Below are 55,389 nucleotides of genomic sequence, written 5' to 3' on the forward strand. Positions count from 1 at the left end.
TCCAGGTCGTTCGTACAGTGGCGCGCTCCACCTGGACGCCCGGCACCGCGCCTGCTCCACGGTGTGTGGGTCGACGGCAGACGGGATGGGAGTTGGGGCGAGTGGTGGTTACTCAGGTCGCACCTGCCAAGATGCGGCCTTGGGTAGGATCTGGATTTCCCTGGGAACTACTGGCCCAATTCGACAATCGCCCCGGCACCACTCCGAGGGATTGACCGATAAACGGCGAATGGAATGAGCGAGAAACCCGGCTGTTGCGGAAGGTCGATAAACCCAAGACGGCCAAGGTTTCGCATCTGAGCGTTCAGGGAATCGGCAAACTTTGCTCGATTCACCGCCCCGTCCGCATTGTGGAATTCCATATGAGGTAGCGATGTCTCCTCCGTGCCGTAGCTTCCGACGCTGCCGACTACGGTCCACTCTTGCCGCTCAGTCCCGTATCGGGCGAAAAGGATATCGGATTCGCTGTCCAGGTATTGGCGCCCTTCCTGAAGGCGCGAGCTGATCAAGACACCTTCTACGGGGGTAAGGTTCACATGAAGGCCGGGCGCAAAAACACCCTTAGAGACCCGCACGAACGCTCTCAACGTCTTCCCGTCGGCACCCCCGATGTCAGGAAAGTCAGGGATTGAATCCTCGAGAGCGACGGGACCGTCTGTCATCCTCTGCTTAGATGTACGCCCCTGCTGCCCCTGTTTTGCTTTTCCTTGACTTGCAGGATTGATAGCTGGAATGAGGCCGAGATCATTGAGCCCCATCACGACAGAGCCAAACGCGGAGAACGCCGAGGCCGCATAACGCGTATCGAACAGGGAGCCCATTGCCGTAATTCGGACCAATGATCCCGGCGGCAACCCTCTCTTTAGTTCACCAGAGCTCCACTGCTGCGGGTCAGAAACCTCTTCAGAGATGTCCCGGAGTAGCGATTCTGACTCCAAAGAGTCTTCGAGCATTGGAAACAAGGCGTCACCGAGAGACTTATTGGTGTACGTTTCACTTCCAGCGCCCTGGAAATATTGGCCGGCAACTCGCGGCCCGACAGTCGTCCTTCTTTCCTTGCGTTCAGTCTCCCTTGACTCCTCCGCAACGCCTCCTTCGAGTTGAGCCAGCATTGCCCTGACTTTGTCAGTGTCCACATACAGGAACTCGCGCAGGATCACGTGCGCCCTCCTCTCAGGGTGCTCGTATCATAGAGTCAAGAAGATCCATAATGGCGCACTTTGATCGAAATCGACACTAGATGTCTGGATTCTGGCACGGAGTGCCTGCAGGCTGTTCAGGGCAGGCGCGAAGCTGGTGTCCGATGGATTGTCAGCCCAGTGCGAATGCAGATCCACCGCCTCATGCTCACGCCACACGACACCAGCGGACTTGGAAGACGGGTGGGGCGATGCCAGGAGGAGTGAGCCATGGTGGGGTGGCCGGAGCCAGCGCCCAAAGGCTGTAGCGACCTATGATCTACCACCGGTCTAGCGCAGGCTAGGCCAACTCAAGATGGGGGTGGTGTCGTGTCGACGACCTGCAATTACCTGGCTGACGACGGCTGCAGCAACGCGACTCAACCAGGTACGCGCTACTGCTCCGATCATGCGATCTTGGAGGCACTGGACTTCAACCTGGCCATGTTGGGAGCACCCGACTGCGCCAAGTGCGGCAACAGCGTGCCTGAGGGATTCATGGAGCACAACTGCCAAGCCCCCGCCCCGCAGCCCCCGGCTGCCGAGCGCTGACTTGCAGGTCGGTGGAGGTCCCCGCGCCACATCCCTGCCAGATCGCGCGGGGACTCACGGGGAACGAGGAGCGTCTAGGGAGCTGCGCGGTAGATCGGCCAGTACCGCAACCACGCAGGTCAAGACGAGGTTCACCCTCCCGCTCTCCTAAAGCGGGTGTCGCAGGTTCGAATCCTGCCGGGGGCACCAGGCAGAGGGGCAGTCACCGCATGCGGTGGCTGCCCCTTCGGCGTCCACGGCGGAAGGGCACCCGGCGAGGTCGCCGGGTGCCCTTCGGTGTTCCGTCCGGTGGTGTCAGTTCCCGGGTTCGAAGGTGTCCGGGACCGGGAGCGGCGACCAGTGGGGGACGGGCCAGGCGACGACGACGGCCCGGCCGACCACGTCGGTGAGGGGGACCATGCCGCCGTGGCCGTCGTTCTGGTGGTAGCGGGAGTCCTGGGAGGCCTGGCGGTGGTCGCCCATGACCCAGAGCCGGCCGGCGGGGACGGTGACCTTGAAGCGGCCGCCCTCGTCGTCGCTGCACGGGGTGTTGCCCTCGTAGACGTACGGCTCCGCGAGCGGGGTGCCGTTGAGCTTGAGGGGGCCGGTGCCCGCGCATTCGACCGTGTCGCCCGCCACGCCGATGACCCGCTTGATCAGGTGCTGTTCGCCGGCCGCGGGCATCAGGCCGACGAAGCCGAGGGCCTTCTGGACGGTGCCGGGGGGCTTCAGTTCGTGGCCGGCGAGCCAGTCGGCGGGGTCGCGGAAGACGACGACCTCGCCCCGGTCGGGTTCCGAGCCGAACCACGGGGTGAGTTTGTCGACGAGGACCCGGTCGTCTTCCTGGAGGGTGTTCTGCATGGAGCCCGAGGGGATCAGGAACGCCTGTACCAGGAAGGTCTTGATCAGGAAGGCGAGGCCCAGGGCGACCACGGCCAGGAGCGGGTACTCCGCCCAGGGGGAGAGCCGGCGGCGCCCGGGCGCCCGGGGGGTCTCCCCCGCCTCCGGGCCGGGGCGCGTCTCCGTCGCCACGCCCGCCGTCCCGTCCCCCGCGTCCGTCACGTCCGCCCGCCCCGATTCAGTTGGTTCCTGCCGCATGGGACGACCCTAGGGCCCGTACCCGCGTGTGAGCAGTCCCCTGCCGCGTTCACCCTCCTTATGGGTGACCGCGGCAGGGGGACCTCAGCGCAGTTCCTCCGGGCAGGCCGTGCCGCGCGGGAAGAGCTTGTACGGGGCCGCCAGGCGGTACGTACCCGCCTTGGGGGCGACCAGTTCCGTCCACTCGTCGCCTTGGTCGTCCGGCTCGGCCTTCACCAGGCAGCCGTTCTCGTTGGCGAAGACCTTCGGGAGTTCCGTCTCGGACTCCTCCCGCGCCAGCTTCGACTCCTCGGTCTCCTGCGGGGGCTCCAGCTTGCCGCCGTTCTCGTCCATCAGCGCCAGCCACGGCGAGTAGGGGACGCGGATCCTGACGCGGGCCGGGCGGTCCAGGTGGAGGACGACCTCGTTCTCCGCGGCGCGCTCGACCTGCGCCGGGGCGTCGGCGAGCGGGGTGGCGCCGGCGACCTCGTACAGCCGCCAGTTCGCGTCGGACCAGATCTGGTTCAGGTAGGGCAGGCCCTCGTCGACGAGCTCGGCTTCGAGGGCGGCGCCGGAGTCGGGGGCGCCGGTGGGCAGGACGACGTACCGGACGGCCCAGCGGTGGAGCCACTCGCGGTAGTTCACGGCGTTGAGGGTGTCGTCGTAGAAGAGCGGGTTGCGCTCCATGTCCGCCTGCCGGTTCCAGCCGCGCGCCAGGTTGATGTACGGGCTGAGCGCCGAGGACTCGCGGTGGCTGGAGGCCGGGACGACCTCGACCCGCGCCTTCTGCGCCTCCCGCACCTGGAGCTGGTTGATCAGCGGCGCCACCTCGAAGGCCCAGGAGGCGTCGGGGCGGGTGCGGATCACGTCGTCGACGCCCTTGAAGCCGATCCAGAAGTTCAGGCCGAGGAAGGCGACGACGAGCGCGTACCAGCGGCGCGAGCGCGGGCGCGTGTACGGCAGCGCCGCGAGCAGCGCCACGCCCGCGAAGAGCATCGGCAGCCGCGAGATGTTGGAGCCGATCTGGGAGTCGATCAGCCAGGTCAGGAAGGTGCCGACGGTGTAGCAGGCGGCGGCCGTGCGGACCGTGCGCCAGTCCCTCGGCACGAGGACGAGGACGAGGATCCCGAAGAGCAGCGGAAGCGACGTCGACCCGAAGGACATCGGCTGGGTGCCGGAGAAGGGGAAGAGCCAGGAGGAGACCGCGACGACCGCGACCGGGGCGAGGCCGATGGCGTACGCGCCCGGCCTCCGCTTGTTGAGGAAGAGCGCCGCCGCCACCACGCCGAGGAAGAGTCCCGCGACCGGGCTGCACGCCGTCGCCAGCCCGGCGAGCGGCGCCGCGACCGCGGCCTTCGCCCACCGTTTGCGGCGCCAGCGGTGCGGCCAGCAGAAGACGGCGGCGACCGCGCCGACCGCGAACATCATGCCGAGGCCGAAGGTGACCCGGCCCGACAGCGCGTTGCAGAGGAAGGCGAAGACGCCCGCGAGCGAGCAGGCCATCGGGTTCCGGACGGCCGGCACCCGGACCAGGATCAGCGCGGTCAGGGCGGCGGAGAGCGTCCCCGCGATCATCATCGTCGAGCGGACGCCGAGCACCGACATCACGTACGGCGAGACCACGCTGTACGAGACCGGGTGCATGCCCCCGTACCAGGCCAGGTTGTACGCGGAGTCGGGGTGCCGGCCGACGAACTCGGCCCAGGCGTCCTGCGCCGCGAGGTCGCCGCCGCTGTTCGCGAAGTAGAAGAACCACAGGACGTGGAGGAGCGCGGCGACGCCCGTCGCCACCATCACGGGGTAGCGGCGCTTGCGGCGCCGCGGCGGAGGCGGGGGCGAGGACGGCGACGCAGACGGGGCTGCGGCCGGGTCCTGGGGCGAGGTCCGCTCGGGGGCGGCGCGCTGGTTCGGGAGCACTATTCGCGACGGTGAACCGGGGGTGGAGGGTGGGGTGGTGCCGGAGGCCGGGGCGGCCTCCCGAGTGCCATCCTGCGCGACGGACGGCCCGGCGTCCTGCGGGGAGTGCGGTCGGGGGTCCCGGGGCGTGGCGTCCCGGTCCGTGGCGGACCGGTCGGTGGAGGCCTCGCTGCGGCCCGCGCGTGTCGGCTCGGCGGTGGTCACTGCGGCCCTTTCCCGTGCTGCTGCCCGTACTGCTTCCGTGCGGCTCCCGCGCCGTTCCGGTGCGGTTCCCGTGCGGTTCCCGCGGCCTCGGGGGCGCGTCCGGCCCCCGAAGACGCTAACAGCAGGGCGCCCCGGCCGTCCGGGGCGCCCTGCCGTCCGTACTCCCGAGGGGTCAGCCCACGCGGGTCAGCTTCTTGTCGAAGCCGGGCTCCACCAGGTCGGACTGGAGGGCCACCGGGGCGCTGGCCCTGGCCGGGCCCTCGCCGATCGAGACGGTGCCGACGACGTCCCCGGCCTTGCCGGAGTGGGGGACGGCCTTGCCGCCGTCGGTCAGCTCCAGGTCGAGCTTCAGGCCCGGCCAGCCGACCGCCTTGATCTCCTTCGTCGCCACGACCGGCGTCCGGCCGCCCAGGCCGTCGTCGACGTAACCGAGGACCTGGCCCTTCTTCACGACGGTCGCGGAGGTGACGTCGTCCTGCGCCTTCTTGATCAGCTCGTAGCTGTAGTCCAGCGACAGCTCCAGCTTGTCGTTGAGCCGCTCGGCGTTCTGCGCGCCCATCACGATGCCCAGGATGCGGTGGGTCCTGCCGTCGACGATCGTGTTCGCCGACCAGAGCAGATTGCCGCCCGCGGGGGTGGAGGACCCGGTCTTGATGCCGGTCACCCCGTCCTTGAGCAGCAGCCGGCTGTTGTTGTTCTCGATGTAGCCGACGCCCTCGATGGTGGCGTTCGGCATGTCCACGATCTCGCGGAACACGTCGAACTTCATGACCGCCTTCGCCAGCTTCAGCTGGTCCCGCGGCGTCGAGACGGTGGAGTCGAGCAGGCCGGACGGGTCCGTGTACCGGGACTGGGTCATGCCCAGCTCCTTGGCGGCGGCGTTCATCTTGTCGACGAACGCCTGCTCCGAGCCGGCGTCCCAGCGCGCGAGCAGCCGGGCGACGTTGTTGGCCGACGGGATCATCAGGAGCTGCAGGAGCTCCTTCTCCGTGTAGGTCTGGCCCTCCTTCACGGGCGCCGTCGACTCGTGCGCCGCCTTCGCCTGCTCGGCGGCCTTCTTGTCGACGGTGATCTCGGGGCCCTTCTGCTTCCCCTTGATCGGGTGGTCGCGGAGGATCACGTACGCGGTCATCGTCTTCGTCACGGACGCGATCGGGGCCGGCTTCTGCGCCCCGTACGTGCCCATGGAGCCGACGCCCTCGACCTCCACCGCGCCCTGGCCCTCGCCGGGCCACGGCATCGTGAGCGCGCCGCCCGAGAAGGTGTACGCCGGCGTCCCGGAGAGCTTCAGCACGGCCGCCGGCAGGGGCCGGACCATCTGCACGATCGCAAACACGATCAGGAGGAGCAGGACCAGCGGGGTCCAGATGCGGACCCGTCGCAGGGTCGTGCGCCAGGCGTTCGGCGGCGGGGGCGGGGTGTTCGTCAGCTCGGCGAGCAGGTCGAGCGGGGGCAGCGGCGGGAGCGGCTGCTGCCGCGTCCGCTCGGGCTCCGCGAGGGAGGGCGCGGGAATCGGCGCGGCCGCGGGCGCGCCGGTCTTCGCCTGCGGCTTGGCGGGCTGCGGGGTGACCGGAGCGGCCGGCTTGGCGGCGGGCTCGGCGGCGGGCGCCTGGGGCTTCGCCGCCTTCCGGTCGGCCGGGATGTCCGGACGCAGCGGTACGAAGGTGCTGGTCCGCTCGCTGTCGGAGCCGAGGCCCGCGGCGTCACGGGGCAGCTTGAGCGCGGTCGTCGGCTGGTCCACGGCGGGCGCGGCCGGCGGACGGACGGCGCGGAACATGGTGGTGGGCTGGTCGACCGGGCCGCCCGCGGGCGCGGCGGCGTCACCGGTGGCCGCCCCGGGCTCGGGCTCGGCCGTCCCGGGCTCGTCGGCCGCCTCGGCCTTCGACTCCGGCTTCTTCGCGGCGAACCACGACGGGTCCGACGCCTTCGTCGCCCCGGCGGCCGCCGCGGGGGCCTCCGCGGGCGCGTCGGCGGCCTCGGAGGGCTCCTCGGGCGCGGACGCGGGCTTCTCGGCGTCGGCGGACGCCTCGACGGCCTCAGGCGTCCCAGCGGCCTCGGGCGTCGCGTCGGCGTCCTCGACCACCGGCTCCGCCTCGGCGGCGGGCTCGGCCGCCGACTCCGCGTCGGCGGCGGCGTCGCTCTCGGCCTCGACCTCGGTCTCGCTCTCGGCCTCGTCCGTCTTCGCCGCCGTGGCGACCCACGCCGCCACGGCCTGCTTCAGACGGTCGCCCTCGGGCGCGGCCTCTTCGGTGGCTTCGGGCTCCTCGGGCGCCTCGGTCCCGTCGGCAGCCTCGGCGGGCTCGGGAATCGATTCCTCAGCCGACCGGGCCGGCTCGACCGACTCGACCGACTCGACCGACCCGGCCGGCGACTTCGCCGCCGTCTCCGCGTCGTCCTCCGGCGTGCGCGGCGCGAGGGTCTTGAAGACCGCCGTCGGCTGGTCCACCGGAGCCGGCGCTGCCACCGCGGACGCCGGGGACTCCGAGGAGGCAACCGTCGACGACGCCGACGGCGTCCTCCCCTCCGACGACCCCTGCTGCTCCGCCCTGTCGGGGGACTCGCCCGCCACCGTGCCTCCTCCATGCGTCATGCGTACGTCCGAACCGTCTACCAGTGTCCTGTGTGAACCCCTTGGCTCCCGTGCTAGACGAGAACGACATACCTACTGGTTCCCGGACGAACCACCCAGGCACTCTCGACAGATGAATGTGAGAGGGGTCACCCTGTCATTCATCCACGCGGGGAGGCATGGATGGGCAGGAGCCGCAGAACCATTCCGGAGGAGCTTCTGCTGCTCGCTCTGGACCCGACCACGGGTACCACAGCGCAGCCGCAGTCGCTCGATCTGGGCCTGGCCGGAGCACAGCTAGTAGAGCTGGCCCTGGCAGGACGGATAGCCCCTGACGGGGATCGTATCGCCGTGGTGATGCCACGGCCGACCGGAGATCCGACTCTGGACTCCGCACTGGAACTGCTGCGCAGGCGCGGCAGTCCGGTACGGGCCGTCCACTGGATCGGCGGACCCCGACTGGGGCTCCGCCAGACGTATCTCTCGCATCTGGAGCGATGCGGCATGGTGCATGCCGTGGAGGGCCAGATGTGCGGGGTGCTGCCGACGACTCGCTACCAGGCGACGGACACGGCGATCAGCCGGGAGATCAAGGCCCGGCTGGACAGTGCGATCCGCACCGGGGTACCCCCGGACCCGCGGACCGCGGCGCTCGCCGCACTGGCCCACGCGGTCGGACTCGGCAAGCACCTGTACCCGGGTAACGAAGGACGGTCGTCGCGGTCCCGGCTGCGCGACCTGATCCGGCACGACCCCATGGGCGGACTCGTGGCGCACGCCGTGATGGACGTCCAGAACGGCGCGGCCGCACAGCCGCGCCGGAGCGGCCAGGGCGTACCCGCCCAGCCGCGCGGTGGCATGGTGCGCGCCGCCGCCCACTGAGGCGGGCGCACGGCCTCCGCACCACGCACCGCCGCACCACGGCACCACAGAACCCTTCCGGGAGCCGCACAAGGTGTGCGGGGCGCCTCCGGGCGTCCCGCACATCCGCGTCCCCGGCACCGCGTTGTCGGGTTTTCCCAGCGCACGCCACACCTTTGGTGGCAGTCTGCCAAGCAGTAGATACTCACAGCTACGCATCGCAGACAGCAGCCGGAGGTGCAGTTTCCGTGGCGTCCAGTGTCAACCCCACCGTCAGGCGACGCCGATTGGGGCAGGAGCTGCGCAAGCTCCGCGAGGGCAAGGGCATGACGGCCGAGCAGGTCGCCGAGCGCCTCCTCGTCTCCCAGTCCAAGATCAGCCGCCTCGAGAACGGCCGCCGCTCCATCAGCCAGCGCGATGTGCGCGACCTGTGCGGGGTGTACGAGGTCGAGGACGAGGCGATGGTCAACTCCCTCATGCAGATGGCCAAGGACTCGCGGCAGCAGGGCTGGTGGCACGCCTTCGGCGACATCCCGTACAGCGTCTACATCGGCCTGGAGACGGACGCCCAGAGCCTGCGCGTCTACGAGCCGCAGATCATCCCCGGACTGCTCCAGACCCGTGCGTACGCCACCGCCGTCATCTCCGGCGCGCTGCCCGAGTCGACGCCGGCCGACATCGAGAAGCGGGCCACCGTCCGCACCCGCCGCCAGGACCGGATCCGCGACGAGGAGCGCCCGCTGCGCCTCTGGGCGGTCATCGACGAGGCCGCGCTGCGCCGGGTCGTCGGCAACCGGCAGCTGATGGTCGAGCAGCTGGAGCACCTCGTCGAGCAGTCGCACCTGCCGCACGTGACCGTGCAGGTGCTGCCCTTCGACACCGGCGCGCACCCGGGCATCAGCGGTCAGTACTCGATCCTGGAGTTCCCGGACGCCTCCGACTCCAGCGTCGTCTACATCGAGGGCGTGACGAGCGACCTGTACCTGGAGAAGGGGCCGGACGTGTCGAAGTACAGCTTCATGTACGAGCATCTGCGGGCGCAGGCGCTGGGCGTGGAGCAGACGCGGGAGTTCGTGGCCGACATCGCGAAGAAATACGCCCAGGGCTGACAGTCCCGGTATTCGGGGCGGTTCCGGCAGGTCAGGCGCCCGGAGGGGTTGCGCGGACAGGTCTGAACCACAGGGGGCAGGTACGGTACACCCCCGACTCGGGCCGACGGAAGCCCAGTTGGAATATGCCACCCGGTCGTGTGAACGCCGGTCCCGTCGCTCGGGACCGGCGAGTAGCGTCGATCAGGCCGGTGGAGATCACGCCGGCACCGACACTCACGCCCCCTCGGGCAGAACCGGAGCTGAGCACATCATGGCCATCATCCAGGGTGCCACCGACAACTGGACCAAGTCCTCCTACTCCGGCGGCAACGGCGCCTGCGTCGAGGTGAAGTCGCCGGTCGTCGCCGCCATCGCCGTCCGCGACTCCAAGGCCCCCGAAGGCCCGTCCCTCTCTTTCGGACCGGGCTCGTGGAACTCCTTCGTCGGCCAGGTGAGCAACGGGGCCCTCTGAGTCCCGCAGCACCCGCAGAGCGCCCTCTCGTCCGGTCCGCCGTCCTGGCCGAGAGGGCTCGCTCATGTCCGGCGCCGGCACGGCCGCCGGCACCGGGAGTCCGTCACCTGAGCCGGTCCACGTACCGGTCCGTACCCGGGACGGTGGGGACGAAGGGCGCGACGAGTTCCACCCGACCGGAGTCGCCCCCGAGGGTGCCGAGGTCGGCGAAGTGCCCGGCCCAGTCGTCGCGCGGGTCCCGCTCCAGGAACCAGAGCAGGGTGAGCCGGGTGTCGACGCCCTCCACCTGCCTCACGTACGTCATCCGGTCGCCGGGCAGCGGCGTCGGGCGGAAGACCGTCACCATCGCGGCGGGGGAACCGGCGAGCCGGCGCGGGAGCTCGCGGGCGACGAGCCGTTCGAGGAGGGCCGCGCGCTCCTCCGGCCCGGCGCAGTCCACGACCTGGAGGATCAGCCCCGCGTAGGGGTGGTCGAGGGCGTGGAAGTCGCGCGGGCCGGCCGCCCCGTCCCGGTAGACCGTCGTCTCGTGGTCCTGGAAGGACGTGAAGACGTGGGTGCGGTCGTGGTAGACGCGGGCGTCGCGGTTGAGCCGCTTGTTGATGGCGACGGTCCACTTCATGTGCTCGTCGTAGCGGCCGTCGGTGATCCAGTACGTGGAGAGGTAGCAGCCGGCGGTGACCGGCTGGGCGACGGCGGACTTCTCGGGCGTCCGGAGCTCCTGGAGGTCGCGGGTGGCGACCCAGCGGCGGCCCGCGTACATCCAGGGCATCGCCATCGCCCCGGCGTAGTAGTGGTCGTCCTCGTACCAGCGGTTGTACGCGTACTCGTGCCCCGGATGCGGCTCCACCATGGTGATCAGCGCGTGCCCGGGCCGGACCCCGTACGGCCCGGTGGCGGCCAGCTCCCCGTACTGTTCGGCGTCGCTCATCGCCCTCTCCCTTCCCTCTTCCCTGTGCGGCTCGGGGCACCTACTCTGACGGACCGTCAGATCAGTGACCAGAGGCGGGAGACACCCGGATGCTGCTCCAGGGGAAGACGGTCGTCGTGTCGGGCGTCGGGACCGGTCTCGGTCACCGGGTCGCGGAGGCGGTGGTACGCGACGGGGGCAACGCGGTCCTCGGCGCGCGGACCGAGGCCAACCTCGTCAAGACCGCGGCCGCGATCGACCCGTCGGGCCGGCACACCGCCCACCGGGAGACGGACGTCACCGACGAGGCGCAGTGCGGGCGACTCGCCGCGCTCGCGGTCGACCGGTTCGGCGGCATCGACGCCGTCGTCCACGTGGCGGCCTGGGACTCGTACTTCGGCGGGCTCGCCGACGCGGACTTCACGACCTGGCAGGGCGTGCTCGACGTCAACCTCCTCGGGACGCTGCGGATGACCCGGGCGTGCCTGCCGGCGCTGCGGGCGGGCGGGGGCGGCTCGGTCGTCTTCATCGGCACGCAGTCGGCGGTCGCCGCGCCGACCCAGGTGCAGCAGGCGGCGTACGCGGCGTCCAAAGGGGCCCTGACCTCGGCGATGTACTCGCTGGCGCGGGAGCTGGGGCCGGACCGGATCCGGGTCAACACGGTGCTGCCCGGGTGGATGTGGGGTCCGCCGGTCGAGGCGTTCGTCCGCTTCACGGCGCAGACGGAGGCGGTGGAGGAGGCGGAGGTCCTGGCACGCCTCGCCTCCCGCATGGCCCTCCCGGAGCTGGCGACGGACTCGGACGTCGCCGACGCGGTGGCCTTCCTGGCGTCGGCGCGGGCCCGCGCGATCACGGGCCAGTCCCTCCTGGTCAACGCGGGCGAGCTGATGCGCTGACCCCGCCCGGCGGCTCCCCCGCGGGCCCGGCCCCGCGGGGGAACGGCGGCGCGTCAGGGCGTGGGGTAGCGGGTGTGCCAGGTGGGGGTGTGGAGGGTGGTGGACTGGGTCAGTTCCATGGCGAAGTCGTCGGCCAGTTCCAGGATCGTCCCGCGGCCCTCCACCGCCGCGAGCCAGGCCGGGGGGAGGGCCGTCTCGCCGTGCTGGGCGCCGAGGAGCGCGCCGGCGACCGCGGCCGTGACGGCCGACGGGCCGTCGTGGTTGACGGCCAGGCGCAGTCCGTGGCGGACGTCCTCGCCCACCAGGGCGCAGTAGACGGCCGCCGCCAGCTGCCCCTCCGCGCGGTCCTCGTCCGCGCCGAGGGCCGTGACGCGCTCCGCGTCCGGGATCCCCTCGCGTACCGCCGCGAGGGCGCGCGTCAGCGCCTCCGTCACCGGCTCGTGGCCGGGGCGCGCGGCCAGCAGGCTCAGGGCCGTACCGGCGGCGGCTTCGACGGAGGCGCCGCGGGCCACGCCGTGGACGGTGACGGCGAGCGCGCCGGCCGCGAGCGTCGCGGCGGGCGCGCCGTGCGTCTGGGCGGCGCATTCGACGGCCAGCTGGCAGACGAGCTGCGGCTCCCAGCCGACGAGCAGCCCGAGCGGCGCGGAGCGGACGAGCGCGCCGGAGTCGCCGGCGTCGGGGTTCTTGGGCTGGTCCGGGGTGCCGAGGCGCTCGTCGCCGAGGCCGGTGAGGCAGGCGCGGGGCGCCCCTCGGCGGGCGTAGAGCCACTCCTGGCGGCCGAGCCAGCCGTTGTCGCGGCGCCGTTCGTCGGGGCCCCAGTCGCGCTGGGTGGCCGCCCAGCGCAGATGGGCCCGGTGGATCTCGGTGGGCGGGTGCCAGACACCGCCGTCGCGGCGGACGTGGGCGCGGATGAGGCCGTCGACGGTGAAGAGGCCCATCTGGGTGGCGGCGGTGACGGTCAGGGTGCCGTCGGGGGGTTCCGCGAGCCCCGCCTCGCCGTGCGCCGCGCGGATCTCCTTCAGCGCCCGCTCGTGGACGCCCGCCCCGAACGCGTCGCCGACGGCCGCGCCGAGCAGACAGCCGCGGACGCGCGAGCGGAAGTCCTGTTGTTCGGTGCGGCCCCACACGGCCGCGGCAGTGGTGGTCACGACGTGCCCTCCCCCGTCCGAGGTCCCGCTCTCTCACCGGTCTTCGCAGCACTCTAATCGACCGGGTGTGCCCGTTCGGGGGTCAAAGACTTATGTGATCGGACGCCCTTCAGGCCGCTTTTGACCCCAGTTCACCCGAGCTTCGCCGTCGGCCCCCGCCATCCGTCGCATGGCCCCCGTGACACGGGCCACGGACGCGCGATCCCCTCCCCGACGTCCGCCCCGCCTGCCTCGAAGCCTCCTTCGAGGCGGGCGGGGAGTCCGGCCCGTCGGCGGGCCGACCGCCTCAGTCCTCGATCACCGGCAGCAGTTCCGGCAGGTGGCCGTCCGAGGCGCGGGCGGCCGTCCGGCGCTCGGCCGGGACCTCGCCGTAGAGGGTGGTGCGGGGGCGGGACGGCCGGCCGGCCGCCTCCGCGATCGCCTCCAGGTCACGGATGGAGCGGTACGAGCCGTAGCTCGACCCCGCCATACGGGAGATGGTCTCCTCCATCAGCGTGCCGCCGAGGTCGTTCGCGCCGGAGCGGAGCATCTCGGCCGCGCCCTCCGCGCCCAGCTTCACCCAGCTGGTCTGGATGTTGGGGATGTGGGGGTGGAGGAGGAGGCGGGCCATCGCCGTCACCGCGCGGTTGTCGCGGACCGTCGGGCCGGGGCGGGCGATGCCCGCGAGGTAGACGGGCGCGTTGGTGTGGATGAAGGGGAGGGTGACGAACTCCGTGAAGCCGCCGGTCCGCTGCTGGAGGGAGGCGAGGGTGCGGAGGTGGCCGAGCCAGTGGCGGGGCTGGTCCACGTGGCCGTACATCATCGTCGAGGACGAGCGCAGGCCCAGCTCGTGGGCGGTGGTGATCACCTCGATCCAGGTGGCCGTGGGCAGCTTGCCCTTCGTCAGCACCCAGCGGACCTCGTCGTCGAGGATCTCGGCGGCCGTGCCGGGGATCGAGTCGAGCCCGGCCTCCTTCGCCGCCGTCAGCCACTCGCGGATCGACAGACCGGTGCGGGTGGCGCCGTTGACCACCTCCATCGGGGAGAAGGCGTGCACGTGCATGCCCGGAACGCGTTCCTTCACGGCCCTGGCGATGTCGAAGTACGCGGTGCCGGGCAGGTCCGGGTGGATGCCGCCCTGCATGCACACCTCCACCGCGCCGACGTCCCACGCCTGCTGGGCGCGGTCGGCGACCTGGCCGAGGGAGAGGGTGTACGCGTCGGCGTCGGTCCGCCGCTGGGCGAAGGCGCAGAAGCGGCAGCCGGTGTAGCAGACGTTGGTGAAGTTGATGTTCCTGGTGACGATGTACGTCACCTCGTCGCCGGAGACGGACTTCCGCACGTCGTCCGCGACCGCGCACAGCGCGTCGAGCGCCGGACCGTCCGCGTGGAAGAGGGCGAGGGCCTGCGCGTCGGTGAGCTTCGTCGGGTCGTCGGCGGCGACCCGGAGGGCCTCGCGGACGTCGGCGTCGATCCGCTCGGGGACCATGCCGGGCGCGGCGGCCTCCCGCAGCGCCTCCCAGTCCCCGTACACCTCGTCGAAGTCGTCGCGCCGGTCGCCCGTCCGGCCCTCGGTGTCGATGGTCGCGTGCAGGTCGGTGCGGCCCGTGGCGGCGAAGGCCTCGTCGGGCTCCTGCCACGGCAGGCCGCGGACCACCGCGTCCGGGTTCGCGAGGCCCGTCTCCGGGTCGGCGAGCGCGCGCACGTGCGGCACGATCCGGGGGTCCAGCCAGGGCTCGCCGCGGCGGACGAACTCCGGGTAGACGCAGAGCCGTTCGCGCAGCTCGAAGCCGGCGGCGGCGGAGCGCTCGGCGAGTTCGTCGATCCGGGGCCAGGGGCGCTCCGGGTTGACGTGGTCGATGGTGAGCGGGGAGACCCCGCCCCAGTCGTCGATGCCGGCCGCGATCAGCCGCTCGTACTCGGCGTCCACCAGGTTGGGCGGCGCCTGGAGGCAGGCGGAGGGGCCCATGATCAGGCGGGCGACGGCCACCGCCGCGACCAGGTCGTCGAGTTCGGCGTCGGGCATCGAGCGCATCGCCGTGTCCGGCTTGGCCCGGAAGTTCTGGATGATCAGTTCCTGGACGCCGTGGTAGGCGCGGGCGACCCGGCGGAGCGCGAAGAGCGAGTCGGCCCGCTCCTCGTACGTCTCCCCGATCCCGAGGAGCAGCCCCGAGGTGAAGGGGACGGACGACCGCCCGGCGTCCTCCAGCACCCGCAGCCGCACGGCCGGTTCCTTGTCCGGCGAGCCGAAGTGCGGGCCGCCGGGCTCGGACCAGAGCCGGGTGGCGGTGGTCTCCAGCATCATCCCCATCGAGGGGGCGACCGGCTTGAGCCGCTGGAAGTCCGTCCACGACATGACGCCCGGGTTGAGGTGCGGCAGGAGCCCGGTCTCCTCCAGGATCCGCACCGACATCGCCCGCACGTACGCGAGGGTGTCGTCGTAGCCGTGCGCGTCCAGCCACTCGCGCGCCTCCGGCCACCGGTCCTCCGGCTTGTCGCCGAGCGTGATGAGGGCTTCCTTGCAGCCGAGCGCGGCGCCGCGCCGGGCGATGTCCAGGACCTCGTCCGGGGACATGAACATGCCGTGCCCCTCGCGCCGCAGCTTCCCCGGCACGGTGACGAAGGTGCAGTAGTGGCACTTGTCCCGGCAGAGCCGGGTCAGGGGTATGAACACGCTCTTCGAGTACGTGATCACCCCGGGCCGCCCGGCCGCTTCGAGGCCGGCGTCCCGCACCCGCCCCGCGACCGCCACCAGCTCCGCCAGGTCCTCGCCGCGCGCCCGCAGCAGCACCGCCGCCTCGCCGACGTCGAGCGCGACCCCGTCCCGCGCGCGCCGCAGCGCCCGGCGCATCGCGTTCCTGGTCGGGGGCGCGGTGTGCCGCCCCTCCTCGTGCCGCTCGTGCTGGTCAGACTTGGGTTCGGCCCGGTGGTCAGCCTGGTGGTCCGTCATGCACCGAGCATACGAGCGGCCCCCGCGCGGGGAGGGAGGGTCCCCGCCGGTCGTCACGGCAGGTACTCCGCGTACGCGTCGAGCACCCGCAGCACCTCGTCCTCGCCGGCCGACGGCAGCTGGAGCACGGTCTCGGCGCAGCCGAGCTCCGCGTAGTGGGCGAGCTTGCCGGGGTTCGGGAGCACGGCGTACGGGACGATCCACAGTTCCTTCGGGTCGCGCCCCGCCCGCTCCCACGCGGCGCGCAGCACCGGCAGGTTCTCGGTGAGCCCGCGGCCGCCGATCGGCATCCAGCCGTCGGTCCGTTCGGCGACCGCCGCGAAGAGCTTCGGCCCGGCGGCGCCGCCGAGCAGGACGCGGGGTGCGCCGCCGGCCGGCTTCGGCCAGGCCTCGGAGGCGCGCACGGAGTACCCGAACCCGCCCTCGTACGCGGTCGGTTCCGTCGCCCACAGGGCCCGCATCAGCGCGAGCCGGTCGTGGACGAGGTCCCGGCGGGTGGCCCAGGCGACGCCGTGGTCGGCGGCCTCCTCGCGGTTCCACCCGTATCCGAGCCCGAGGGTGAACCGTCCGCCGGAGAGGTGGTCGAGGGTCGCGATCTGCTTGGCGAGCGCGATCGGGTCGTGCTGCGCGAGCAGGGAGATGCCGGTGCCGAGCGCGAGCCGCTCGGTGACGGCGGCGGCCTGCGCGAGGGCGACGTAGGGGTCGAGGGTCCGGCCGTACTCGCGGGCGGCCCGGCCGCCCGCCGGGTGCTCGGTCTCCCGGGAGACGGGGATGTGGGTGTGCTCGGGCAGGTACAGCCCGTCGAAGCCGCGCGCCTCCAGCTCGCGGGCGAGCCGCACGGGCGAGATGGTCTCGTCGGTCAGGAAGATCGTGGTCGAGATCCGCATGACGGCACGGTAGGGGCTCCGGCGCGGGATTCCGAGGGGTACGACGCGGGCGGGCGCGCGTCACCTCCGCATCGGGTCCACCGCCCGCTGTTCCTCCGCCAGCTCCCCGTACCCGCCGTGTCGCCAGACCTTCTCGCGGAAGCGCTGGAGGGTGAGCGGCGCGCGGTCCTCGCCGGGCACGCCGTCGAGGTGGACCGTGCCGCAGCGGTGGCAGTACCAGCCGCGCGACCAGAGCTCCTCGGCCCTCGGGCGCCCCGCCGTCAGCCGGGCGAAGGCGGTCCGGCGGCGGTGGGTCACGACGGCCACGAGGACGGCGACGAGCAGGGCCGCCGCCGAGATCCAGCCGAGGTACGCGAAGTCGGGCGGGGGCGCCGGGGCCAAGCCCAGCGGCTGCGTGTAGTCCGGTGCGGCCGAGCCCTCCGGGAGGAGGTAGACCCCGCCCACCCTCGGCACCCCGTCGGCGAGGCCGTCCGCGGCCCGGTCCTCGAACCAGTGCCCGGCCTGGACACCGCCGACGAAGGTGCCGACCGAGACGAGCGCGGCGAGCACGCCGAGGGCGACGATCCCGTGGGACGGCGGGCGCGGCACGGGCGAGAGGGCGTCGGAGAGCCCCGTGGTCACCGTCCGCGTCACGGTCCTCGTGTCGCCGTCCCGGCCGCGTTCGCGGCCGGTCACGGCGTCCCGGCCGGCGACGTACACGGCGGGCACGGCCTGCACCCGGTCGTCGCGCCCGCACCCCGGACAGGTGTGGGTCCCCCTCATCGGCGTCTCCCCCGGTCGATCACGCTGGTGGTGACAGTGACGTGCCCGTGCCCCACCGTGGTTCCCGGCCGGGAAATCCGCGGGTGGTTCCGCCGCCGGAGTGCTTGGATGACGCGCGTGCTGAACCGAATCGAGGCGTACTACGACGCCGTGCCCCGCTCCTCCGCCCGCGCGGAGGACTTCGGACCGCTGACCTTCTTCGTGCGGGAGGGGGCCGACGGGTGGCCGTTCTACGCGCGCCCGACGCCCGGGCACGACGGCGGGACGACGGTGGAGGACGTGGAGCGGGTGCGGGCCCGGCAGCGGGAGCTGGGGCTGCCGGAGGCGTTCGAGTGGGTGGCGGAGACGACGCCCGGGCTGCGGGCCGCCGTGGAGGCGAGCGGGATCGTGGTGCACGAGCACCCGCTGATGGTCCTGGAGGGCGAACCGCTCGCCGTGCCGGCGCCCGCGGGCGCGCGCGTCCGCACCCTCGCCGCCGACGATCCGAACCTGGCGGCGGCCGTCGCGGCCCCGTACGCGGCCTTCGGCGCGACCCCGGGCCCCGGTGACGCGCGGCGGGTCGCCGCCCGGATCACGGCCGGTCTGACGGTCCTCGCGGGCGGCTTCGACACGGCGAGCGGGGAGGCCCTGGCGGGCGGCCAGGCGCAGCCCGTCGGGGACGTGGCGGAGGTCGTGGGCGTCGGCACCCGCCCGGAGGCCCGGCGCCGGGGCCTGGGTCTCGCGGTGACCGCCGCGCTGGTGGCGGACGCCCGGGCGCGCGGCGTCGGCCTGGTCTTCCTGACGGCCTCGGACGCGGACGTGGAGCGCCTCTACGCCCGGCTCGGCTTCCGTACGGTCGCGACCGCCCTCATCGGGGAGGCGCCGGCTCCCTGACCATGTGCACGTCGACGGGGTCCTCGGACTCGACGGTGAACCCGGCCCGCTCGTAGAGCCGGCGGGCCGCGCTCCCCTGGAGGACGGCGAGGCGGACGGGGGCGCCGGCCGTGTCGGCGCGGTCCGTCAGGTGCCGCAGCACGGCGGTGCCGAGCCCCCGGCCCTGGAGGGCGGGGTCGAGGTAGAAGTGCTCCAGGTGGAGGCCGCCGGCGGGGTCGGGGCGGAGCGTGACGCATCCCGCCAGGGCGCCGTCGGTCTCGACGATCGAGGTGTACGCGGGCGAGAAGCCGTCCCGGAACCGCTGGCGGACCCGTCCCGCGTCGTACCGTCCGAGCCGCTCCAGGTCCGCGCGCATGACGACGGCCCGCAGCTCGGCGACGACCTCGACGTCCTCGGCCCGTCCCGCCCGCAGTGACCAGCCGTTCTCCGTGTCCATGGCACGAGGGTAGGGACCCGTTCGTAACCGCCCGTGCCCGGGCTCCGTTGGAGCGGGCATGAAGAAGCTCCTCACCGCCGCCGCCCTGACCGCCTTCGCCGCCACCGGCGGCCTCGCCTCCGCGGGCACCGCCGCCGCGGACACGGGCGGCATGAACCTGCCGTCGGTCGTCCCCCTCAGCGGCGTCCTGAACCCGAAGCCCCTCCCGCCCCAGGGAGCCGACCTGCCCCGGGCCAACCAGGCCGTGGAGAAGCTGCTGCCCGGGCGGCACTGACCCCGCAGACGGGACGAAGGTGGCGGCACCCCCCACGGGGCCGCCACCTTCGCGTTCCGGGTGACTCAGGTGTGTCTGCGGACCGGTCCGTTCAGTCGGCGACCACCAGCGACGGCGTCTCCTTCGTCAGGACCTCGCCCCGGAAGAAGGCGGGGCTGCGGCGCTGCATGACCAGCATGATGGCCGCGCCGAGGACGAGGAGGCCGACCGCGATGACGAAGACGGAGCCGACGCCGAAGACGGCGGAGCCGGAGCCGTAGGCCGGGTCCCACATGTCGTAGAGGGTCTTGCCGAAGACCGCGGTGAGCATGACGCCGCCGAGGGCCGGCATGAGGCCCTTGAAGGCGAAGTCGCGGAAGGAGCGGAAGAGCTCGGCGCGGAAGTACCAGACGCAGGCGAAGGCCGTGATGCCGTAGTAGAAGCAGATCATCAGGCCGAGCGCGTAGATGGTGTCGACCAGGACGTGCTCGCTGACCAGGGTCATCACGGTGTAGAAGACGCCGGTGGCGACACCCGCGACGACGGTGGCCTTGCCGGGGGTCTTGAAGACCGGGTGGACCTTGGTGAAGGACTTCGGCAGCGCCTCGTACGTGGACATGGCGAGGACCGTGCGGGCGACCGGGATGAAGGTGGTCTGGAGGCTCGCGGCGGCCGAGGCCAGGACGGCGACGAAGAGCAGGACGCCGAGGACGGGGCCCATGACGGGGCCGGCGAGGGCGGCGAAGACGTTGTCGGAGGTGTCCGGGTTGGCGAGGCCGAGGCCCTCCCCGCCGGAGCCGACGGCCATCTGCGCGGCGATGCCGGTGGCGAGGTAGGAGCCGACCAGGACGACCATCGCGATGAGCGCGGCGCGGCCGGGGGTCTTGTCGCTGCCGACGGTCTCCTCGTTGGACGCCATGCAGGTGTCCCAGCCCCAGTACATGAAGATCGAGAGGGAGAGACCGGCGGTGAAGGCGGCGAAGGACTGGACGGCGAAGGGGTTCATCCAGGACCAGGAGAAGTCGACCGAGGTCTCGAAGGAGCCCGCCTTGGAGAGGGCGAGGGCGACGAAGACGGCGAGGACGACGAGCTGGAGGACGACGAGGGTGTACTGGACGCCCTTGGTGGCCGTCATGCCGCGGTAGCTGATCGCGGTGGCGGCGGCGATGAGGGCGAGGCAGGTGAGGATGTGGACGGCCTTGTTGTCGTCCAGGGCGGCGATCGAGTCGCTGCCGGTGATCTCGCCCGCGAGGAGCCAGAAGTACGAGGTGGCGACGCCGGCCAGGTTGGAGAGCACGATGATCGTGGCGATCACCAGGCCCCAGCCGCACATCCAGCCGAGCTTCGGGCCGAAGGCCTTCACGGTCCAGGTGAAGGAGGTGCCGCAGTCGGGCATGGCCCGGTTGAGCTCCCGGTACGCGAAGGCGACGAGGAGCATCGGGAGGAAGCCCGCGAGGAACACGGCGGGCATCTGGAGGCCGACCTCGCCGGCGGTGGAGCCGAGGGTCGAGGTGAGGCAGTACACCGGGGCGACGGTGGATATGCCGATGACGGCGTTGCCGAAGAGGCCCACGGAGTTGCCGCCGAGGCCCTTCTTACGGACGCCGCCGGCGTCGCCCGGGGCGGTGGCGCCCCTTACCGTGTCTCCGGCCTGGGGCCGTACGTCCACCTGAGTCATGAACAGGACGTTAAATGCTGCGGTTTCCTTATCCGGAGGAGCCAACTCCGCTCAGTTGATCGATCATCGCCTTGCATTGAGAGGCCAGATCGGGGCGCTCGCCAATGATTGAAAGATCGACCAACCCGGCGGACCGACCAACTGGTAGGTCCGCCGGACGGTGTCCGATATGCGGGAACCGCAGCCGAGCCCGAAATGTCCGTTCCAAAATTTTCCCGAGGAATTTTCCGAAGGGACCCCCGGCCCTCCCGGTCCGGTCCCCGGCACCCGCTCAGCCCGGCCAGACCACCGCCTGGAGCTCGCTGTAGGCGTGGAGCGCGTACGAGCCCACGTCCCGCCCCACACCGCTCTTCTTGAAGCCGCCGAAGGGCGCCTCCATGTTCCGGCCGATGGTGTTGATCCCGACGCCGCCGGCCCGCAGCCGCGCCGCGATCCGGAAGGCGCGGGCGACGTCGCCGGACCACACGTAGTCGAGGAGGCCGTAGTCGCTGTCGTTGGCGAGCGCGATCCCCTCCTCCTCGTCGTCGAAGGGGACGACCACGACGACCGGACCGAAGATCTCCTCCCGGACCACCCGCATCTCGGGGGCGCAGTCGGCGAGCAGCGTGGGCGCCACGTAGAAACCCCGGTCCAGGTCGGGCCGCTCCCCGCCCGTGACGACCCGGGCCCCCTCCTTCCGCCCCAGCTCGACGTAGGCCTCCACCCGGTCGCGGTGGGCCGCCGAGATCACCGGCCCGACCACCGTCCCCTGCGCGGCCGGGTCCCCCACCTTCAGGTAGCCGGTGTACGCGGCCAGCTTCTCGACCAGGCGCTCGTAGATCCCGCGCTGGGCGAGCACCCGCGTCGGAGCCGTGCAGATCTGGCCGCTGTAGAAGGAGAAGGTCGTCCCGATCCCCGTCACGGCCGAGTCCAGGTCGGCGTCGTCGAGGACGAGCGCGGCGCCCTTCCCGCCCAGCTCCATCAGCTGCCGCTTCATGGAGCGCCCGCAGACCTCGCCGATGGCCTGGCCGACGGCGGTGGAGCCGGTGAAGGAGACCATGTCGACGTCCGGGGAGTCGACGGCCGCCTCGCCGACGGCCGGCGCCGAGCCGGTCACCAGGTTGACGACCCCGGCCGGGACGCCGGCCTCCTCCAGGGCGCGGACCATCGCGAAGACCGACAGCGGGTCCTGCGGGGCCGGCTTGACGAGGACCGTGTTGCCCATGGCCAGGGCGGGGGCGATCTTGCCGGCCGGGTTGGCCCACGGGTTGTTGTACGAGGTGATGCAGGTGACGACACCGACCGGGCGCCGTACCGCGACCGCCCCGAAGACCCCGGCTCTCCCCATCGGCCCGGCCTCGTTGATCTGCGGCGGCAGGGCCTCCTCGACCGGCTCCATGGCACCCCGCGCGTACCGCCGGAAGCGGGAGGAGCCGACGGCGACCTGCATGCCGCGGGCGGTGGCGGTGGTGGCTCCGGTCTCGGCGCGGGCGAGGGCGGTGTGCGCGTCGGCGTCGCGGGCCATGATCGCGGCGGCCCGGTCGAGGATCGCGGCCCGCTCCTCGGGCTTCGTCCGCGACCAGGAGCCGAAGGCCTCGCGGGCGGCGGCGGCCGCCTCGTACACCTGCGCCCGGGAGGCCTCGGGCGCGAGCCCCACGAGCTCCTCGGTGGCGGGATCGATCACCTCGTAGTGGCCGCCGTCGGGCTCGGCCCAGTCGCCGCCGATGTACAGCTTCTCCGTGATCGTCATCGGGTGCTCACCGTCCTCGTGTCGCGGCCCGAGCGCAGGACGCGCCCGGGTATCGCCCCGGTCACCTCGTCGTCCCGGACCGTCTCCACCCCGTTGACGCGCACGGAGACGATGCCGACCGCGCGGGAGTCCAGGCGCGGGCTGTCGCCGGGCAGGTCGTGGACGAGGGTGGCCGGCCCCGCGTCGATCCGCTCGGGGTCGAAGAGGACCAGGTCGGCGTGGTAGCCCTCGGCGATCCTGCCCCGCTCGCGCAGCCCGAAGAGCCGGGCCGGGTCGTCGCTGAGCATCTTCACGGCCCGCTCCAGCGGCACCAGCCTCCGGCCGCGCAGGCAGTCGCCGAGGAAGCGGGTCGTGTACGGGGCTCCGCACATCCGGTCCAGGTGGGCGCCGGCGTCGGAGCCGCCGAGCAGCACGTCCTCGTGGTCCCAGGTCTCACGGCGCAGCTCCCAGGAGGCGGGGTCGTTGTCGGTGGGCATCGGCCACAGCACGGTCCTCAGGTCGTCGTTGGCGCAGATCTCGACGAGACACTGGAAGTCGTCCTGCCCGCGTTCGGCCGCGATGTCCTTCACGACCCGCCCGGTCAGCCCCTCGTTCTCCCGGCTGTAGGTGTCGCCGATGACGTACCGGCCGAAGTGCGCGAGCCGCCGGAAGACGCCGGCCTCCCTGGAGTCGGCCCGGCGCAGCATCTCGGCGCGGACCCCGGGGTCCCGCAGCCTGGCGATCCGCTCCGGGAGGGGCAGGGCGAGGACCTCCCCCCACCCGGGGATCAGGTTGAGCGCGCAGAAGGTCCCGAGGGACATGTTCATCGGGGTGAGGATCGGCATGGTGAGCGCGACGATCCGGCCGCCGGACTTGCGGGCCCGCTCGGAGGCGGTGAGCTGGCGGGGGACGCGCTCGGGGACGGCGGCGTCGATGGTGAGCACGTTCCAGTTCAACGGCCGCCCGGCGGCGGCGGACATCTCGACGAAGAGCTCGATCTCGGCGTCCGAGAACTGGTCGAGGCATCCGGCGAGGATGGCCTCGATCTGGGTCCCCTCGTGCTCGCCGACCGCCTTCGACAGGGCGACGAGTTCGGCGGGGGTGGCGTGCCGGGAGGCGACGGGGGCGCCGTCGCCGTCGGAGTGGGTGGCGGACTGGGTGGTGGACAGCCCCCAGGCCCCGGCCTCCATGGCCTCCTTGAGGAGGGCGGTCATCCGGGCGAGCTGCTCGTCGGTGGCCTGCCCGCCCACGGCGTCCTCGCCCATCACGTACCGCCGCAGCGCGCAGTGCCCCACCATGAACCCGGCGTTGACGGCGATCCGCCCCTCCAGGGCGTCGAGGTACTCGCCGAAGGAGGACCAGCTCCAGTCCACGCCCTCTTCGAGCGCGGCCAGGGCCATCCCCTCCACCTTGGACATCATGCGCCGCGTGTAGTCGGCGTCTTCGGGCCGGTCCGGGTGCAGCGGGGCGAGGGTGAACCCGCAGTTGCCGCCGGCGACGGTGGTGACCCCGTGGTTCATGGAGGGCGTGGCGTACGGGTCCCAGAAGAGCTGCGCGTCGTAGTGGGTGTGCGGGTCGACGAAGCCGGGCGCGAGGACGAGTCCGGTGGCGTCCTCGGTGGTGCGGGCCGCCTCGCCGACGGTCCCGGGCCCGCCGATCACGGCGATCCGCCCGTCCCGCAGACCCACGTCGGCGACGAAGGCGGGCCCGCCGCCGCCGTCGACGACGGTCGCGCCCGTGATGAGGTGGTCGAGCATGACGATCCCCTTCTCTCCAAGGCCTGCGCGTGCCGCCCCTGCCCGGGGCCGGGTGGCTCCGTTGTCCGTGCGTGTGGCCCCGGCCCGGGGCCGCCGCGGAAACGGCCCCCGGCCGGGGCCGGTGACGAGGCGACGGCCCGGGAAGCCGGCACCCCGCGCTGGGGGAGGGTTCACGCCCCGCGCGCCGTGCGCTCGCCTGCCGCGGCGTCGCGTCACGGGCGGGGCTTCACGGGGCTACCGTCCCGCCGCGCCCCGGAAGCGGGTCGTGCGGTGGACCGGGTCCGTGTCGATCTCGGGGATCACGTGCTCCCCGATCAGCTTGATCGAGTTCATCGTGTCCTCGTACGAGATCCCGATCGGGAGTCCGAAGGACAGCTGGTCGGCCCCCGCCTGCTCCCACCGCCTGCACTGCGCGAGCACCTCGCTCGGGTCGCCGCAGATCATCAGCTCCTCGGCGATGAGGAGTTCGATGATCTCGGCCGAGTACTCGGGGAGGAGTTCGGGCCACTCGGGGATGCCCTCGGGCCGCGGGAAGGTGTCGTGGTAGCGGAAGAGCAGCGACTGGAGGTAGTTGAGCCCGCCGCCGACCGCGATCTCGACCGCCTTCTCGTGCGTCTCGGCGCAGATCGCCGTCGACGTCACCATGACGTTGTCGTTGACGAAGTCGCCGACCGCCTTCGCCTCCTTGATCGCGTTCTTGTAGGACTCGACGACCCACTCCATGTCGGAGACCTTCTGCACGCTGAAGCCGAGCACCCCGAGCCCCATCTTCCCGGCCATGGCGTACGAGGACGGGGAGCCGGCCGCGTACCACATGGCGGGGTGGGACGTGCCGTACGGCTTGGGGAGGATCTTGCGCGGCGGCAGGGACCAGTGCTTGCCCTGGAAGCCGGCGTACTCCTCCTGGAGCCACATCTTGGGGAACTCCGCGATGGTCTCCTCCCAGATCTCCTTGGTGTGGTTCATGTCCGTGATGCCCGGGAAGAAGCCGAGGATCTCGTGCGAACCGGCACCGCGCCCCGAGCCGAACTCGAAGCGGCCGCCCGAGAGGTGGTCGAGCATGGCGACCTTCTCGGCGACCTTCACCGGGTGGTTGACCTGGGCGAGCGGGTTGAAGATGCCGGAGCCGAGGTGGATGCGCTCGGTGGCGTGGGCGAGGTAGCCCAGGTAGACGTCGTTGGCCGAGAGGTGCGAGTACTCCTCCAGGAAGTGGTGCTCGGAGGCCCAGGCGTACTTGAAGTTGTGCTTGTCCGCCTGGATGACGTACTCGGTCTCCTCCATGAGGGCCTTGTGCTCGGCTTCGGGATCGGTCTCGGCCCGCTTGCCGACGTATCCCTGTACGAAGATCCCGAATTCCACGGAAGTCACCGTCCTCGTGAGTTTCTGACGTACCGTCAGATTCTTGGATGCACTGCGCCGTGTCAATACCTGATGGATCGTCAGATCCTGTCAGAAGAGCGAGACCCCGGCCAGCCAGCCCCCGTCGATCACGAACGGCTGACCCGTCACGTACGAGGAGTCGTCCGAGGTCAGGAAGAGGGCGAGCGCCGCCACCTCCTCCGGGCGCCCGATCCGGCCGAGCGGCACGAGCCTGCGGTACAGCTCGCCGGTGACGGCCGGGTCCACCCCCTCCGGGTTGCTCATGGCGGTGTCGATCGCCCCGGGGCAGACCGCGTTCACCCGGATCCCCTTCGCGGCCAGCTCCAGGGCCGCCACCCGGGTCAGCCCGACCACCGCGTGCTTGGAGGCCGCGTAGGCGCCGACCCCGGCCATCCCCGTCACGCCCGTGTACGAGGCGGTGTTGACGATCGTGCCGCCACCGGCCGCCGCGATCTCCGGCGCCACCGCCCTGATCCCGAGGAAGCAGCCGGTCTGGTTGACGGACACGATCGCCTGGAACTCCTCCAGGGGAGTGGCGAGCAGCTCGTTGAAGCGGAGGATGCCGGCGTTGTTCACCAGGCCGTCGATCCGCCCGAACCGCTCCCTGGCGGCGGCCACCGCGCCCGCCCACTCCTCCTCGCGGGTCACGTCCAGGTGGACGTAGGCGGCCCGCTCCTCCCCCAGCTCCTTGGCGAGGGCCTCCCCGGGCCCGTCGAGCACGTCCGCGAGGACGACCCGCGCCCCCTCGGCGGCGAAGAGCCGCGCCTCCTGCTCGCCCTGCCCGCGCGCCGCCCCCGTGACGATCACGACCCGGCCGTCCAGCTTGCCCATGCCCACACTCCCTACAGATGCGGGGCGACCTCCGAACCGAAGGCCGCCATCTGATCGACGAGTTCGGTACGGCTCCGGCTGCGGAACCGCACCTGGATCTGACCGACGCCCAGCGCCGCGTACTCCCGCAGCGAGGCCGCCAGCTCCTCCGGCGCGCCGGAGAGCGTCCGCCGCCCGACCTCCCAGCCGGGGGTGCCGACGTACAGCGGCTCGGCGATCGCGCCGAAGACGAACGGCTCCGCGATCCCGGCCTCCTCGCGCAGTCGCCGGATCCGCTCGATCCGGCGCGCCAGCACGTCCCGCGGGTCGCCCTGCGGCAGCCAGCCGTCGCCCTTGAGGGCGGCCCGCCGCACCGCCGCCGGCGAGGAACCGCCCACCCAGACCGGGACGCGCGCCTGCGCCGGCCGGGGCCGCTGCCCGAGGTCCTTGAAGGAGAAGCGCTCCCCCAGGTGCTCGGGGTACTCCTCCGGGCCGAGCGCCGCCCGCAGCGCGTCGACCGTCTCGTCGAGCACCCCGCCGCGCCCCGCGAAGTCCGCCCCGACCGCCTCGAACTCCTCCTGCACGTGCCCGGCGCCCACCCCCAGGACCAGCCGGCCCCCGGAGAGGTGGTCGACGGTCGCGTACGCCTTGGCGGTGACCAGCGGATGCCGGAGGCCGACCACGGCGACGTGCGAGAGCAGCCGGACCCGCTCGGTGGCGGCGGCCAGGAAGGAGAGCGTGGCGACCGGGTCGTACCAGACGGTGCTCATCGCGGCGGCGAGCCGGCGCGGGATGGCCACGTGGTCGCAGCAGGCCACGTAGTCGAACCCGTGCGCGTCCGCGGCCCGCGCGATCGCGAGCAGGTCCTCGGCCCCGGCGGAGGCCTCCCAGGCCTCGGCGTAGATCACGGACTGGGACTGGACGGGCAGCTGCATGCCGTAGACCACCATGGGGACCCCCTTGTCTGACGCTGCGTCAGTTATGGCGACGGGGCCATGCTGTCGCCTGACGGTCCATCAGGCAAGGGGCGCGGAGGGGAGCGGGCACGCCACGGACACAAATAACAATCGAATTATTAGACGCCTGGTATCCTTCGCTCCATGAGCGAGCAGCCCGGCCCCGGCGAGGGTCCGACCCGTCCCGTCTCCGTCTCCCTCCACGAGGGGACGATCGCCGCGCTCAAGGAGCGCACCGGCAGGCGCGGCATGTCCGCGTACATCGAGGCGCTCGTCCAGCGCCAGCTGGAGCGGGAGCGGCTGCGCGAGCTGATCGAGGACGCCGAGGCGGAGCTCGGCCCCGCCGACGCCTCCGGCGTCGAGGCGAAGCGCGCGTTGCTCCGCGGCGAGGCCGCGAAGCCGGCGGACGCCGCGTGAGCGGGACCCTCGTCCTGGACTGCGAGGGCCTGTCGCTGCTCGTACGACGCTCCGCCGACCTCCTCGAATGGCTCGTGGCGGCCGAGGCCGAGGACGTCAGGGTCGTCACCAGCTCCGTCACCCTCGTCGAGGCCCGGGACGCCCGGGTCCCGCAGGCCCGTTTCGACTACGCCGCATCGCGCGTGAACGTGATCCCTCCGAGCGAGGCGATCGCCCGCCTGGCCTGCAAGCTCCTGGCGGGCGCCGGCCTGCACGGCCACAAGTACGCCCTGGACGCCCTCGTGGCCGCGACCGCGCTGTCCTCTCCGGCACCGGTGACGGTGCTGACCTCGGACCCGGAGGACCTGACCGTCCTGTGCGGGCCCGGCATCCGCGTGTTCAAGGTCTGAGCCGAGCCCCCGCCCCTCGCCTCACGGCCGCCAGAGGCCCTCCGGGCTCAGCCCCAGCAGGTCGACGGCGTTGCCTCGGACGATGCGCTCGACGACGTCCGGCGGCAGGTGGCCCATCTGCGCCTCCCCCACCTCCTTGGACTTCGGCCAGGTGGAGTCCGAGTGCGGGTAGTCCGTCTCGTAGAGGACGTTCCCCGCGCCGATCGCGTCGAGGTTGCGCAGCCCGAAGGCGTCGTCGAAGAAGCAGCCGAAGACGTGCCCGGCGAAGAGCTCCGACGGCGGCCGGGTGACCTTGTCGGCGACCCCGCCCCAGGCGCGGTTCTCCTCCCAGACCACGTCCGCCCGCTCCAGGATGTACGGGATCCAGCCGATCTGGCCCTCCGCGTACATGATCCGCAGGTTCGGGAAGCGCTCGAACTTGCCGCTCATCAGCCAGTCGACCATCGAGAAGCAGCAGTTGGCGAAGGTGATGGTGGAGCCGACCGCCGGCGGGGCGTCCGCCGAGGTGGACGGCATCCGGCTGGACGAGCCGATGTGCATGGCGATGACCGTGCCGGTCTCGTCGCAGGCCCGGAAGAAGGGGTCCCAGTGGTCCGTGTGGACCGAGGGCAGCCCCAGGTGCGGCGGGATCTCGGAGAAGGCGACGGCCCGGACCCCGCGGGCGGCGTTCCGCCGGACCTCGGCGGCGGCCAGCTCCGGGTCCCAGAGCGGGATGAGGGTGAGCGGGATCAGCCGCCCGTGCGCCTCGGGCCCGCACCACTCCTCGACCATCCAGTCGTTGTACGCGCGCACGCAGAGCAGGCCGAGCTCGCGGTCGGACGCCTCGGTGAAGGTCTGGCCGCAGAAGCGCGGGAAGGTCGGGAAGCAGAGCGCGGACTGGACGTGGTTGACGTCCATGTCGGCGAGCCGGTCGGGCACGGAGAAGGAGCCCGGCCGCATCTGCTCGTACGTGATGACTTCGAGGCGTATCTCGTCCCGGTCGTAGCCGACCGCGGTGTCGAGCCGGGTGAGGGGCCGGTGAAGGTCCTCGTAGACCCACCAGTCGCCGATCGGCCCGTCGTCGCCCTTCGCGCCCATGACCGGCGCGAACCTGCCGCCGAGGAAGGTCATCTCCTTCAGCGGGGCGCGGACGATCCGCGGTCCGGTGTCGCGGTACCGGGACGGGAGCCGGTCCCGCCAGACGTGCGGGGGCTCCACGGTGTGGTCGTCCACCGAGATGATCCTGGGGAAGGTCTCCTGGGTCTCCATGCCCTTCACGGTAGCGCCGATCTGACGAACCGTCAGCTATCGTGACACCCGGCCCCGGTCACAGCTCCTCCACAACGGCGCCCCGATGCTGACGCGCTCCCTCCGGACAAGGCAGACTGTCCGGGGCGATACCACCGGTAGGGCAGGGGGAGCCATGGGTCAGGACGAAGGGCCGCGCGTCCCGGCGCAGGACCCCGGCGAGAGGGGGGCCGGGGCCACCCTCGGCGTACCCCGACAGCGGGCGGGCGGGGGCCCGGACGACCACGGGACGGCGGACACGCCCCCCTCCGGCGCGGGCACGACGCCCGACGGCGCGGGCACGCCTCCCGGCGACGCGCGTACGGCGTCCCGGGCGGCCACCGCCCCCTCCGGCACGGTCCCCTCCGGCGCGGGCGCCGTCGCCGGTTCCGGGCTCCGCTTCGGGGTGCTGGGGCCCGTGCGGGTGTGGCGGGGCGGAGAGGTGGTGGCGAGCGGCTCGCCACAGCAGCGGGCCGTGCTGGCCGCGCTGCTGCTGCGGGGCGGGCGGACGGCGACCGCCTCCGAGCTGATCGACGCGCTCTGGGGGGAGGAACCCCCCTCGCAGGCGCTCGCCGCGCTGCGGACGTACGCCTCCCGGCTGCGCAAGGTGCTCGGCACCGAGGTGCTGGTCAGCGTGGACGGCGGGTACGCGCTGCGGACCGCCGCGCTGGACCTCACCCGGGCGCGGGAACTCGCCACGGAGGCCGAGCGGCTGCGGGCGCGCGGCGACCGGGCCGGCGCGCGGGAGCGGCTCGCCGAGGCGCTCGACCTCTGGGACGGCGAGGTGCTGGCCGCCGTGCCGGGGCCGTACGCCGAGGCCCAGCGGACCCGCCTGGAGGAGTGGCGGCTCACCCTCCTGGAGACCCGGCTCGACATCGACCTGGAGGTCGGCGCGCACGCCGAGGCCGTCTCCGAACTGACCGCGCTCACCGCCGCGCACCCGCTCCGCGAGCGCCTGCGCGAGCTCCTCATGCTCGCGCTCTACCGCGGCGGCCGGCAGGCCGAGGCGCTCGCCGTGTACGCCGACACCCGCCGCCTCCTCGCCGACGAGCTCGGCGTCGACCCGACCCCGGAACTCTCCCGCCTCCAGCAGCGCATCCTCCAGGGCGACACCGAACTCGCCCGCCCCGTCGAGGAGCAGGCCCCGGCCGCCGCCCCGGTGGCCCGCCCGGCGCAGCTCCCGGCCACCGTCCCCGACTTCACCGGCCGGGCCTCCTTCGTACGGGAGCTGGGCGGCCGGCTCGCGACCGCCGAGGGCTCCGTCATGGCGGTCTCGGCGCTCGCCGGCATCGGCGGCGTCGGCAAGACGACGCTCGCCGTGCACGTGGCCCACGAGGCCCGCCCGCACTTCCCCGACGGGCAGCTGTACGTCGACCTCCAGGGCGCCGGCGCGCAGTTCGCCGCGCCCGAGACCGTCCTCGGCTCCTTCCTCCGCGCCCTCGGCACCCCCGACTCGGCCATCCCCGCCTCCCTCGACGAACGCGCCGCGCTCTACCGCTCCACCCTCGACGGCCGCCGCGTCCTGGTCCTCCTCGACAACGCCCGGGACGCCGCCCAGATCCGCCCCCTCCTGCCCGGCACGGCGGGCTGCGCGGCCCTGGTGACGAGCCGCATCCGCATGGTCGACCTCGCGGGCGCGCACCTGGTGGACCTCGACGTGATGTCCCCGGAGGAGGCGCTCCAGCTCTTCACCCGGATCGTCGGCGCGGAGCGGGTCCAGGCGGAGCGCGAGGCGGCCCTCGACGTCGTCGCCGCCTGCGGCTTCCTGCCCCTCGCGATCCGCATCGCCGCCTCGCGGCTCGCGGCCCGCCGCACCTGGACGGTCTCGGTCCTGGCGGCGAAGCTCGGCGACGAACGCCGCCGGCTCGACGAGCTCCAGGCCGGCGACCTCGCGGTCAAGGCCACCTTCGAGCTGGGCTACGGCCAGCTGGAGCCGGCCCAGGCCCGCGCCTTCCGGCTCCTGGGCCTCGCCGACGGCCCCGACATCTCCCTGGCGGCGGCCGCGGCCGTCCTCGACCTCCCGCTCTGGGACACCGAGGACCTCCTGGAGGCCCTGGTCGACACGTCCCTCCTGGAGTCCGCCGCCCCCGGCCGCTACCGCTACCACGACCTGGTCCGCCTCTACGCCCGCGCCTGCGCCGACCGCGACGAGCACCCGCCGACGGAGAAGGAGGCCGCCCTCTCGCGCCTCCTCGACTTCTACCTCTCGACGGCCGCCCGCGTGTACGCCATCGAGCGCCCCGGCGACCGCCTGGTCGACCACCTGGAGCCGACGGAGTACGAGGGCCTGGCCTTCACCGACCGCCACCAGGCCCAGGACTGGCTCTACTCCGAGTCCCACTGCCTCCTCGCCTGCGTCCGCCGCTCCGCGACCGACCCGACCACCCTCCGCCGGGCCGTGGACCTCCTGTGGGCCTCCCTCGACCTCGCCGAGTCCGGGGCCAACTCCAAGGAGTACGAGGCGGTCGCGACGGTCCTGCGGGCCGCGGCGGCGAAGGCGGGCGACGTGCGGGCCGAGGGCCGCGCGGCCAACACGCTGGCGTACGTCCACCACTACCAGGGGCGGTTCGACCAGGCGGAGCGCGAGGCGGAGGCGGTGGTCGCCGCCGCGCAGTCGATCGGCGACCCCCTGCCCGTCTGCTGGGCGCTGAACGCCCGGGGCGCCATCGCCCACTACCAGGCCCGCTTCGGCGACGCCGACGAGCATCTGACGCAGGCCATCACGGAGTTCCGCGCCGCCGGCGACCGGGCGGGCGAGGCCGCCGCGCTCTGCAACCTCTCCCGCATCCGCCTCGCGACGGGACGCACGGAGGACGCCGTCCGCATGGCGCGGAAGGGCGCGGACATGTACGAGGAGATGGGTCACGCCCTCAAGGGCGCCAACGGACGCTACGCGCTGGGCCTCGCCCTCACCGAGGACGGGCAGCTGGACGCGGCGCGCGAGCAGCTCCGGGAGGCCCTGGGCGTGTTCGAGGACAGTCGCCAGCGGCTCTGGGAGGGCATGACGCTCTTCCGGATCGCCGAGGCCGACATCGCCGACGGCCGCTACGGCGCCGCCGCCGCCGGCGCGGAGAAGGCCCTGACCCTGCTGCGGGACATCGGTGGAGAATGGCGTCGCGGCAACGTCCTCACCGTGCTCGGGCGGGCGCTCGACAGCATCGGGCAGTCGGGCCGTGCGCGGGTCTGCTGGCAGGAGGCCCTGGCCCTCTACGAGGAGCTGGACGCCCCGGAGGCCGCCGAGGTGAAGTCGCTGCTGAGCAGGACGTTCGCCGTCTGACCCGGCTCTCCCTGCGGCGTTCATCATTCGTTTATCGCCGTCCGGCAGAGTCTTCCTCAACGATCCGCCGTGTCGGGGGGCAGACGGGTCGAGACGGAGATCGTCACCCCTACGCACTAGGGTGAGCGATCCTGAGGCGCCCGTCCCGCCGTCCATGGGGGAACCGCCGGACGGGCGCCACGAACCAGCACGCGAAGCCACCCACCTGGAGGGGACCGACATGGGCGACATCGACGCCACCGACCCGACCGCCAAGCCCGACAACCTGCACATCACGGGCGAGGGCACCGAGGCGATCGGCACCAAGAACCTGCACATCACCTCCGAGCCGGCCGACGCCATCGCGGACAAGGTCCTCGGTGAGGGCGGCGCCTCGACGGACAACCTCCACATCACCTCGGAGCCGGCCAAGTAGACCACTCCCCACGGGGATGACGGCACCGGCGGCGACTTCGGGGGAGCTGCCGGTGCCCTCCACAGGGGGCCGGTCGACGGGGGAGCGCGCGGTCCGGGGGACGCCCGGCGGAACCAGGGGGGATCCGTCGGGACGGAGACCGCGTGCGACGCGACCAGGCCACCGCACAGGAGGGGCCGGGCAGACGCCCGGCCCCTCCTGTGCGTCCGCGCGTCGTCCGCCCGGCCCCGCCCGTCCCGCCGGTCAGCCGCGGGCGTAGGAGCCGAGGCCGACCAGGCAGTAGACGTACTCGCTGATGGTGGCGCCGTTCATGGTGTAGCGGTGCGAGAAGGCGTACTGGGTCTTGGGGTTGGCGTTGCACCTGTCCATGTCGGAGGTGAAGGGGAAGGTCTGGATGACCTTGTAGTGGGCGTCCGAGGCCGAGCAGGAGACCTCCTCGACGCCGCTGACGGACTGGGCGGTCTCCGAGTCCGGGAGGGTCCCGTTGAGGCAGGTGCCCTTCTCGTAGGGGTCGGGCTCCTCCTCGGTGGGGGTGGCGGCGGGGTCGGTCGGCAGGTCGAGGTCGAAGCTGGGGAAGGGCGAGACGGAGAAGGTGGGGACGGTGGGCCGGGAGTCGGCCGGCTCGTCCTTGTCGTTGCTGTTGAAGAGGTACGAGCCGCCGACGATCGCGCCGATGACCAGGAGCGGGACGAGGCAGCCGGCGACGCCGGACCTGCGCCGCCCCGGGGCCTGGCCGCCGGAGACGGTGATCCGGAGGAGGACGGTGGCGCCGGCGAGCTGGACCGGGACGACGTCGCCGTGGCGGCAGGGCGGGACGTGGATCTGGGTGTGACCGCCGCCCGGCAGGTTGCCCGGCAGGGTGACCGGGATGACGACGCCGGTGGCGGCCTGCTGCGGGGTGAGGGTGAGGGGGATCTCCTGCGTGGACACCTGCTGCTCCTCGGGGAGGGAGGGGGACGGGGTGGGGGGCGGTCGCGGCTGTCGCTGCTATGACGTGGACACGCGGTTTTGTGGTTGCACCCCGTGAGCGCTCAACTCCGCGTCCGCAGCTCTCCCTTGACCACCTTCCCGCTCGCGTTGCGGGGCAGTTCGGCGACGAACTCGACCTGCCGGGGCACCTTGTAGTTGGCCATCTCCCGCCGTGACCAGGCGATCAGGTCGTCGGCGGTGACCCGCGCGCCGGGCCGCCGGACGGCGAACGCCTTGCCGACCTCGCCGAGCCGGGCGTCGGGGACGCCGATGACGGCGACGTCGGCGATGTCCGGGTGGAGGCCGAGGAGCTGCTCGATCTCGGCGGGGTAGGCGTTGAAGCCGCCGACGATGAACATGTCCTTGAGGCGGTCGGTGATGCGGAGGTTGCCGGCCTCGTCGAGGACGCCGATGTCGCCGGTGCGCAGCCAGCCGTCCGGGTCGATCGCGGCGGCGGTCGCCTCCTCGTCCTCGAAGTAGCCGCGCATCACGTTGTGCCCCCTGACCAGCACCTCGCCCGAGTCGGAGAGCCGGACCTCGGTGCCGGGGACGGCCCGGCCGGAGGTGGTGGCGATGGTCTCGTCCGGGTCGTCGCGGTGGCACATGGTGACCAGGCCGCTCGCCTCGGAGAGGCCGTACGCGGTGAGGACGGTGCCGACGCCCAGTTCGGCGCGGAGGCGCTCGACGAGCAGCAGCGGGACGACGGCGGCGCCGGTGACGACCAGGCGGAGGCTGGTCAGGTCGTGGGCGGTGCGGGCCGGGTGGTCGAGGAGCGACTGGTGGAGGGTGGGCGGGCCGGGGAGCACGCTGATCCGCTCGGCGGCGATGTTCGCGAGGACGGTGTCGACGGTGAAGACGGGCTGCGGCACGATCACCGCCCCGCGCATCAGGCAGGCGAGGACGCCCGCCTTGTAGCCGAAGGTGTGGAAGAAGGGGTTCACGACGAGGTAGCGGTCGCCCTCGGCGAGGCCGGCGAGGGCGGCCCACTCCTCGTAGCAGCGCAGGGTCTGGGCGTGGCTGATGACGGCGCCCTTGGGGCGGCCGGTGGTGCCGGAGGTGTAGATGATGTCCGAGGGGCTGTCGGGGTCGATGGCGTCGGCGCGGGCCCGGACGCGCTCGGCCGGGATCCGGTCGCCCTCGGCGAGGAAGGCCTTCCAGGTGGTCCACTCGGCCTCGTCGGGCGCGGTGTCGCCGAGGACGACGACCCGCTCCAGGTGCGGCAGCGGCACTCCGGCGCGGCGCAGCGAGGCGACGTACGAGGTGCCGAGGAAGGTGCCGGTGACGAAGAGGAGCCGGGCGCGGGAGCGGGCCAGGACGTCGGCGGCCTCGGCGCCCTTGAAGCGGGTGTTGAGCGGGACGAGGACGGCGCCGGCGGTGACCGCGCCGAGGGCGGCGACGATCCAGTCGAGGCTGTTGGGCGCCCAGACCGCGACCCGGTCCCCGGCCCGTATCCCGGTGGCCAGGCAGGCGGCGGCGGACCGTTCGACGCGGGCGGCGAGTTCGGCGTACGAGACGCGGGCGCGGCCTTCGACGACGGCCTCCCGCGCGCCCCAGCGCTCCCCCGCCGCCCGGACGAGTCCCGGGATCGTGCCCCACTCCAGGTCACCGCGCATCTGACGCCTCCACCGTTCGCGTGAGCTGACTATCCGTCAGATTAGTTGTAGCCTGACGCGCTGTCAGCAGTGCTGCCCCAGAAGGAGGTCCGGTGCTCAAGGACGCCACAGCCATCGTCGGGATCGGTCAGACACCCTTCGCGAAACAGCTCCCCGAGACCGAGAGGACCCTCGCCTGCCGGGCGATCCTCGCCGCCCTCGACGACGCCGGCATCGCCCCCGGCGAGGTCGACGCCTTCGCCTCCTACACCATGGAGGAGACCGACGAGGTCGAGGTCGCCAAGGCCATCGGCGCCGGCGACGTCACCTTCTTCTCCAAGGTCGGCTACGGCGGCGGCGGCTCCTGCGCCACCGTCGGCCACCTCGCCGCCGCCATCGCCACCGGCCAGGCGAGCGTCGGCGTCGCCTGGCGCTCCCGCAAGCGCGGCTCGGGCCCCCGGCCCTGGAAGAACACCGCCGTCCAGCTCCCCACCCCCGGCCAGTGGACCCGCCCCTTCGGACTGCTCCGCCCCGCCGACGAGATCGGCATGCTCGCCCGCCGCTACATGCACGAGTACGGCGCCACCCGCGACCACCTCTTCAACGTCGCCCTCGCCTGCCGCAACCGCGCCAACCAGAACCCGGCCGCGATCATGTACGAGCGCCCGCTGACCCGCGAGATGTACATGACCTCCCGCTGGATCAGCGAACCCCTCTGCCTCTTCGACAACTGCCTGGAGACCGACGGCGCGCTGGCCTGCGTCATCGTCTCCGCCGAACGGGCCCGCGACTGCCGCCACAAGCCCGTCTACGTCCACTCCGCCGCCCAGGGCCTGCCCGCCCAGCACCACGGCATGGTCAACTACTGGAACGACGACCCGCTCTCGGGCCCCGCCTGGACCGCCGCCCGCCACCTGTGGAAGACCGCCGACTTCGGCCCCCAGGACGTCGACGTCGCCCAGATCTACGACGCCTTCACCCCGCTCGTCCCGCTCTCCCTGGAGGGCTACGGCTTCTGCGGCCGCGGCGAGGGCGCCGCCTTCACCGAGGGCGGCGCCCTCGAACTCGGCGGCCGGCTCCCCCTCAACACCGGAGGCGGCGGCCTCTCCGAGGCGTACGTCCATGGCTTCAACCTCATCAACGAGGGCGTGAAGCAGCTCCGCGGCACCTCCACCGCCCAGGTGCCGAACGCCGCCACCTGCCTCGTCACCGCCGGCGAGGGCGTCCCCACCTCCGCGATCCTGCTGCGCGCCTGAGCCCGAGGAGCTGATCCGAGTGCTGAACCCCGTCATCGACGAAGACGGCGCCCCCTTCTGGGAGTTCACCGCCCGCGGCGAACTCCGCGTCCAGGCCTGCGCCGAAGCGGAATGCGGGGAGCTCCGCTTCCCGCCCCGCCCCTGCTGCCCCCACTGCCAGTCCTTCGCCACCGAGTGGCGGCCGATGTCCGGCCGCGGCCGCATCTGGTCGTACGTGCTCCCGCACCCGCCGCTCCTCCCCGACTACGCCGAACAGGCCCCCTACAACGCGGTCCTCGTCGAACTCGCCGACGCCCCGCGGATCCGCCTCGCCGGCAACGTCGTCGCCGCCCCCGACGCCCGCCTCGACTCCGTCGACCCGGCCCGGCTCCGCATCGGCGCCCCCGTCCGGATCGCCTTCACCGAGATCGACGGCCTCGCCGTGCCCCGCTGGATCCTGGAGCGCGGGTGAGCACCCCGGGGATCTCCGTCACGCGCGACAAGGAGACCGGCGTCGCCGTCGTCACCCTCGACCGGGCCGAACGGCTCAACGCGCTCACCCTCGCCATGGCCCGCGCACTCGGCGAGGTCTGGCGGGGGTTCCGGTACGAGGACGAGGTCCGGGCGATCGTCGTCACCGGCGCCGGCGGGCGGGCCTTCTGCACCGGCATCGACCGCGACGACGCCGGCCGGGTGCCGCAGCCCTCGTCCCCGTACACCATCGACGACCCGCTCGTCTCGATCGGCCCCAAGGCCAACGACCTGTGGAAACCGGTGATCGCCGCCGTCGAGGGCATGGCCTGCGGCGGCGCCTTCTACCTGCTCGGCGAGGCCGAGTTCCTGATCGCCTCGGAGACCGCGGCCTTCTTCGACCCGCACACCACCTACGGCATGGTCAGCGCCTTCGAGACCGTCCACATGGCCCAGCGCATGCCCTTCGGCGAGGTCGCCCGGATGGCCCTCATGGGCTCCGCCGAACGCATCTCCGCCCGGCGCGCGTACGAGACCGGCCTGGTCAGCGAGGTGACCGCACCCGGCGGGGCGCTGGCCGCGGCACGGGAGGCGGCGGCCGTCATCGCCTCCCACCCGACCGAGGCCGTCCAGGGGACCGTCCGCGCCCTCTGGTCCGCCAAGGAGGCCGTCCGGTCCCAGGCCCTCGCCCAGGCCCCGCACCTCGTCACGCTCGGCAACCTGCCCGCGGAGCGGCAGGCGGAACTGTTCGCGCGACGGGGGGCCGGGTACCGGACGCGGTAGGGCTAGTAGGCGTACACGTCCTCGACGCGCACCTCGCAGTGCCTCACCTTGTCCACGAGCCCGGGGTGCGCCATCTCCACCTCGAAGTCGTTCTGCATCCCGTGCTCCACCCTCAGCGTCTTCGTCCGGGTGTCGACCACGGAGCCGGAGGCGCCCTTGAAGCTCAGGGTCACCTTGTAGATCTCGGTGGTGTCGTACCGGGCCTCGCTGGTGATCCGCACCGTCGCCGTGGTGTCCGCCTTGCGGGCCGGCCGGCCCTTGCGCTTCTTCTGCGCGGGCTTCACGCAGTCGACGACGGTCACCGCGCCGGACGCGCCGGACGCGCCGACGGAGGGCGTGGGCTCGGCGGTGTACTCGCCGCCACCGCCGCTGGAGCCGCTGCCCGACCCGGAGCCCTCGTAGTCGTCGTTGTCCTTCTTGTCGCTGGAGCAGCCGCCCCCGCCACCGCTCTTGCTCCTGCTCTTGCCACTCTTGCCGCCGCTGCTTCCGCCGCTGGTGCTCGTCTGGAAGCCGGTCAGGGCCAGCACCACCACCGTCAGCGTGGCCGCCATCTTCAGCCGGGTCCGTACCACCGTCACCGTCTCCCCGTGCGTTCGGTCATGTGCGCGCCACACCCTAGCGGGGGCCCGGAGCCCGCGTGGCGGCCCCCTCGCACCGGGCGTAGCGTCGAGAGCGAGAGAGCCGGACCACGAAGCCCCCGAGGAGGCCGATCGATGATCCGCAACATCGTCGGCTCGGTCCTGGCCCTCGCCGGAGCGACGGCCGCCGTCTGGAGCCCCTTCCGTGCCTGGTACGACGGCCGTCACGGCCGCGACTATCCGATCGGGGACCTCTTCACCGGCATCGGCGACGGCGGGGCCGACCTCATCGGCTCCCTCCTGCTGCCGTTCGCCGTCGCCGCCCTCGTCACCCTGATCGGGGTGGTGCTGCGCTCACGGCTGCTCGTCGCCGTCGCCGGGGTGATCGTCCTCGGCTTCACGATCCTGTGGATGGTGCGGGTCGGGCAGGCCGAGGGCGGCCTGGTGATCTCCGGGGACGGCCGCGGCCTCGGCGACGGCGTCGCGAACGCCTTCGGCGGCGGGGTGCTGCTCCTGCTCGGCGCGCTCGTCATGTCCGGCCGGCCGAAGAGCCACCGCCTGGATCCGGCCGCGCGGCCGCACACCCACCCGACGCCCGACGGCCCGCCCGCCCCGTACGAGACCGGCGCGACCGGGGCCCCGTACGAGACCGGGGCCCCGTACGACGCCGAGACCCGGTCCATGCCGTACGCGGCCCCCGACCGCTTCGACGTCCCGGTCGAGCCGCCGCGCGACCCGAACGGCCCGAACGGCCCGAACGCCCCGAAGGGCTAGCGGGCCGCCGCGCCCCGGCCGGCCGTCGCCGTCCCCTTCACCGCGTCGAGCGCGTACACACAGCGGTCCTTGCTGCACGCGTACACGACTCCGCCCTTCACCACCGGCGAGCCGGTGATCTCGCCGCCGGTGGCCAGCTTCCAGCGGAGCTGGCCGCCGGTCGCGTCCAGCGTGTAGAGGACGTGGTCGGCGGAGCCGAAGTGGACCCGGCCGTCGGCGACGACGGGGGTGCCGACCAGCTCGGCGCCGGCCGCGAACCGCCACCGGGGGGTGCCGGTGACCGCGTCCAGCGTGTAGAGCGCGCTGCCGCTGCCCACGTGCACGTTGCCGTCCGCGACGAGCACCGGCTCGGAGGACTGGCGCTGCTCGGTCGCGATCCGCCAGCGGTCCTGGCCGGTGGTGGCGTCGATGGCGTAGACCGTGCCGAGGTGGTCGGCGAGGTAGACGCCGCCACCGGTGACGGCCGGGCCGGGCGCGAAGGCGGGCGGGGAGAGGAAGACGGCGGGCGCCTCGAAGTGCCAGCGGACGTGCCCGGCGGCGATGTCGATCGACAGGACGCGGGTGCCGGCGGAGACGTACACGCAGCCGTCCTCGGCGGGCGCGACCCGGACCGGGACGTGCCCGCAGGAGGCGGCGTCGCCGATCGGGTACGACCAGCGCTCGGTGCCCGTCCGGGCGTCGAGCGCCAGGAGCCGGGCCTCCCGCCACACGTACACGGTGTCGCCGTGCACGGCGGGACCGGCCTCCGGGGTCTCGAAGTCCGTCTGACAGCCGGTGATCTCCCACAGCTTGGCGCCGTTGGACGCCTCCCAGCCCTGGACGCCGCCACCGCGGGTGCCGGTGACGACGGTGCCCCGGTCCACCCGGAGGGAGTAGACCCAGGCGTCGGTCCGGAGCCGCCAGCGCTCGCTGCCGTCGGTGGCGTCGAGGGCGTACAGGGTCGGCCCGTCGGAGGCGTGGATGCGGCCCTGGGCCACCGCCATCGACCAGGCGACGTCCCGGGTCTTGAACTGGCGCCGGCCGGAGCCGGTGTCCAGCGCGTGCACCTCGAAGGAGGTCACGTAGAGCAGGTCGCCCTCGACGACCGGTGTCCCCCACACGTCGTTCGACATGCGGAAGCGCCACGGCCGCCACGGCCCGGGCTCGGGCTGCGCGGCCTGCTGGGGGACGGGCACGGGCACGGGCGCCGGGGTCGGCTCGCCGCCCGGCGGACGGACCCAGCCGGTGGCGTGCGGGTCGGCGGCCTGGCCGAGGGCGAGCGCCGCCCGGGTGTCGGCGACCCGGGGGCCGGGCCCGATCGGCACGGTGGCGCCGCCGAGCCGCACCGGCCCGCCGGACGCCTCCGCGGGACCCGCGTGCCGGCCGCCCGCGTGGGCGGGCTCCGGGTCGCGCGGATCGCGACCGTCGTACGGGACGGGCGGGCGCGGCGGCATCGGCGGCGGGGTGACCGGGGGCGGCGGCGTCGGGCGGCCGCCGCGCCGGGTCTCGATCATGGTGACGGCGCTCTCGGGCAGCCACGCGGAGGCGGTGCCGCTGTCGTCGCTGCCCGGGCCGAAGAGGTGCGGGGCGAGCATGGCCTGGAGGTCGGCCGGGGTGGGCCGCTGGGCCACGTCCATCTGCATGCACGCCTCGATGAGCGGCCGCAGCTCGTCCGGCAGCCCCTCCAGGTCGGGGCCCTCGCGCAGCAGCATGAAGACGGTCTCGACCGGGTTGGCCCCGTGGAAGGGCGCGTGCCCGGTCGCGGCGAACACCAGCATGGACCCCAGCGAGAAGACGTCGCTGGCGCCGGTCACGCTGCGCGAGTCACGGGCCTGCTCGGGCGACATGTAGGCGGGGGTGCCCACGGCGACGTTGGTCATCGTCAGCCGTGTGTTGGAGACGCCGGACGCGATGCCGAAGTCGATCACCCGGGGCCCGTCCTCGACGACGAGCACGTTGGACGGCTTGAGGTCGCGGTGGACGAGCCCGGCTCCGTGGATCGACTGGAGGGCCTCGGCGACACCGGCGGCGAACCACCGGACGGCCTGGGCCGGAAGCGGCCCGCACTCGTTCACTATCTCTTCCAGCGAGGGCGCCGGCACGTAGGCGGTCGCCAGCCACGGCACCGCGGCCCGCGGATCGGCGTCGACCACGGCGGCCGTGTAGAACCCGGAGACCGCCCGGGCGGCCTCCACCTCGCGGGTGAACCGCACCCGGAACAGCTGGTCCTCCGCGAGCTCCGTGCGCACGGTCTTGATCGCCACGCGCCGGCCGGACGCCGACCGCGCGAGATAGACCAGACCCATACCGCCCGCGCCGAGCCGGCCCAGCACCTCGAAGGGCCCGATGCGTCTCGGGTCGTGCTGCGTCAGCTGTTCCACTTGCCTGCCACCTCCCCGTACGGGCCATGACGATACGGCCCCGACCCCTGATTCTTCCTGTCCGAGGCCCTGGTTGCGAACCCGGGGGCGGATCGGGGTGTCACAGGTCATATCGAGCGGATCGCTCACGGCTCGGTGGGGGGCTCCGAGAGGGTGGACACGGGGGGCGCGGGGCGGGTGAGGGGGGTGGTGTCGGTGGAGAGGGCGGCCGGTTCCTCGGGGGAGAGGAGGGGCTCGGCGGGGGGCGGTTCGGCGAGGACGGCGAAGCGGGCGCCCTGGTTGTCGTGGAGGACGGCGATGCGGCCGTAGGGGGTGTCGACGGGGGGTTCGGCGATCCGGCCGCCGAGGCGGACGGTGGTGGCGCAGGCGTCGTCGCAGTCGCGGACGGCGAAGTAGACGAGGACGTGGCCCGGCATCTCGGCGGGGAAGGCGTCGGTGATGACGGCCCGGCCGCCGAAGGCGCTGTCGTCGCCGGGGCGGGAGCCGGGCGGGGACCAGACGCGGTAGTCGAAGTCGGGGTCCTTTCCCTCCTCGGCGGGGTCGGCCTGGCGGCCGAGCCAGCCGAAGACGGAGGCGTAGAAGGTGTCCACGGGCCCGGGACGGCGGGTGTAGACCTCCATCCAGCAGAAGGAGCCGGGTTCGTTGACGACCTCGAAGCCGTCGTCCTCGCCGGACTGGCGCAGGCCGATGACGGCGCCGCCGGGGTCGGCGGCGAGGGCGAGGACGCCGAAGGGGCCGACGGGGTACGGCTCCATGACCATCTGCCCGCCGGCGGCCTTGACGCGGACGGCGACGGTGCCGGCGTCCTTGGTGGCGAGGTAGACGGTCCAGGTGGTGGGCATGCGGCCGTCCCGCTTGGGGAGGAGCCCGGCGACCCGGCGGCCGCCGAGGAGGGCCTCGTCGCGGTCGTCGTCGAAGGTCCAGCCGAAGAGCTCGGCGTAGAAGCGCTTGCCCGCCTCCAGGTCGGGGAGCTGCGCGTCCACCCAGCAGGGGGTGCCCTCTGTGTATACGGCCATGGCTCCACGCTAGGGCGGCGGGGGCGGGGGCGCGCTCCGGTGTGCGCCGTCCGGGGAGCGGCGGCACGCGCTTGTCCACCGAAGTTGTCCACAGGCTGTTCATAAGGGCGGGCGGTACGGAGCGGGGTGCGGCGCCCTGGCGTGATCCGGTCCCGCGACGCGCCGAGGACACCCCCGCCGACCTCGGGGAACGGTGTGCACCCCATTTGCAGTCGGCCGAATCGCGCGCTGATCCCCCCTCGGTAAGCTGACGGCATGACAGGACAAGTACGCACCGTCGACGGCCGCGTGGCCGGACGACGCGGCCAGGCGACGCGGCAGAAGCTGCTCGACTGCCTCGGTGAGATGCTCAGCTCCTCGCCGTACCGGGACGTGAAGGTCATCGACGTGGCCCGGAAGGCGGGTACTTCACCCGCGACGTTCTATCAGTACTTCCCGGACGTCGAAGGCGCCGTTCTGGAGATCGCGGAGGAAATGGCGAAGGAGGGCGCCGGGTTGACCGAGTTGGTCTCCGGGCGTTCCTGGGTCGGCAAGGCCGCCTGGCAGACCTCCGAGGAACTCGTCGACGGATTCCTCGACTTCTGGCGGAAGCACGACGCGATCCTGCGGGTCGTGGACCTCGGCGCCGCCGAGGGCGACAAGCGGTTCTACAAGATCCGCATGAAGATCCTGAACTCGGTCACCAACTCCCTGACGGACGCGGTGAAGGAGCTCCAGGCCAAGGGCAAGGTCGACAAGGAGGTCAGCGCGGCCGCGATGGCGGGGTCGCTCGTGGCGATGCTCGCCTCGGTCGCCGGCCACCAGAAGGGCTTCACCACCTGGGGTGTGAAGCAGGCCGAACTCAAGCCGAACCTCGCCCTGTTGGTGCACCTCGGCATCACCGGCAAGAAGCCGGTCCGATAACCCGGGCACCCCTGGAGCACGCTCTTCCACCCGTCCTGTCGTCGACGCCGACGCCGGTCGCCGCCCCTCGCGGGGCGGGACCGCCGTCGGCGTCGTCGTGTCCGGGCCGGGGCGGGCTCACCTCCGGGTGAGCCGGAAGAGCCGGATCTCGCGGTCCACCCGGGCCTGGTAGGAGGCGTACGGGGGCCAGAAGGCGAGAGCCGCCTTCCAGGCCGCCGCCCGCTCCTCCCCCGTCAGCCGTTCGGCCCGTACGGGGATGGACTCGCCCTTCCAGCTGATCTCGGCGTCCGGGTGGGCGAGCAGGTTGGCCGTCCAGGCGGGGTGGCCGGGGCGGCCGAAGTTGGAGCCGACGAGCAGCCAGGTCCCGCGCTCGGGTTCCGGCATGCAGGCGAGCGGGGTGGTCCGCTCCCGCCCGCTCCTCGCACCGGTGGCGGTGAGCAGGACGCCGGGCAGCATCCGGGTGCTGAGCAGGGTCTTCCCCCTGCTGAGCCGGTGCACGGCCTTGTCGAGCGCGGGAATGACGCGGGGCGCGATCCTGGCGAAGGCCCGGGTGGAGGAGACCTTCTGGACGAGTTTCACTCCGAGGGGCATCAGGCGGCCGCCTCTCCGGGGAGTCCGGGGAATCCGGTGCGCTCCGCCGCGCGGGCCCGGAGGCGTCCCGCGGGGCCGAAGAGGAGCTCGTCGGCGGCGGCGCGGCGGCCGTAGCGGTCCGCGTCGTACGGCGGTACGGCTTCGCCGGCGGCGGCGCGGAGGGCTTCGAGGGCCTGGGCGAGGGCGAGGGGGCCGCTCTCGGGGCCGGGTCCGGGCTCGCGGGCGGCGCAGTAGGTCAGGGTGCGGGCGGCCTCGACCTGGACGTGCAGGTCGGCGAGGCGGTGCCGGGCGCCCTGGAGGGAGCCGTCGGCCCGGCCGGAGCGCAGGTGTCCGAGGGTCCGTTCCAGGGCGCCGCGGGCGGCTCCGGTGGCCTCGGCCGCGAGGAGGACGGCGGCGGTGCGGCCCACGGTGGCGAGGGCGCGGGTGATGTCGGCGGGGTCGGCGGGGTCCTCGCCGAGGAGCTCGGCCGGGACGTCGCGGAGCTGGACGGTGGCCGGGGAGCGGGTGGGGTCGAGGCCGGCGTGCCGGGTGCGGACGAGTCCGGCGCCGGCGTCCTCCGTACGGACCAGGTAGAGGAGCGTGCGGCTGCGGGCGAAGCCGCCGGTGTGGGCGGCGACGAGGAGGAGTCCGGCGCTGTGGCCGTCGAGGACCTGTTCGGCCTCGCCGTAGAGGAGTCGGCGGTTCGGGGATCCGTCGGGGGCGGGTCGGGCCTGGACGCCGCCGGCCCGGCCGTCGCCGGACCAGGCCCCGGTGGTGTTGTCGCCGGTGAGGCCGAGGGCGTGGGCGAGGGAACCGCCGGGGGCGGCGAGCGCGCAGGTGAGCTCGCCCGCGGCGATGCGGGGCAGCAGGTCGGCGCGCTGGGCGGGGGTGCCGAGGGCGGCGACGAGGGGGGCGGTGAGGACGGTGGTGGCGAGCAGCGGGGAGGGGGCGAGGGCGCGGCCGGTCTCCTCGCAGGCGAGGGCGAGTTCGGGGGTGCCGCGGCCGGTGCCGCCGTACTCCGCGGGGAGGGCGAGGCGGGCGAGTCCGAGTTCGCCGGACATGCGGGCCCAGAGGGCGGGGTCGTACCCCTCGGGGCCGGTGAGGGCGGTGGCCGTGGTGGTGGTGGTGGTGCGGGCGGCCGGGGGGCCGGCGTGCTGGTCGAGCAGGTCCCGCAGGGTGCGGCGGATCTCCCGCTGTTCCTCGGTGAGCGCGGCGAGGTCCGCGCCGTCGGCGGTCTCCATGGGGCTCCCTCCGTATCTGACGGTGCGTCATGCTAGGGCGGAGGAGGGGCGGTTGCCCAGAGCGACGCGGGTCCCGATCGCGCATATCTGATGTACCGTCAGATTCATGACCGCTACCGCTCCCCCGCGCACCGCTCCCCCCGGCCGGCGCCGGGTCGCCGTCGCCGGCGTCGCGCTCTCCGACTGCGGACGGGTCGACGAGGCCACCCCGTACGCGCTGCACGCCCAGGCCGCCCGCCGCGCCCTCGCCGACAGCGGCCTCGACCGCTCCCTCGTCGACGGCCTCGCCTCCGCCGGGCTCGGCACGCTCGCCCCCGTGGAGGTCGCCGAGTACCTGGGCCTGCGCCCCACCTGGGTGGACTCCACCACCGTCGGCGGCGCCACCTGGGAGGTCATGGCCGCCCACGCGGCCGACGCGATCGCCGCCGGCCACGCCAAGGCGGTCCTGCTCGTCTACGGCTCCACCGCGCGCGCCGACATCAAGGCCCGCCGCCGCACCTCGAACCTCTCCTTCGGCGCCCGCGGGCCGCTCCAGTTCGAGGCCCCGTACGGCCACACCCTCGTCGCCAAGTACGCGATGGCCGCGCGCCGCCACATGCACCGGTACGGCACCACCCTGGAGCAGCTCGCCGAGGTCGCCGTCCGGGCGAGGGCGAACGCGGCGCTGAACCCCGAGGCGATGTTCCGCACGCCGATCACGACCGACGAGGTCCTGGCGGGCCCGATGATCGCCGACCCCTTCACCAAACTGCACTGCTGCATCCGCAGCGACGGGGGCTGCGCGGTGCTGCTCGTGGCCGAGGAGTACGCCCAGGACCTGGCGAAACCGCCCGTATGGATCCTGGGCACCGGCGAACACGCCTCCCACACGACGATGTCCGCATGGGAGGACTTCACCGTCTCCCCCGCCGCCGTCAGCGGCCGCCTCGCCTTCGAACGCGCCGGCGTCACCCCCGCGGACATCGACGTCGCCGAGATCTACGACGCCTTCACCTACATGACCCTGGTCACCCTGGAGGACCTCGGCTTCTGCCCGAAGGGCGAGGGCGGCGCGTACCTCACGGACAAGTCGGCGGTCCCCGTCAACACCGACGGCGGCGGCCTCTCCGCCTGCCATCCCGGCATGCGCGGCCTCTTCCTCCTGGTCGAGGCCGTCCGCCAGCTCCGCGGCGAAGCCCCCGGCCTCCAGGTCCGCCGCCCCGACGGCAGCCTCCCCGAACTGGCCCTGGCCTCCGCCACAGGCGGCTGGTTCTGCTCCGCCGCCACCCTGATCCTGAGCCGCACCTGACCCACGGAGCCACGCGGTCGCGAGCCGTCACCGCGCCGTGGCGAGCCGGGCCACCGCGCCATGGCGGGCCGGGCCACCGCTCCGTCATGAGCCGCGCCGCCGCGCCGTCATGAGCCACGCCACCGCTCCGTGGCGAGCCGCGCCACCGCTCCGTCGCGGGCCGCGCCACCGCTCCGTCGCGGGCGGTCGTTCCGCTGGGGCGGGGGGCGCCTACGCTCGCCTCATGAGCGACTTCCGTGATGCCCTGCGCTCGCTGCGCGTCTGGGACACCGAGCTGCCGGCCTTCGACCCGGCGACCGCCCCCGCCGAACCCCTCGCGCTCTTCCACGCGTGGTTCCTCGACGCCGTGGCCGCCGGCCAGACCGAGCCGCACACGCCGTCGCTCGCGACGGCCGGCGCGGACGGGCGGCCCGACGTCCGCACGGTGATGCTGCACGACGCCGACGACCGCGGCTGGCACTTCGCCTCGCACGCCACCAGCGCCAAGGGGCGTCAGCTCGCCGCCCGCCCGGAGGCCGCGCTCGGCTTCTACTGGCCGGTCCGGGGGCGCCAGGTCCGGGTCCGGGGGCGCGTCGCCACCGGGAGCCACGAGGAGGCGTACGCGGACCTGCACGCGCGCACCACCGGCGCCCTCGCCGCCGCCCTCACCGGTCGCCAGAGCGAGGTCCTGGACTCCCCGGAAGTCCTCGCCGAGGCGAGCGCCGCCGCGTGGGCCCGCGCGGAGGCCGAGCCGGAGGCGGACGCCCCGACCTGGACCCTGTACGTCGTCGAGCCCGCCGAGGTCGAGTTCTTCCAGGGCGACGCCCGCCGCCGCCACCTCCGCCTCCGCTACCGGCGGGACGCCGGCGCCCCCGACGGCTGGACCAGGGAGCTGCTCTGGCCCTGAGGGCGCACCATGGAAAGGGAGGTGTGAGAACCATGGCCACCTACATGGACGTGCACCGCGGCATGGTCGGGATCACGGCGGACCAGCTCCTCGAAGCCCATCGTGCCGACCTCGCGATCGAGAAGGAGGAAGGGGTCCACTTCCAGAAGGCGTGGGCGGACCCCGCGTCGGGCACGGTCTACTGCCTGTCGACGGGTCCCTCCGCCGACGCCGTGCAGCGGATCCACCAGCGGACCGGCCACGCGGCCGACGAGATCCACGAGGTGCCCCTCACGGTGTGAGCGCGCGACGAGGGGCGGGCCCGGCGGGTGCGCCTACTCGGCGTACCGCCCGTACATCTCCTCGATGTCCCGCGCGAAGTCCCGCAGCACGGCCCGCCGCCGGAGCTTCAGGGAGGGCGTGAGGTGGCCCGAGGTCTCGGAGAACTCGGTGGTCAGGACGCGGAAGGCGCGGATCGACTCGGCGCGGGAGACCAGCCGGTTGGCGTCGTCCACCGCCTTCTGCACCACCGCGAGGAGCTCCGCGTCCCGGGTCAGCTCCCACATCGCCAGGTGCTCCTTCTGCCGCATCCGCCGCCAGTGCGCGAGGCCCTCGTGGTCGAGGGTGATCAGCGCGGAGACGTACGGGCGGTTGTCGCCGACGACCATGCACTGGGCGACCAGCGGGTGGGCGCGCAGCCAGTCCTCCAGCGGGGCCGGGGCCACGTTCTTGCCGGCGGAGGTGATCAGGAGGTCCTTCTTGCGGCCGGTGATGGTGAGGTAGCCGTCCTCGTCGAGGGAGCCGAGGTCGCCGGTCGGGAACCAGCCCCCGTCGGTGTACGGCACGGCGGTGCCGCGCTGCGCGTCCCAGTACCCGGCGAAGACGTGCGGGCCGCTCAGCCAGACCTCCCCGTCGTCGGCGATCCGCACGCCCGTGCCGGGCAGCGGCAGTCCGACCGTGCCGGTGCGCGGCGCGAGCGGCGGGGTGACGGTGGACGCGGCCGTCGTCTCGGTGAGGCCGTACCCCTCGAAGACCTCGACGCCGGCGCCCCGGAAGAACTCCGCGAGCCGCACGCCGAGGGGTGAGCCGCCGCAGATCACGTACCGTACGCGGCCGCCCAGCGCCGCCCGGATCCGGCGGTAGACCAGCGGGTCGTACAGGGCGCGGGCCGCCCGCACCGAGAGCGAGGGCGCCTCGGTCTGCCCGAAGCGGCGGGCGGCCCGCGCGGCCCGGTCGAAGGCGGCGCCCTTCCCGGACCGTTCGGCGGTGGCGCGGGCCCGGTTGTAGACCTTCTCCATCACGTACGGGATCGCGAGCAGGAACGTCGGGCGGAAGCCGGCCAGGTCGTCGAGGAGGTCCTCGCCCTCCACCGACGGGGCGTGTCCGACGCGTACCCGTGCCCGGACGCAGCCCACGGCCACCATCCGCCCGAAGACGTGCGAGAGCGGGAGGAAGAGCAGGGTGGACGGCGGTTCGCCGCCCTCGGGGGCGAAGACCGGGTGGAGGAGCCGGACCGCGTTGTCGACCTCGGCGAAGAAGTTGGCGTGGGTGAGGGCGCAGCCCTTGGGCCGGCCGGTGGTGCCGGAGGTGTAGACGAGGGTGGCGAGGGCGTCGGGGGTGAGCAGCCCCCGCCGGGCGGTCACCGTCTCGTCGGGGACCCGTGCCCCCGACGCGCGCAGCTGCTCCACGGCCCCGGCGTCGAGGACCCAGAGGTGGCTGAGGCCGGGCAGCTGGCGGCGTTCGGCGGAGACGAGCCGCGCCTGCCCGGCGTCCTCGACGACGCAGGCGACGGCGCCGGAGTCCTGGAGGATCCAGCGGGTCTGGAAGGCGGAGGAGGTCGGGTAGACGGGTACGGTGACGAGCCCGGCGGCCCAGGCGGCGAAGTCGAGCAGCGTCCACTCGTACGTCGTGCGGGCCATCAGCGCGAGCCGGTCGCCGGGCCGCAGTCCGTGGGCGATGAGGCCCTTGGCGACGGAGTGCACCTCGGCGGCGAAGCGGGCGGCGGTGACGTCCCGCCAGGTCCCCTCCTCGTCCTTCCGGGAGAAGACGGCGGCGTCGGGGTCCTGCCGGGCGTTGTCGTACGGCAGGTCGGCGAGCGAGCCGCGGTCCACCCGGGGCACGAGCGCGGGCGCGGAGACCTCCCGCACCCGTCCGTCGGCGCGGATGAAGGCGAGGTCGGTCGACACGGGCGGCTCCTCGGTCTGCGCGATGAACGAAGGTCGTGCGTCGTGGAGCGGAAGTGCGGCCGTGCGGGGGGCGGTTGCCCGGAGCAGTCGATGACTAGCCGGTAACCTTACTGCGCGGTAAGGCTCAACGGGGAGACCAGCGTTCGTTTTTCATGAGGTTTCCGAGCCCGGACCAGGCGAAGTTCATCAGCGTGGCCGCCGCCTCCCGCGCCGTCACCCCGGGCGTCTCGTTGGCCCACGTCGCCAGCGACTCGGCCGACCCCACCAGGGCCTGTGCCAGTGCCGCCACGTCCCGCTCGCCGATCGCGACCGGCCCGTGCGCCGTCCGCGCCGCCTCGCCGATCAGCCCGGTGACGAAGTCGGCGATCTCCTCCCGCATCCGGGCCGCCTCGGTCGCGAACGGCTCGCCCTGCGTGCGCGCGTGCCGGCTGAGCACCGCCCACGCGTCCGGATGGTCGGCGGCGTGGCCGAAGAAGGCGAGGAGCCCCGCCCACAGCCGCTCGTCCGGCGGCACGGACACGTCGGTCACGACCTCGGCGACGGCCGCGAGCAGCGCCTCCGCCTCCCGCCGGATGCAGGCGGTGAAGAGCTCCTCCTTGGAGTTCAGATAGAGGTAGACGAGCGGCTTGGACACCCCCGCCAGCTCGGCGATCTCGTCCATCGAGGCCGCCTGGTAGCCGTGCCGCGCGAAGCACGCCACGGCGGCGTCCATCATCTGCCGCTCCCGCACGGCCCGCGGCAGTCTCCTGGTCCCCGCCACGCGTCTCTCCGCCCCACTTCCAAGATCCACTGTTCGCCCCGTGAAAGCCTACGTGCCCCCCGCCCGGACGGGGGCGAGGGGCACGGAGGTGTACGGGTCGAGACGTACGGGAGGAGGGGTCAGGCCGCGGCCACGACCGCCTTCTCCGGGGCGGCCTCGCGGGAGTCCTCGGGCCCGTCGATCGGGGACGCCGAGGCGTTCTCGTACGCGGTGTGGTCGAGGATCTTCTCGCGGGCGGAGACGATCACCGGGACGAGCGCCTGGCCGGCGACGTTGGTGGCGGTCCGGATCATGTCGAGGATCGGGTCGATCGCCATGAGCAGACCGACGCCCTCCAGCGGGAGGCCCAGGGTGGAGAGGGTCAGCGTCAGCATGACCGTCGCACCGGTCAGACCGGCGGTGGCCGCCGAGCCGATCACCGAGACGAAGGCGATGAGCAGGTACTCCTTGACGCCGAGCTGGACGTCGAAGATCTGCGCGATGAAGATCGCGGCGAGCGCCGGGTAGATCGCGGCGCAGCCGTCCATCTTGGTGGTGGCGCCGAACGGGACGGCGAAGGAGGCGTACTCCTTCGGGACGCCGAGGCGCTCGGTGACCCGCTGGGTGACCGGCATGGTGCCGACCGAGGAGCGGGAGACGAAGGCCAGCTGGATCGCGGGCCAGGCGCCCTTGAAGAACTGGACCGGGTTGACCTTGGCGACCGTCGCGAGCAGCAGCGGGTAGACGCCGAAGAGGACCAGGGCGCAGCCGATGTAGACGTCGGCGGTGAAGGTCGCGTACTTGCCGAGCAGGTCCCAGCCGTAGTTGACGATCGCCTTGCCGATGAGGCCGGCGGTGCCGATCGGGGCGAGGCGGATGACCCACCACAGGGCCTTCTGGAGCAGCTCCAGGATCGACTCGGAGAGGGAGAGGATCGGCTGGGCCTTGTCGCCGAGCTGGAGGGCGGCGATGCCGGCGACGGCGGCCATGAAGACGATCTGGAGGACGTTCAGCTCGGTGAAGGGCGTGATGACGTCCGTCGGGATGATGCCGGTGAGGAAGTCGATCCAGCTGCCCTGGCCCTCGGGGGCCTTGCCGTCGGCCGGGGTGAGTCCGGTGCCGGAGCCGGGGTTGGTGACCAGGCCGATCGTGATGCCGATGGCGACCGCGACGAGCGAGGTGATCATGAACCAGAGGAGGGTCTGGGCGGCGAGGCGGGCCGCGTTGTTGACCTTCCGCAGGTTGGTGATCGAGACCAGGATCGCGAAGAAGACGAGCGGGGCGACGGCCAGCTTCAGCAGCTGGACGAAGATGCCGCCGACCTGGATCAGGGTCTCCTTCAGCCAGGAGACGTCCTGGCTGCGGGCGATCCAGCCGAGCAGGACACCGAGGACGAGACCGGCGACGATCTGGGCCCAGAAGGGGAACTTGGGTATCCGGGACGAGGGCTTGACCTCGGTGGCGGACGCGGACACGGACACACTCCACTGATGCGTATCGGGGAATACGGGATGGGGGGTGCGGCACTCTTCCGCGCTCTCGCGCGGGGCGCCGCTGCATGCTGCCGGGGAGGCCGGGGCCTCAGGACTCGCGGCGACAACAGGCCGCGGACATACAGCGGCAGAGATCGACGTGCAGGCGCGCCACGAGCGGGATGCTCGCGGCATGAAGGAGGCGCACTGCTGTCGTCATGGGCGACACGTTAACACTTGAACTTTGAGAACCTCAAAGCTGTTCTTTGGGACAAGAACCGGCCACCCCCGTCCGGAAACCAGAACACCCCTGGTGAGAGCCGCAAAGCTCACACCAGGGGTGCCTCGCCTGTGAGGAACCTTACGCAGCCTTTACCCCCACGGCGCGCGGTTCTACGCCACGGGCAGTCGGTAGCGCATCCGGTACCGGTGCGCCGCCTTCGTCATCAGCGTGGCCTCGATCGGGCGCCCGCCGTCGGAGTAGACGACCCGGAAGGCGACGAGGACGGGCATGTCCTTCGGCAGCTCCAACACCACGACCTCCTCCTCCGTCGGGATCTCGGACGACAGCTCGTCCACGAACTCGCGCGGGGGATGACCCATCGCCGCGAGCAGCGCGGGCGTGCCGCCCCGGATGAGCTTCCCCTCCAACACGGGCGTGCCCTCGACCAGGCCCAGCGGGTAGTACGACCGCGCGAGCTCCGTCGGCTCCCCGTCCAGGAGGAGGAGCTGCTTGCGCAGGACGGCCCGCTCGCCGTCCGCCAGTCCGAGCGCCTCGGCGACCTCCCTCGGCGGGACGACGACCTCGACGTCGAGGAGCCGGGAACTGCCGACCTGCCGTCGCTTCGCGGCCTCGGACACCCACGGATAGGACTCGTCGGGCCCGGCCGGCCTCATGTAGGCGATCGGCTCGACGGACTGCTGCCCGTGCTGCCGCACGTAGACGCCCTTGCCCGGCAGGCCTTCGAGGAGGCCCTCGGCCTTCAGCATCTGGAGGGCCTTCTGGATCGTCGTGTTGGCCACGCCGCCGTACTGCTCCATCAGCTCGGCGGTCGAGCCCAGCTTGCTGCCCGACGGCAGCTCTCCGCGGGTGATCCGCCGCCGGATCTCCGCCGCGATCCTCTGGTGCGGCGACCTCGGATCCGTGAACTCCCTCGCCATCACACGCCCCGCTTCCCGAGCCGGTACGTGAGGTGCCTGCCGTCCGGCATGACCATCAGGGACGCCTCCACCGGCGCCCCGTCGGCGGTCCGCGTCAGGCGGAGCAGCCGGAGGACCGCGCTCCCCTCGGCGAGGCCGAGATGCCCGCGCTCCTCCTCGACGGCCAGGCCGGCGCTCACGTCCTCGACGACCTCGGCCCCGACGTACCCCAGCTCCGCGAGCAGGGTGACGGCACCACCGGGCACCTTGCGCGGCTCCGCCAGGGGCGTACCTCCGGCGACGGAGACGGGGTAGTAGGAGTCGGCCAGCTCCACGGGGAGGCCGTCCAGCAGGATCAGCCGACGCCTGACGACCGCGCGCCCGCCGACGGGCAGCCCCAGCGCCGCGCGGACCGCTTCGGGCGCCTCGACCTCGCCCGCGTGAAGCAGCCGCTGGCCACCGCGGCGTCCCCGCCGGGCGGCCTCCTCGGTCCACGCGTCGCTCCGGCCGGGCTCGCGCGGGGCCAGGTACGGCGCGGTCTCGCTGATCCACGCATCGCCCGCCATGTCCCTACCTCCACCTCGCTGTTGCCAGCGACCCTACTTGCTCGCCCTCGCCGAACCGAGCCCCCCCTTAAGGGCTTGCAACTTAAAGCGGCAAGCCCTTAAGGTCGTTCTCATGGAGACGACCGAACCCGATGTGTCACCGCCGGGTGTTCCCGTACCGCCGTCCCAGCTGAGTCCGGCCCTTCGGGCCCGATCCGAGGCCGGATGGCGGGAATTCCTGGACCGATGGTTCGACGCCTGGGAGCAGGCGCAGCGGTGAGCGGGCCGGACGCGGAGGCCTGTGCGCATCACCCCCTGCTTCTGCAGAGGGTCCGCGACATCGCGAGCGGGGGCGAGGGGATCCTGACGGCCGTCGTCCACGAGTGGCACGGCGGCCGACTCGTCCGCATCGCCCACCTGCGGCCCGCCGACGGCGCCGCCTGGACCACGGCGGCCGACAACATCGCCCCCGCCCTGCGACGGGACACCGCACGGGCGACCGGCGGCCGCGCCCCGGAACCCGGGGCGGAGTCGCCGCGCCTCCGAGGGCGCGGCGGAGGGTCCTAGACCGCGTCCTCGCGGGTGCGGTTGTCGTGGAGGCGGCCCTTGGCGCGGTCGACCTTCTCGACGATCTCGGCGCTCAGGCTGTCGCGCTGCTTGCGGAGCAGGACGAAGCTCAGGGGGGCCGAGACGACGATGGAGAGGAGCAGCACCCACAGGAGGTTGGAGTCGCCGAGGCCGCGCGGGAGCGCGCCGACGTAGACGAGGCCCCACAGGGCGAGGAAACACCCGGCGAAGATGCCGAGCCGCATCAGCGAGTAGCGGAGCATGACCCACTCTTTCGTTCCGAGGTGCCGAACCTTCCCAATACGGGACGAGCGTCCCCCAGTGAAGCACGGGGAGAGGCGTCCGCCGACGGCGGGGGCGGGTACGCGCCCCTCCGCGAACCGGGCGCCCGAAGGGTGGAATGCCCTTGAGTCCTGCCTGGAGTAATAGATAGAGTCCAGTTATGACCCTTACCTTCGAGGCCGATCCGGCCGTCGACCCGTCCCTGACCGACGGCGTGCTCGCCCTCTGGGCCGACGTCTCCAACGCAGGCGGTGCCGTCGGCTTCGTCCCGCCCGTCACGCCCGAGGAGATCCGCCCCTCCCTCCTCAAGCACCTCACGGGCATGGCCCAGGGCACCCACCGCCTCCTGGTCGGCCGCGACGAGGACGGCGAGATCGCCGCCACCGCCTTCTTCGGCTTCAACACCCACCGCCTGATGACCCACTGGGTGTGGCTGTACACGGTGATGGTCCACCCGAAGCACCAGGGCAAGGGGTACGGCCGCGACCTCATGGCCGCCGCCGAGCACACCGCCCGTACCGCCCCCGGTTTCGAGGCGGTCGAGGCCGTCCGGCTCTCCGTGCGCGGCGGCACCGGCACCGACACCTTCTACGCGAAGTGCGGGTACAAGGAGGTCGGGCGCATCCCCGGCGCCATCCGCGTCTCCCCCGGCGACAACCGCGACGACATCATCATGCTGCTGACCCTGACCTGACCCTGCCCCTGACCCGGTCCGACCCGAGGCCGCCCGGCCCGACCGGGTCGCCTCGGGACCCGACCGGGTCGGGCA

General features: G+C 72.9%; 50 protein-coding genes and 1 tRNA gene. 21 read left to right on the forward strand and 30 right to left on the reverse strand.

Annotated features, from left to right (window positions below; genetic code table 11):
* Positions 1–167: 167 nt before the first annotated feature.
* Positions 168–1,160 (reverse strand): hypothetical protein, encoded by a 993-nt coding sequence (locus tag ACFQ8C_RS14490; RefSeq protein WP_383456467.1) that lies wholly within the window; start codon positions 1,158–1,160, stop codon positions 168–170.
* Positions 1,161–1,827: 667 nt separating this feature from the next.
* On the opposite strand from ACFQ8C_RS14490, the gene ACFQ8C_RS14495 reads away from it, so the two are divergent.
* Positions 1,828–1,919 (forward strand) — tRNA-Ser (locus tag ACFQ8C_RS14495).
* Between the two features lie 105 nt (positions 1,920–2,024).
* Here the strand turns inward: ACFQ8C_RS14495 and lepB are convergent.
* The 3 genes from lepB to ACFQ8C_RS14510 form a co-directional block, all read right to left on the reverse strand.
* Positions 2,025–2,807, reverse strand: a complete 783-nt coding sequence (lepB, locus tag ACFQ8C_RS14500; protein WP_383456470.1) for a signal peptidase I — start codon at positions 2,805–2,807, stop codon at positions 2,025–2,027.
* A gap of 84 nt (positions 2,808–2,891) precedes the next feature.
* Positions 2,892–4,580, reverse strand: coding sequence for an MFS transporter (locus tag ACFQ8C_RS14505; protein ID WP_383456573.1), 1,689 nt, complete (start codon positions 4,578–4,580; stop codon positions 2,892–2,894).
* Between the two features lie 499 nt (positions 4,581–5,079).
* Complete coding sequence (locus ACFQ8C_RS14510) at positions 5,080–7,353, reverse strand: D-alanyl-D-alanine carboxypeptidase family protein (protein ID WP_383456473.1); 2,274 nt, start codon at positions 7,351–7,353, stop codon at positions 5,080–5,082.
* A gap of 306 nt (positions 7,354–7,659) precedes the next feature.
* Here ACFQ8C_RS14510 and ACFQ8C_RS14515 point away from each other — a divergent pair, with 306 nt between their 5' ends.
* The 3 genes from ACFQ8C_RS14515 (at position 7,660) to ACFQ8C_RS14525 (ending at position 9,900) form a co-directional block, all read left to right on the forward strand.
* Positions 7,660–8,358, forward strand: coding sequence for a GPP34 family phosphoprotein (locus ACFQ8C_RS14515; RefSeq protein WP_383456475.1), 699 nt, complete (start codon positions 7,660–7,662; stop codon positions 8,356–8,358).
* Positions 8,359–8,585: 227 nt separating this feature from the next.
* Positions 8,586–9,446 carry a helix-turn-helix domain-containing protein gene (locus ACFQ8C_RS14520; protein WP_383456478.1) on the forward strand — a complete coding sequence of 287 codons (861 nt, stop codon included), beginning with the start codon at positions 8,586–8,588 and terminating at the stop codon, positions 9,444–9,446.
* Positions 9,447–9,699: 253 nt separating this feature from the next.
* Positions 9,700–9,900, forward strand: coding sequence for a DUF397 domain-containing protein (locus tag ACFQ8C_RS14525; RefSeq protein ID WP_376598780.1), 201 nt, complete (start codon positions 9,700–9,702; stop codon positions 9,898–9,900).
* 103 nt (positions 9,901–10,003) lie between these two features.
* Here the strand turns inward: ACFQ8C_RS14525 and ACFQ8C_RS14530 are convergent, their stop codons facing one another.
* Positions 10,004–10,828, reverse strand: coding sequence for a hypothetical protein (locus tag ACFQ8C_RS14530; RefSeq protein ID WP_383456481.1), 825 nt, complete (start codon positions 10,826–10,828; stop codon positions 10,004–10,006).
* 89 nt (positions 10,829–10,917) lie between these two features.
* Between ACFQ8C_RS14530 and ACFQ8C_RS14535 the strand changes: the two genes are divergently transcribed.
* The gene (locus ACFQ8C_RS14535; RefSeq protein WP_383456484.1) at positions 10,918–11,703 is read left to right on the forward strand and encodes an SDR family oxidoreductase; all 786 of its coding nucleotides are present in this window, start codon (positions 10,918–10,920) and stop codon (positions 11,701–11,703) included.
* A 53-nt stretch (positions 11,704–11,756) separates the two neighbouring features.
* Here ACFQ8C_RS14535 and ACFQ8C_RS14540 read toward each other — a convergent pair whose 3' ends face one another.
* The 4 genes from ACFQ8C_RS14540 to ACFQ8C_RS14555 form a co-directional block, all read right to left on the reverse strand.
* Positions 11,757–12,851, reverse strand: a complete 1,095-nt coding sequence (locus ACFQ8C_RS14540; protein WP_383456486.1) for an ADP-ribosylglycohydrolase family protein — start codon at positions 12,849–12,851, stop codon at positions 11,757–11,759.
* A gap of 286 nt (positions 12,852–13,137) precedes the next feature.
* On the reverse strand, positions 13,138–15,681 hold the full coding sequence (locus ACFQ8C_RS14545) for a bifunctional FO biosynthesis protein CofGH (RefSeq protein WP_383456575.1): 2,544 nt from the start codon (positions 15,679–15,681) through the stop codon (positions 13,138–13,140).
* Between the two features lie 152 nt (positions 15,682–15,833).
* Complete coding sequence (locus ACFQ8C_RS14550) at positions 15,834–16,667, reverse strand: TIGR03619 family F420-dependent LLM class oxidoreductase (protein WP_383456489.1); 834 nt, start codon at positions 16,665–16,667, stop codon at positions 15,834–15,836.
* A 60-nt stretch (positions 16,668–16,727) separates the two neighbouring features.
* Positions 16,728–17,429, reverse strand: coding sequence for a hypothetical protein (locus ACFQ8C_RS14555; protein ID WP_383456491.1), 702 nt, complete (start codon positions 17,427–17,429; stop codon positions 16,728–16,730).
* Between the two features lie 108 nt (positions 17,430–17,537).
* On the opposite strand from ACFQ8C_RS14555, the gene ACFQ8C_RS14560 reads away from it, so the two are divergent.
* The gene (locus ACFQ8C_RS14560) at positions 17,538–18,302 is read left to right on the forward strand and encodes a GNAT family N-acetyltransferase (RefSeq protein WP_383456494.1); all 765 of its coding nucleotides are present in this window, start codon (positions 17,538–17,540) and stop codon (positions 18,300–18,302) included.
* On the opposite strand, the gene ACFQ8C_RS14565 is transcribed toward ACFQ8C_RS14560, so the two are convergent.
* The gene (locus ACFQ8C_RS14565) at positions 18,277–18,738 is read right to left on the reverse strand and encodes a GNAT family N-acetyltransferase (protein WP_383456496.1); all 462 of its coding nucleotides are present in this window, start codon (positions 18,736–18,738) and stop codon (positions 18,277–18,279) included. The two genes, ACFQ8C_RS14560 and ACFQ8C_RS14565, sit on opposite strands and share 26 nt — an antisense overlap.
* A gap of 58 nt (positions 18,739–18,796) precedes the next feature.
* Between ACFQ8C_RS14565 and ACFQ8C_RS14570 the strand changes: the two genes are divergently transcribed.
* Entirely contained in the window at positions 18,797–19,012 is a 216-nt protein-coding gene (locus ACFQ8C_RS14570) for a hypothetical protein (RefSeq protein ID WP_383456498.1), read from the forward strand.
* 91 nt (positions 19,013–19,103) lie between these two features.
* On the opposite strand, the gene ACFQ8C_RS14575 is transcribed toward ACFQ8C_RS14570, so the two are convergent.
* From ACFQ8C_RS14575 to ACFQ8C_RS14600, 6 genes are all read right to left on the reverse strand, one after another.
* Positions 19,104–20,669 carry an APC family permease gene (locus ACFQ8C_RS14575; RefSeq protein ID WP_383456500.1) on the reverse strand — a complete coding sequence of 522 codons (1,566 nt, stop codon included), beginning with the start codon at positions 20,667–20,669 and terminating at the stop codon, positions 19,104–19,106.
* Between the two features lie 271 nt (positions 20,670–20,940).
* Entirely contained in the window at positions 20,941–22,398 is a 1,458-nt protein-coding gene (locus ACFQ8C_RS14580; protein WP_383456502.1) for an aldehyde dehydrogenase family protein, read from the reverse strand.
* Positions 22,395–24,134 (reverse strand): amidohydrolase family protein, encoded by a 1,740-nt coding sequence (locus ACFQ8C_RS14585; RefSeq protein WP_383456505.1) that lies wholly within the window; start codon positions 24,132–24,134, stop codon positions 22,395–22,397. Before ACFQ8C_RS14585 ends, ACFQ8C_RS14580 begins: the two co-directional genes overlap by 4 nt.
* A 234-nt stretch (positions 24,135–24,368) precedes the next feature.
* Positions 24,369–25,493, reverse strand: coding sequence for an LLM class flavin-dependent oxidoreductase (locus tag ACFQ8C_RS14590; protein ID WP_383456507.1), 1,125 nt, complete (start codon positions 25,491–25,493; stop codon positions 24,369–24,371).
* Positions 25,494–25,583: 90 nt separating this feature from the next.
* On the reverse strand, positions 25,584–26,345 hold the full coding sequence (locus ACFQ8C_RS14595; RefSeq protein WP_383456511.1) for an SDR family NAD(P)-dependent oxidoreductase: 762 nt from the start codon (positions 26,343–26,345) through the stop codon (positions 25,584–25,586).
* An 11-nt stretch (positions 26,346–26,356) separates the two neighbouring features.
* Positions 26,357–27,274 (reverse strand): TIGR03619 family F420-dependent LLM class oxidoreductase, encoded by a 918-nt coding sequence (locus tag ACFQ8C_RS14600; protein ID WP_383456513.1) that lies wholly within the window; start codon positions 27,272–27,274, stop codon positions 26,357–26,359.
* A gap of 150 nt (positions 27,275–27,424) precedes the next feature.
* On the opposite strand from ACFQ8C_RS14600, the gene ACFQ8C_RS14605 reads away from it, so the two are divergent.
* Together ACFQ8C_RS14605 and ACFQ8C_RS14610 are read left to right on the forward strand one after the other, a co-directional pair.
* The gene (locus tag ACFQ8C_RS14605; protein ID WP_200425594.1) at positions 27,425–27,697 is read left to right on the forward strand and encodes a hypothetical protein; all 273 of its coding nucleotides are present in this window, start codon (positions 27,425–27,427) and stop codon (positions 27,695–27,697) included.
* Positions 27,694–28,086, forward strand: a complete 393-nt coding sequence (locus ACFQ8C_RS14610) for a DNA-binding protein (RefSeq protein WP_250730558.1) — start codon at positions 27,694–27,696, stop codon at positions 28,084–28,086. Before ACFQ8C_RS14605 ends, ACFQ8C_RS14610 begins: the two co-directional genes overlap by 4 nt.
* 21 nt (positions 28,087–28,107) lie before the next feature.
* On the opposite strand, the gene ACFQ8C_RS14615 is transcribed toward ACFQ8C_RS14610, so the two are convergent.
* Positions 28,108–29,334: an amidohydrolase family protein gene (locus ACFQ8C_RS14615; RefSeq protein WP_383456517.1), complete on the reverse strand. Its 1,227-nt coding sequence runs from the start codon at positions 29,332–29,334 to the stop codon at positions 28,108–28,110.
* Between the two features lie 154 nt (positions 29,335–29,488).
* Here ACFQ8C_RS14615 and ACFQ8C_RS14620 point away from each other — a divergent pair, with 154 nt between their 5' ends.
* Positions 29,489–32,629: a BTAD domain-containing putative transcriptional regulator gene (locus ACFQ8C_RS14620; RefSeq protein ID WP_383456519.1), complete on the forward strand. Its 3,141-nt coding sequence runs from the start codon at positions 29,489–29,491 to the stop codon at positions 32,627–32,629.
* Between the two features lie 121 nt (positions 32,630–32,750).
* Positions 32,751–33,044 (forward strand): hypothetical protein, encoded by a 294-nt coding sequence (locus tag ACFQ8C_RS14625; protein ID WP_383456521.1) that lies wholly within the window; start codon positions 32,751–32,753, stop codon positions 33,042–33,044.
* A 243-nt stretch (positions 33,045–33,287) separates the two neighbouring features.
* On the opposite strand, the gene ACFQ8C_RS14630 is transcribed toward ACFQ8C_RS14625, so the two are convergent.
* Entirely contained in the window at positions 33,288–33,974 is a 687-nt protein-coding gene (locus ACFQ8C_RS14630) for a hypothetical protein (protein ID WP_383456522.1), read from the reverse strand.
* Positions 33,975–34,075: 101 nt separating this feature from the next.
* Entirely contained in the window at positions 34,076–35,626 is a 1,551-nt protein-coding gene (locus ACFQ8C_RS14635; protein ID WP_383456525.1) for a FadD3 family acyl-CoA ligase, read from the reverse strand.
* Positions 35,627–35,718: 92 nt separating this feature from the next.
* Here ACFQ8C_RS14635 and ACFQ8C_RS14640 point away from each other — a divergent pair, with 92 nt between their 5' ends.
* The 3 genes from ACFQ8C_RS14640 to ACFQ8C_RS14650 are packed head-to-tail and all read left to right on the forward strand — an operon-like array spanning position 35,719 to position 38,094.
* A complete protein-coding gene (locus tag ACFQ8C_RS14640) occupies positions 35,719–36,861 on the forward strand; it encodes a lipid-transfer protein (RefSeq protein ID WP_383456528.1) in 1,143 nt (380 codons plus the stop codon).
* A gap of 19 nt (positions 36,862–36,880) precedes the next feature.
* The gene (locus tag ACFQ8C_RS14645) at positions 36,881–37,312 is read left to right on the forward strand and encodes a Zn-ribbon domain-containing OB-fold protein (protein ID WP_383456530.1); all 432 of its coding nucleotides are present in this window, start codon (positions 36,881–36,883) and stop codon (positions 37,310–37,312) included.
* Positions 37,309–38,094: an enoyl-CoA hydratase/isomerase family protein gene (locus ACFQ8C_RS14650; RefSeq protein ID WP_383456533.1), complete on the forward strand. Its 786-nt coding sequence runs from the start codon at positions 37,309–37,311 to the stop codon at positions 38,092–38,094. Before ACFQ8C_RS14645 ends, ACFQ8C_RS14650 begins: the two co-directional genes overlap by 4 nt.
* A 2-nt stretch (positions 38,095–38,096) precedes the next feature.
* Here the strand turns inward: ACFQ8C_RS14650 and ACFQ8C_RS14655 are convergent, their stop codons facing one another.
* Positions 38,097–38,672, reverse strand: coding sequence for a hypothetical protein (locus ACFQ8C_RS14655; RefSeq protein WP_383456535.1), 576 nt, complete (start codon positions 38,670–38,672; stop codon positions 38,097–38,099).
* A 135-nt stretch (positions 38,673–38,807) separates the two neighbouring features.
* On the opposite strand from ACFQ8C_RS14655, the gene ACFQ8C_RS14660 reads away from it, so the two are divergent.
* Positions 38,808–39,446 carry a hypothetical protein gene (locus ACFQ8C_RS14660; RefSeq protein WP_383456537.1) on the forward strand — a complete coding sequence of 213 codons (639 nt, stop codon included), beginning with the start codon at positions 38,808–38,810 and terminating at the stop codon, positions 39,444–39,446.
* On the opposite strand, the gene ACFQ8C_RS14665 is transcribed toward ACFQ8C_RS14660, so the two are convergent.
* Positions 39,443–41,806, reverse strand: coding sequence for a PQQ-binding-like beta-propeller repeat protein (locus tag ACFQ8C_RS14665; protein ID WP_383456539.1), 2,364 nt, complete (start codon positions 41,804–41,806; stop codon positions 39,443–39,445). The genes ACFQ8C_RS14660 and ACFQ8C_RS14665 overlap by 4 nt on opposite strands.
* Positions 41,807–41,931: 125 nt before the next feature.
* Complete coding sequence (locus ACFQ8C_RS14670) at positions 41,932–42,822, reverse strand: VOC family protein (RefSeq protein ID WP_383456542.1); 891 nt, start codon at positions 42,820–42,822, stop codon at positions 41,932–41,934.
* Between the two features lie 255 nt (positions 42,823–43,077).
* Between ACFQ8C_RS14670 and ACFQ8C_RS14675 the strand changes: the two genes are divergently transcribed.
* Positions 43,078–43,725, forward strand: a complete 648-nt coding sequence (locus tag ACFQ8C_RS14675; protein WP_282693040.1) for a TetR family transcriptional regulator — start codon at positions 43,078–43,080, stop codon at positions 43,723–43,725.
* A gap of 117 nt (positions 43,726–43,842) precedes the next feature.
* Here the strand turns inward: ACFQ8C_RS14675 and ACFQ8C_RS14680 are convergent, their stop codons facing one another.
* Both ACFQ8C_RS14680 and ACFQ8C_RS14685 read right to left on the reverse strand, forming a co-directional pair.
* Entirely contained in the window at positions 43,843–44,316 is a 474-nt protein-coding gene (locus ACFQ8C_RS14680) for a nitroreductase/quinone reductase family protein (protein WP_383456545.1), read from the reverse strand.
* Complete coding sequence (locus ACFQ8C_RS14685) at positions 44,316–45,536, reverse strand: acyl-CoA dehydrogenase family protein (RefSeq protein ID WP_383456547.1); 1,221 nt, start codon at positions 45,534–45,536, stop codon at positions 44,316–44,318. Before ACFQ8C_RS14685 ends, ACFQ8C_RS14680 begins: the two co-directional genes overlap by 1 nt.
* A 106-nt stretch (positions 45,537–45,642) precedes the next feature.
* On the opposite strand from ACFQ8C_RS14685, the gene ACFQ8C_RS14690 reads away from it, so the two are divergent.
* From ACFQ8C_RS14690 to ACFQ8C_RS14700, 3 genes are all read left to right on the forward strand, one after another.
* Positions 45,643–46,824 (forward strand): acetyl-CoA acetyltransferase, encoded by a 1,182-nt coding sequence (locus tag ACFQ8C_RS14690; RefSeq protein ID WP_383456550.1) that lies wholly within the window; start codon positions 45,643–45,645, stop codon positions 46,822–46,824.
* A 223-nt stretch (positions 46,825–47,047) separates the two neighbouring features.
* On the forward strand, positions 47,048–47,710 hold the full coding sequence (locus tag ACFQ8C_RS14695; protein ID WP_383456553.1) for a pyridoxal 5'-phosphate synthase: 663 nt from the start codon (positions 47,048–47,050) through the stop codon (positions 47,708–47,710).
* Positions 47,711–47,742: 32 nt separating this feature from the next.
* Positions 47,743–47,991, forward strand: a complete 249-nt coding sequence (locus ACFQ8C_RS14700; protein ID WP_383456555.1) for an SCO4226 family nickel-binding protein — start codon at positions 47,743–47,745, stop codon at positions 47,989–47,991.
* 33 nt (positions 47,992–48,024) lie between these two features.
* Here ACFQ8C_RS14700 and ACFQ8C_RS14705 read toward each other — a convergent pair whose 3' ends face one another.
* From ACFQ8C_RS14705 to ACFQ8C_RS14725, 5 genes are all read right to left on the reverse strand, one after another.
* Positions 48,025–49,899, reverse strand: a complete 1,875-nt coding sequence (locus ACFQ8C_RS14705; RefSeq protein ID WP_383456578.1) for an AMP-dependent synthetase/ligase — start codon at positions 49,897–49,899, stop codon at positions 48,025–48,027.
* Between the two features lie 100 nt (positions 49,900–49,999).
* A complete protein-coding gene (locus tag ACFQ8C_RS14710; protein ID WP_383456580.1) occupies positions 50,000–50,617 on the reverse strand; it encodes a TetR/AcrR family transcriptional regulator in 618 nt (205 codons plus the stop codon).
* 137 nt (positions 50,618–50,754) lie between these two features.
* Positions 50,755–52,095 (reverse strand): dicarboxylate/amino acid:cation symporter, encoded by a 1,341-nt coding sequence (locus ACFQ8C_RS14715; protein ID WP_383456557.1) that lies wholly within the window; start codon positions 52,093–52,095, stop codon positions 50,755–50,757.
* Between the two features lie 384 nt (positions 52,096–52,479).
* The gene (locus tag ACFQ8C_RS14720) at positions 52,480–53,247 is read right to left on the reverse strand and encodes a GntR family transcriptional regulator (RefSeq protein ID WP_383456560.1); all 768 of its coding nucleotides are present in this window, start codon (positions 53,245–53,247) and stop codon (positions 52,480–52,482) included.
* A complete protein-coding gene (locus tag ACFQ8C_RS14725) occupies positions 53,247–53,792 on the reverse strand; it encodes a GntR family transcriptional regulator (protein ID WP_383456563.1) in 546 nt (181 codons plus the stop codon). The genes ACFQ8C_RS14720 and ACFQ8C_RS14725 overlap by 1 nt, the downstream gene beginning before the upstream one ends.
* Positions 53,793–54,047: 255 nt before the next feature.
* On the opposite strand from ACFQ8C_RS14725, the gene ACFQ8C_RS14730 reads away from it, so the two are divergent.
* Positions 54,048–54,338, forward strand: a complete 291-nt coding sequence (locus ACFQ8C_RS14730) for a hypothetical protein (RefSeq protein ID WP_383456565.1) — start codon at positions 54,048–54,050, stop codon at positions 54,336–54,338.
* On the opposite strand, the gene ACFQ8C_RS14735 is transcribed toward ACFQ8C_RS14730, so the two are convergent.
* Positions 54,335–54,601: a DUF4229 domain-containing protein gene (locus ACFQ8C_RS14735; RefSeq protein ID WP_383456567.1), complete on the reverse strand. Its 267-nt coding sequence runs from the start codon at positions 54,599–54,601 to the stop codon at positions 54,335–54,337. The genes ACFQ8C_RS14730 and ACFQ8C_RS14735 overlap by 4 nt on opposite strands.
* Before the next feature lie 179 nt (positions 54,602–54,780).
* Between ACFQ8C_RS14735 and ACFQ8C_RS14740 the strand changes: the two genes are divergently transcribed.
* Positions 54,781–55,314 (forward strand): GNAT family N-acetyltransferase, encoded by a 534-nt coding sequence (locus ACFQ8C_RS14740; protein WP_383456568.1) that lies wholly within the window; start codon positions 54,781–54,783, stop codon positions 55,312–55,314.
* The last annotated feature ends 75 nt before the right edge of the window (positions 55,315–55,389 follow it).

The sequence above is a fragment of the Streptomyces sp. NPDC056503 genome (assembly GCF_042794995.1).
Lineage (GTDB): Bacteria > Actinomycetota > Actinomycetes > Streptomycetales > Streptomycetaceae > Streptomyces.

Bases quoted from the DNA above. Each gene is read 5' to 3' on its own strand.
- ACFQ8C_RS14720 (WP_383456560.1), bottom strand. From the start codon at position 53,247: ATGGCGAGGGAGTTCACGGATCCGAGGTCGCCGCACCAGAGGATCGCG.
- ACFQ8C_RS14660 (WP_383456537.1), top strand. From the start codon at position 38,808: ATGATCCGCAACATCGTCGGCTCGGTCCTGGCCCTCGCCGGAGCGACG.
- ACFQ8C_RS14695 (WP_383456553.1), top strand. From the start codon at position 47,048: ATGAGCGACTTCCGTGATGCCCTGCGCTCGCTGCGCGTCTGGGACACC.
- ACFQ8C_RS14735 (WP_383456567.1), bottom strand. From the start codon at position 54,601: ATGCTCCGCTACTCGCTGATGCGGCTCGGCATCTTCGCCGGGTGTTTC.
- ACFQ8C_RS14690 (WP_383456550.1), top strand. From the start codon at position 45,643: ATGACCGCTACCGCTCCCCCGCGCACCGCTCCCCCCGGCCGGCGCCGG.
- ACFQ8C_RS14685 (WP_383456547.1), bottom strand. From the start codon at position 45,536: ATGGAGACCGCCGACGGCGCGGACCTCGCCGCGCTCACCGAGGAACAG.
- ACFQ8C_RS14505 (WP_383456573.1), bottom strand. From the start codon at position 4,580: ATGGTGGCGACGGGCGTCGCCGCGCTCCTCCACGTCCTGTGGTTCTTC.
- ACFQ8C_RS14680 (WP_383456545.1), bottom strand. From the start codon at position 44,316: ATGCCCCTCGGAGTGAAACTCGTCCAGAAGGTCTCCTCCACCCGGGCC.
- ACFQ8C_RS14620 (WP_383456519.1), top strand. From the start codon at position 29,489: ATGGGTCAGGACGAAGGGCCGCGCGTCCCGGCGCAGGACCCCGGCGAG.
- ACFQ8C_RS14585 (WP_383456505.1), bottom strand. From the start codon at position 24,134: ATGCTCGACCACCTCATCACGGGCGCGACCGTCGTCGACGGCGGCGGC.
- ACFQ8C_RS14535 (WP_383456484.1), top strand. From the start codon at position 10,918: ATGCTGCTCCAGGGGAAGACGGTCGTCGTGTCGGGCGTCGGGACCGGT.
- ACFQ8C_RS14700 (WP_383456555.1), top strand. From the start codon at position 47,743: ATGGCCACCTACATGGACGTGCACCGCGGCATGGTCGGGATCACGGCG.
- ACFQ8C_RS14635 (WP_383456525.1), bottom strand. From the start codon at position 35,626: ATGCGCGGTGACCTGGAGTGGGGCACGATCCCGGGACTCGTCCGGGCG.
- ACFQ8C_RS14600 (WP_383456513.1), bottom strand. From the start codon at position 27,274: ATGGTGGTCTACGGCATGCAGCTGCCCGTCCAGTCCCAGTCCGTGATC.
- ACFQ8C_RS14725 (WP_383456563.1), bottom strand. From the start codon at position 53,792: ATGGCGGGCGATGCGTGGATCAGCGAGACCGCGCCGTACCTGGCCCCG.
- ACFQ8C_RS14675 (WP_282693040.1), top strand. From the start codon at position 43,078: ATGACAGGACAAGTACGCACCGTCGACGGCCGCGTGGCCGGACGACGC.
- ACFQ8C_RS14530 (WP_383456481.1), bottom strand. From the start codon at position 10,828: ATGAGCGACGCCGAACAGTACGGGGAGCTGGCCGCCACCGGGCCGTAC.
- ACFQ8C_RS14545 (WP_383456575.1), bottom strand. From the start codon at position 15,681: ATGCGCCGGGCGCTGCGGCGCGCGCGGGACGGGGTCGCGCTCGACGTC.
- ACFQ8C_RS14580 (WP_383456502.1), bottom strand. From the start codon at position 22,398: ATGACGATCACGGAGAAGCTGTACATCGGCGGCGACTGGGCCGAGCCC.
- ACFQ8C_RS14525 (WP_376598780.1), top strand. From the start codon at position 9,700: ATGGCCATCATCCAGGGTGCCACCGACAACTGGACCAAGTCCTCCTAC.
- ACFQ8C_RS14595 (WP_383456511.1), bottom strand. From the start codon at position 26,345: ATGGGCAAGCTGGACGGCCGGGTCGTGATCGTCACGGGGGCGGCGCGC.
- ACFQ8C_RS14565 (WP_383456496.1), bottom strand. From the start codon at position 18,738: ATGGACACGGAGAACGGCTGGTCACTGCGGGCGGGACGGGCCGAGGAC.
- ACFQ8C_RS14615 (WP_383456517.1), bottom strand. From the start codon at position 29,334: ATGGAGACCCAGGAGACCTTCCCCAGGATCATCTCGGTGGACGACCAC.
- ACFQ8C_RS14670 (WP_383456542.1), bottom strand. From the start codon at position 42,822: ATGGCCGTATACACAGAGGGCACCCCCTGCTGGGTGGACGCGCAGCTC.
- ACFQ8C_RS14570 (WP_383456498.1), top strand. From the start codon at position 18,797: ATGAAGAAGCTCCTCACCGCCGCCGCCCTGACCGCCTTCGCCGCCACC.
- ACFQ8C_RS14605 (WP_200425594.1), top strand. From the start codon at position 27,425: ATGAGCGAGCAGCCCGGCCCCGGCGAGGGTCCGACCCGTCCCGTCTCC.
- ACFQ8C_RS14740 (WP_383456568.1), top strand. From the start codon at position 54,781: ATGACCCTTACCTTCGAGGCCGATCCGGCCGTCGACCCGTCCCTGACC.
- ACFQ8C_RS14555 (WP_383456491.1), bottom strand. From the start codon at position 17,429: ATGAGGGGGACCCACACCTGTCCGGGGTGCGGGCGCGACGACCGGGTG.
- ACFQ8C_RS14515 (WP_383456475.1), top strand. From the start codon at position 7,660: ATGGGCAGGAGCCGCAGAACCATTCCGGAGGAGCTTCTGCTGCTCGCT.
- ACFQ8C_RS14550 (WP_383456489.1), bottom strand. From the start codon at position 16,667: ATGCGGATCTCGACCACGATCTTCCTGACCGACGAGACCATCTCGCCC.
- ACFQ8C_RS14575 (WP_383456500.1), bottom strand. From the start codon at position 20,669: ATGACTCAGGTGGACGTACGGCCCCAGGCCGGAGACACGGTAAGGGGC.
- ACFQ8C_RS14560 (WP_383456494.1), top strand. From the start codon at position 17,538: ATGACGCGCGTGCTGAACCGAATCGAGGCGTACTACGACGCCGTGCCC.
- lepB (WP_383456470.1), bottom strand. From the start codon at position 2,807: ATGCGGCAGGAACCAACTGAATCGGGGCGGGCGGACGTGACGGACGCG.